Source organism: Psychrobacter sp. UBA6291, from assembly GCF_002439405.1.
GTDB classification, from domain to species: domain Bacteria; phylum Pseudomonadota; class Gammaproteobacteria; order Pseudomonadales; family Moraxellaceae; genus Psychrobacter; species Psychrobacter faecalis.
Map to the genome: position 1 here is coordinate 1 of NZ_DJUD01000061.1, position 57,671 is coordinate 57,671.

At 43.9% G+C, this 57,671-nt stretch carries 52 protein-coding genes and 1 pseudogene; 22 read left to right on the forward strand and 31 right to left on the reverse strand.

Annotated elements, in window-relative coordinates:
- Positions 1 to 175: 175 nt before the first annotated feature.
- From B3R91_RS10325 to B3R91_RS10345, 5 genes are all read left to right on the forward strand, one after another.
- Positions 176 to 673, forward strand: coding sequence for a low molecular weight protein-tyrosine-phosphatase (locus B3R91_RS10325; RefSeq protein ID WP_102077558.1), 498 nt, complete (start codon positions 176 to 178; stop codon positions 671 to 673).
- Between the two features lie 143 nt (positions 674 to 816).
- Positions 817 to 1,965 (forward strand): UDP-N-acetylmuramate dehydrogenase, encoded by a 1,149-nt coding sequence (gene murB, locus B3R91_RS10330; protein ID WP_286797539.1) that lies wholly within the window; start codon positions 817 to 819, stop codon positions 1,963 to 1,965.
- On the forward strand, positions 1,955 to 2,731 hold the full coding sequence (locus B3R91_RS10335; RefSeq protein ID WP_286797540.1) for a YdcF family protein: 777 nt from the start codon (positions 1,955 to 1,957) through the stop codon (positions 2,729 to 2,731). The genes murB and B3R91_RS10335 overlap by 11 nt, the downstream gene beginning before the upstream one ends.
- A gap of 172 nt (positions 2,732 to 2,903) precedes the next feature.
- Entirely contained in the window at positions 2,904 to 3,143 is a 240-nt protein-coding gene (ccoS, locus tag B3R91_RS10340; RefSeq protein WP_198327827.1) for a cbb3-type cytochrome oxidase assembly protein CcoS, read from the forward strand.
- A gap of 169 nt (positions 3,144 to 3,312) precedes the next feature.
- Positions 3,313 to 4,275, forward strand: a complete 963-nt coding sequence (locus B3R91_RS10345) for a sulfite exporter TauE/SafE family protein (RefSeq protein ID WP_286797541.1) — start codon at positions 3,313 to 3,315, stop codon at positions 4,273 to 4,275.
- Between the two features lie 108 nt (positions 4,276 to 4,383).
- Here B3R91_RS10345 and B3R91_RS10350 read toward each other — a convergent pair whose 3' ends face one another.
- Positions 4,384 to 5,538, reverse strand: a complete 1,155-nt coding sequence (locus B3R91_RS10350) for a DEAD/DEAH box helicase (RefSeq protein WP_068405376.1) — start codon at positions 5,536 to 5,538, stop codon at positions 4,384 to 4,386.
- Between the two features lie 221 nt (positions 5,539 to 5,759).
- A complete protein-coding gene (locus B3R91_RS10355; protein WP_068405185.1) occupies positions 5,760 to 5,975 on the reverse strand; it encodes a cold-shock protein in 216 nt (71 codons plus the stop codon).
- Between the two features lie 510 nt (positions 5,976 to 6,485).
- On the opposite strand from B3R91_RS10355, the gene aroQ reads away from it, so the two are divergent.
- Together aroQ and B3R91_RS10365 are read left to right on the forward strand one after the other, a co-directional pair.
- Positions 6,486 to 7,019 (forward strand): type II 3-dehydroquinate dehydratase, encoded by a 534-nt coding sequence (gene aroQ, locus B3R91_RS10360; RefSeq protein ID WP_286797542.1) that lies wholly within the window; start codon positions 6,486 to 6,488, stop codon positions 7,017 to 7,019.
- A 167-nt stretch (positions 7,020 to 7,186) separates the two neighbouring features.
- Positions 7,187 to 8,488, forward strand: coding sequence for an ABC1 kinase family protein (locus tag B3R91_RS10365; protein ID WP_201590922.1), 1,302 nt, complete (start codon positions 7,187 to 7,189; stop codon positions 8,486 to 8,488).
- Here the strand turns inward: B3R91_RS10365 and B3R91_RS10370 are convergent.
- Positions 8,485 to 9,315 carry an ion transporter gene (locus B3R91_RS10370; RefSeq protein WP_068405178.1) on the reverse strand — a complete coding sequence of 277 codons (831 nt, stop codon included), beginning with the start codon at positions 9,313 to 9,315 and terminating at the stop codon, positions 8,485 to 8,487. The two genes, B3R91_RS10365 and B3R91_RS10370, sit on opposite strands and share 4 nt — an antisense overlap.
- Before the next feature lie 356 nt (positions 9,316 to 9,671).
- On the opposite strand from B3R91_RS10370, the gene B3R91_RS10375 reads away from it, so the two are divergent.
- The 4 genes and pseudogenes from B3R91_RS10375 to B3R91_RS10390 form a co-directional block, all read left to right on the forward strand.
- Positions 9,672 to 10,421, forward strand: coding sequence for a YebC/PmpR family DNA-binding transcriptional regulator (locus B3R91_RS10375; protein ID WP_102077564.1), 750 nt, complete (start codon positions 9,672 to 9,674; stop codon positions 10,419 to 10,421).
- Positions 10,422 to 10,664: 243 nt separating this feature from the next.
- Positions 10,665 to 11,006 carry a FeoA family protein gene (locus B3R91_RS10380; RefSeq protein ID WP_286797544.1) on the forward strand — a complete coding sequence of 114 codons (342 nt, stop codon included), beginning with the start codon at positions 10,665 to 10,667 and terminating at the stop codon, positions 11,004 to 11,006.
- 108 nt (positions 11,007 to 11,114) lie between these two features.
- Positions 11,115 to 11,291: a FeoB small GTPase domain-containing protein gene (locus B3R91_RS10385; protein WP_144296260.1), complete on the forward strand. Its 177-nt coding sequence runs from the start codon at positions 11,115 to 11,117 to the stop codon at positions 11,289 to 11,291.
- Positions 11,281 to 11,664: pseudogene (locus B3R91_RS10390) on the forward strand (nucleoside recognition domain-containing protein); the annotation flags it as partial. The gene B3R91_RS10385 and the pseudogene B3R91_RS10390, both read left to right, overlap by 11 nt.
- 181 nt (positions 11,665 to 11,845) lie before the next feature.
- On the opposite strand, the gene B3R91_RS10395 reads toward B3R91_RS10390, so the two are convergent.
- Together B3R91_RS10395 and ftsY are read right to left on the reverse strand one after the other, a co-directional pair.
- Positions 11,846 to 12,418, reverse strand: coding sequence for a methylated-DNA--[protein]-cysteine S-methyltransferase (locus B3R91_RS10395; RefSeq protein ID WP_286797547.1), 573 nt, complete (start codon positions 12,416 to 12,418; stop codon positions 11,846 to 11,848).
- A 62-nt stretch (positions 12,419 to 12,480) separates the two neighbouring features.
- Positions 12,481 to 13,392 carry a signal recognition particle-docking protein FtsY gene (gene ftsY / locus B3R91_RS10400; RefSeq protein WP_223808455.1) on the reverse strand — a complete coding sequence of 304 codons (912 nt, stop codon included), beginning with the start codon at positions 13,390 to 13,392 and terminating at the stop codon, positions 12,481 to 12,483.
- Positions 13,393 to 14,221: 829 nt separating this feature from the next.
- Here ftsY and B3R91_RS10405 point away from each other — a divergent pair.
- The 3 genes from B3R91_RS10405 (at position 14,222) to B3R91_RS10415 (ending at position 17,653) form a co-directional block, all read left to right on the forward strand.
- On the forward strand, positions 14,222 to 14,374 hold the full coding sequence (locus B3R91_RS10405) for a hypothetical protein (protein ID WP_190295458.1): 153 nt from the start codon (positions 14,222 to 14,224) through the stop codon (positions 14,372 to 14,374).
- Positions 14,375 to 14,485: 111 nt separating this feature from the next.
- On the forward strand, positions 14,486 to 16,048 hold the full coding sequence (locus B3R91_RS10410) for a M16 family metallopeptidase (protein ID WP_286797548.1): 1,563 nt from the start codon (positions 14,486 to 14,488) through the stop codon (positions 16,046 to 16,048).
- A 165-nt stretch (positions 16,049 to 16,213) separates the two neighbouring features.
- The gene (locus B3R91_RS10415; protein ID WP_286797549.1) at positions 16,214 to 17,653 is read left to right on the forward strand and encodes a M16 family metallopeptidase; all 1,440 of its coding nucleotides are present in this window, start codon (positions 16,214 to 16,216) and stop codon (positions 17,651 to 17,653) included.
- 98 nt (positions 17,654 to 17,751) lie between these two features.
- Here the strand turns inward: B3R91_RS10415 and B3R91_RS10420 are convergent, their stop codons facing one another.
- On the reverse strand, positions 17,752 to 18,729 hold the full coding sequence (locus tag B3R91_RS10420) for a D-Ala-D-Ala carboxypeptidase family metallohydrolase (RefSeq protein ID WP_286797550.1): 978 nt from the start codon (positions 18,727 to 18,729) through the stop codon (positions 17,752 to 17,754).
- Between the two features lie 275 nt (positions 18,730 to 19,004).
- Between B3R91_RS10420 and rodA the strand changes: the two genes are divergently transcribed.
- Both rodA and B3R91_RS10430 read left to right on the forward strand, forming a co-directional pair.
- The gene (gene rodA, locus B3R91_RS10425) at positions 19,005 to 20,147 is read left to right on the forward strand and encodes a rod shape-determining protein RodA (protein WP_286797551.1); all 1,143 of its coding nucleotides are present in this window, start codon (positions 19,005 to 19,007) and stop codon (positions 20,145 to 20,147) included.
- 946 nt (positions 20,148 to 21,093) lie between these two features.
- Positions 21,094 to 21,714 (forward strand): septal ring lytic transglycosylase RlpA family protein, encoded by a 621-nt coding sequence (locus B3R91_RS10430; protein WP_102077360.1) that lies wholly within the window; start codon positions 21,094 to 21,096, stop codon positions 21,712 to 21,714.
- 173 nt (positions 21,715 to 21,887) lie between these two features.
- Here B3R91_RS10430 and radA read toward each other — a convergent pair whose 3' ends face one another.
- The 14 genes from radA to B3R91_RS10500 all read right to left on the reverse strand — a co-directional run bounded on the left by radA (position 21,888) and on the right by B3R91_RS10500 (position 34,608).
- Positions 21,888 to 23,324 (reverse strand): DNA repair protein RadA, encoded by a 1,437-nt coding sequence (gene radA, locus B3R91_RS10435; protein WP_068404223.1) that lies wholly within the window; start codon positions 23,322 to 23,324, stop codon positions 21,888 to 21,890.
- 288 nt (positions 23,325 to 23,612) lie between these two features.
- A complete protein-coding gene (gene lptB / locus B3R91_RS10440; protein WP_190295467.1) occupies positions 23,613 to 24,323 on the reverse strand; it encodes an LPS export ABC transporter ATP-binding protein in 711 nt (236 codons plus the stop codon).
- A gap of 205 nt (positions 24,324 to 24,528) precedes the next feature.
- Positions 24,529 to 25,017 (reverse strand): lipopolysaccharide transport periplasmic protein LptA, encoded by a 489-nt coding sequence (gene lptA, locus B3R91_RS10445; RefSeq protein WP_180952567.1) that lies wholly within the window; start codon positions 25,015 to 25,017, stop codon positions 24,529 to 24,531.
- A gap of 141 nt (positions 25,018 to 25,158) precedes the next feature.
- Complete coding sequence (lptC, locus tag B3R91_RS10450; RefSeq protein ID WP_068404219.1) at positions 25,159 to 25,743, reverse strand: LPS export ABC transporter periplasmic protein LptC; 585 nt, start codon at positions 25,741 to 25,743, stop codon at positions 25,159 to 25,161.
- Positions 25,740 to 26,306, reverse strand: a complete 567-nt coding sequence (locus B3R91_RS10455; protein ID WP_201590940.1) for a KdsC family phosphatase — start codon at positions 26,304 to 26,306, stop codon at positions 25,740 to 25,742. The genes lptC and B3R91_RS10455 overlap by 4 nt, the downstream gene beginning before the upstream one ends.
- 126 nt (positions 26,307 to 26,432) lie before the next feature.
- Positions 26,433 to 27,425: a KpsF/GutQ family sugar-phosphate isomerase gene (locus B3R91_RS10460; RefSeq protein ID WP_286797554.1), complete on the reverse strand. Its 993-nt coding sequence runs from the start codon at positions 27,423 to 27,425 to the stop codon at positions 26,433 to 26,435.
- A gap of 249 nt (positions 27,426 to 27,674) precedes the next feature.
- Entirely contained in the window at positions 27,675 to 28,211 is a 537-nt protein-coding gene (gene hfq / locus B3R91_RS10465) for an RNA chaperone Hfq (protein ID WP_068404214.1), read from the reverse strand.
- A 372-nt stretch (positions 28,212 to 28,583) separates the two neighbouring features.
- Positions 28,584 to 29,777: a tRNA (adenosine(37)-N6)-dimethylallyltransferase MiaA gene (gene miaA / locus B3R91_RS10470; RefSeq protein WP_286797555.1), complete on the reverse strand. Its 1,194-nt coding sequence runs from the start codon at positions 29,775 to 29,777 to the stop codon at positions 28,584 to 28,586.
- Positions 29,778 to 29,838: 61 nt separating this feature from the next.
- Positions 29,839 to 31,599 (reverse strand): DNA mismatch repair endonuclease MutL, encoded by a 1,761-nt coding sequence (mutL, locus tag B3R91_RS10475; RefSeq protein ID WP_286797556.1) that lies wholly within the window; start codon positions 31,597 to 31,599, stop codon positions 29,839 to 29,841.
- 51 nt (positions 31,600 to 31,650) lie between these two features.
- Complete coding sequence (gene tsaE / locus B3R91_RS10480) at positions 31,651 to 32,175, reverse strand: tRNA (adenosine(37)-N6)-threonylcarbamoyltransferase complex ATPase subunit type 1 TsaE (RefSeq protein WP_144296272.1); 525 nt, start codon at positions 32,173 to 32,175, stop codon at positions 31,651 to 31,653.
- Positions 32,168 to 32,791: a 6-pyruvoyl trahydropterin synthase family protein gene (locus tag B3R91_RS10485; RefSeq protein ID WP_286797557.1), complete on the reverse strand. Its 624-nt coding sequence runs from the start codon at positions 32,789 to 32,791 to the stop codon at positions 32,168 to 32,170. The genes tsaE and B3R91_RS10485 overlap by 8 nt, the downstream gene beginning before the upstream one ends.
- Positions 32,792 to 32,944: 153 nt before the next feature.
- Positions 32,945 to 33,274, reverse strand: a complete 330-nt coding sequence (locus tag B3R91_RS10490; RefSeq protein ID WP_286797559.1) for a YnfA family protein — start codon at positions 33,272 to 33,274, stop codon at positions 32,945 to 32,947.
- 11 nt (positions 33,275 to 33,285) lie between these two features.
- On the reverse strand, positions 33,286 to 34,092 hold the full coding sequence (locus B3R91_RS10495) for a PhzF family phenazine biosynthesis protein (RefSeq protein WP_193031525.1): 807 nt from the start codon (positions 34,090 to 34,092) through the stop codon (positions 33,286 to 33,288).
- A 54-nt stretch (positions 34,093 to 34,146) separates the two neighbouring features.
- Entirely contained in the window at positions 34,147 to 34,608 is a 462-nt protein-coding gene (locus tag B3R91_RS10500) for a methyltransferase family protein (RefSeq protein WP_286797560.1), read from the reverse strand.
- A gap of 307 nt (positions 34,609 to 34,915) precedes the next feature.
- Between B3R91_RS10500 and htpX the strand changes: the two genes are divergently transcribed.
- On the forward strand, positions 34,916 to 35,830 hold the full coding sequence (gene htpX, locus B3R91_RS10505) for a protease HtpX (protein ID WP_286797561.1): 915 nt from the start codon (positions 34,916 to 34,918) through the stop codon (positions 35,828 to 35,830).
- Positions 35,831 to 35,916: 86 nt separating this feature from the next.
- Here htpX and betT read toward each other — a convergent pair whose 3' ends face one another.
- From betT to B3R91_RS10520, 3 genes are all read right to left on the reverse strand, one after another.
- Entirely contained in the window at positions 35,917 to 38,157 is a 2,241-nt protein-coding gene (gene betT, locus B3R91_RS10510) for a choline BCCT transporter BetT (protein WP_286797562.1), read from the reverse strand.
- A gap of 297 nt (positions 38,158 to 38,454) precedes the next feature.
- Entirely contained in the window at positions 38,455 to 39,726 is a 1,272-nt protein-coding gene (locus B3R91_RS10515; protein WP_286797563.1) for a saccharopine dehydrogenase family protein, read from the reverse strand.
- Positions 39,727 to 39,983: 257 nt separating this feature from the next.
- Positions 39,984 to 41,198: a carboxynorspermidine decarboxylase gene (locus tag B3R91_RS10520; RefSeq protein ID WP_193031533.1), complete on the reverse strand. Its 1,215-nt coding sequence runs from the start codon at positions 41,196 to 41,198 to the stop codon at positions 39,984 to 39,986.
- Positions 41,199 to 41,288: 90 nt separating this feature from the next.
- On the opposite strand from B3R91_RS10520, the gene B3R91_RS10525 reads away from it, so the two are divergent.
- Positions 41,289 to 41,954, forward strand: a complete 666-nt coding sequence (locus B3R91_RS10525) for a DUF924 family protein (RefSeq protein ID WP_144296281.1) — start codon at positions 41,289 to 41,291, stop codon at positions 41,952 to 41,954.
- A 163-nt stretch (positions 41,955 to 42,117) separates the two neighbouring features.
- On the opposite strand, the gene B3R91_RS10530 is transcribed toward B3R91_RS10525, so the two are convergent.
- Both B3R91_RS10530 and lpxB read right to left on the reverse strand, forming a co-directional pair.
- On the reverse strand, positions 42,118 to 43,002 hold the full coding sequence (locus B3R91_RS10530; protein ID WP_286797564.1) for a ribonuclease HII: 885 nt from the start codon (positions 43,000 to 43,002) through the stop codon (positions 42,118 to 42,120).
- Positions 43,003 to 43,104: 102 nt separating this feature from the next.
- Positions 43,105 to 44,499, reverse strand: coding sequence for a lipid-A-disaccharide synthase (gene lpxB / locus B3R91_RS10535; RefSeq protein ID WP_286797565.1), 1,395 nt, complete (start codon positions 44,497 to 44,499; stop codon positions 43,105 to 43,107).
- 539 nt (positions 44,500 to 45,038) lie between these two features.
- Here lpxB and B3R91_RS10540 point away from each other — a divergent pair.
- The gene (locus tag B3R91_RS10540; protein WP_068404188.1) at positions 45,039 to 46,121 is read left to right on the forward strand and encodes a 3-deoxy-7-phosphoheptulonate synthase; all 1,083 of its coding nucleotides are present in this window, start codon (positions 45,039 to 45,041) and stop codon (positions 46,119 to 46,121) included.
- Positions 46,122 to 46,230: 109 nt separating this feature from the next.
- On the opposite strand, the gene pepN is transcribed toward B3R91_RS10540, so the two are convergent.
- On the reverse strand, positions 46,231 to 48,846 hold the full coding sequence (gene pepN, locus B3R91_RS10545) for an aminopeptidase N (RefSeq protein ID WP_286797578.1): 2,616 nt from the start codon (positions 48,844 to 48,846) through the stop codon (positions 46,231 to 46,233).
- A 395-nt stretch (positions 48,847 to 49,241) separates the two neighbouring features.
- On the opposite strand from pepN, the gene pal reads away from it, so the two are divergent.
- Together pal and B3R91_RS10555 are read left to right on the forward strand one after the other, a co-directional pair.
- Positions 49,242 to 49,760 carry a peptidoglycan-associated lipoprotein Pal gene (gene pal / locus B3R91_RS10550; RefSeq protein WP_286797566.1) on the forward strand — a complete coding sequence of 173 codons (519 nt, stop codon included), beginning with the start codon at positions 49,242 to 49,244 and terminating at the stop codon, positions 49,758 to 49,760.
- A 95-nt stretch (positions 49,761 to 49,855) separates the two neighbouring features.
- Positions 49,856 to 50,668: a 4'-phosphopantetheinyl transferase family protein gene (locus B3R91_RS10555; protein ID WP_286797567.1), complete on the forward strand. Its 813-nt coding sequence runs from the start codon at positions 49,856 to 49,858 to the stop codon at positions 50,666 to 50,668.
- Positions 50,669 to 50,790: 122 nt separating this feature from the next.
- Here B3R91_RS10555 and B3R91_RS10560 read toward each other — a convergent pair whose 3' ends face one another.
- Positions 50,791 to 51,666, reverse strand: coding sequence for a hypothetical protein (locus tag B3R91_RS10560; RefSeq protein WP_286797568.1), 876 nt, complete (start codon positions 51,664 to 51,666; stop codon positions 50,791 to 50,793).
- A 615-nt stretch (positions 51,667 to 52,281) separates the two neighbouring features.
- Between B3R91_RS10560 and B3R91_RS10565 the strand changes: the two genes are divergently transcribed.
- The gene (locus B3R91_RS10565) at positions 52,282 to 53,040 is read left to right on the forward strand and encodes an IclR family transcriptional regulator (RefSeq protein ID WP_068404183.1); all 759 of its coding nucleotides are present in this window, start codon (positions 52,282 to 52,284) and stop codon (positions 53,038 to 53,040) included.
- 150 nt (positions 53,041 to 53,190) lie between these two features.
- On the opposite strand, the gene mmsB is transcribed toward B3R91_RS10565, so the two are convergent.
- The 4 genes from mmsB to B3R91_RS10585 form a co-directional block, all read right to left on the reverse strand.
- Positions 53,191 to 54,144 (reverse strand): 3-hydroxyisobutyrate dehydrogenase, encoded by a 954-nt coding sequence (gene mmsB, locus B3R91_RS10570; RefSeq protein WP_286797569.1) that lies wholly within the window; start codon positions 54,142 to 54,144, stop codon positions 53,191 to 53,193.
- A gap of 111 nt (positions 54,145 to 54,255) precedes the next feature.
- Positions 54,256 to 55,488, reverse strand: coding sequence for an enoyl-CoA hydratase/isomerase family protein (locus tag B3R91_RS10575; RefSeq protein ID WP_068404180.1), 1,233 nt, complete (start codon positions 55,486 to 55,488; stop codon positions 54,256 to 54,258).
- Between the two features lie 57 nt (positions 55,489 to 55,545).
- Complete coding sequence (locus tag B3R91_RS10580; RefSeq protein ID WP_068404178.1) at positions 55,546 to 56,328, reverse strand: enoyl-CoA hydratase; 783 nt, start codon at positions 56,326 to 56,328, stop codon at positions 55,546 to 55,548.
- 79 nt (positions 56,329 to 56,407) lie between these two features.
- Entirely contained in the window at positions 56,408 to 57,568 is a 1,161-nt protein-coding gene (locus tag B3R91_RS10585) for an acyl-CoA dehydrogenase family protein (protein ID WP_286797570.1), read from the reverse strand.
- Between the last annotated feature and the right edge of the window lie 103 nt (positions 57,569 to 57,671).

Consider the following 57,671-nt stretch of genomic DNA (forward strand, 5'->3'; position numbering starts at 1 on the left):
TTTGTATATATTTTATTTAACTTTTTGCAACCCTATTGTTTACCTCTGCTCTTGCCATTCAATGTATTAACCGTTACGCTAGCCACCAATTCATTTATTCGATAACATGCTAAGCAACCGCATTATTATGCTGGTCTTGATGGCATGTTTTTTTGTTGTGATAAAAGGTCATTATATGCCAATCAAAGCGTCTACTCCTTCCTCTGTTCTAGTGGTTTGTTTGGGGAATATTTGCCGTTCACCGACCGCCGAAGAGATTTTCCGTCAGCAAGCAGCGATTGCAGGGCTGGCGATGAAAGTGGATTCAGCAGGTACGGGAGACTGGCATATTGGTCATGCGCCAGATGAGCGGGCACAGCGCCACGCCAAAGCCCATGGTTATAACATCAATAAGCTGGTCGCGCGTCAAGTGAGCGCTGATGATTTTCGTAAGTTTGATTTAATTTTGGCGATGGATGCGCAAAACTTAGCTGACCTACAAGCTATCAAAGACAGTATCAGCGATACAGATGGCAAGCTTGCCAAACTGGCATTATTTAGTGAAGAAGACCCAACTTACGGCGGCGACGATGTACCAGACCCTTATCAAGGGGACGCCGATGCTTTCGAAGAAGTGATTGAACGTATTGAATCCAGTTCGCAAGCTTGGATTGAAAGTTGGAAAACTGCTTAGTTTAATAGTTCTTAGCGCTAAATGTTTAACCACACTCAATAATAGTTAGCGATAAAGTGCTATATTTCTGCTACTTTTATGCCGCTCATCCTTTATAATAAACACCGCATGATTTTTTGTTTATTTGCCCTATAGGCTATGTTATGACCTCAGCTTTACGCCATGATTTCAGTGCTCAACCTGCGACGTCAACCAATCCTGCAGTGAATATATCGCAGGATAATTTAGTCGATTTGTCGCATAGCAATACCATGGCATTAGCATCTGTGGCAGAAGTGGTCGTCACACTAACGGATGAGGCACAGCTTGATGCCTTTATGGCAAATTATGAAAAAGAGGCAGCACCTACTAAGCCGTTATTCGTGCTTTCAGGCGGCAGTAACGTTTTATTGCCCGCACAGCTAAATGCGATTGTCTTACGACCACAGATGCGCGGTATTAGCGTGACAGCGCAGACAGACAGTTATGTCGATATCGAAGTGATGGCTGGTGAAAATTGGCACGACTTGGTCATGCATACGGTTGCTCAAGGTTGGTATGGTCTTGAAAATCTAGCACTGATACCGGGTTTGACTGGCGCGGCGCCGGTACAAAATATCGGCGCGTACGGTGTGCAGTTAGAAGACTGTCTAGAGTACGTACGTGCTTATCATCTCCCAACCCAAACTTGGCACCAGCTAACAGCAGCAGACTGCGAGTTTGGCTACCGCGACAGCCTCTTTAAGCGTGCGCCCAATACTTGGCTGATTACGCGCGTTGGTTTTCGTCTGCATACCGATCCCAGCAAAATCCTTGCCAGCTACGGTGATGTGCAGATAGTCGCGCAGCGCTATGCCGAGCAGCGAGGACGCAGCCAGCCCAATCCTGCTGATGTCATGCAGGCGATTATAGATATTCGCCAGCAGAAGCTACCCGACCCCAAACAGCTACCCAATTGCGGCAGCTTTTTTCAAAATCCTATTATTCCTCAAGCGCAATTTATAGCGCTAAAAGCCATCCATCCTACCATCGTTGGCTATCCAATGCCTGATGCCATGGTTAAGGTGGCAGCTGGCTGGTTAATTGAACAGGCTGGTCTAAAGGGGCATGGTTTAGCGCCAATACTCACCCATCAGCAGCAAGCGTTAGTGTTGACTAATCACAGCCCATATCAAGCGGCGCAAGCGGATGTGGCAAAAGCGCAGCAGCATATCGCTGACATTGTCTATGAGAAGTTTGCGGTTGAATTGGCGCGCGAGCCGGTTTGGGTAAATGCTGACGGCTCTATTGGATTTGATGAGCATGTTGTCTAAGCGATCATGGTCCAAGCGCTTATGGCGCTCTTACTTACGTTCAGCTGAGCGTATGATAAAGCTGTTTCGTATTATTAATGCCACTTTTTTGCTTGGCTCAACGGCCGTTATTCTCGTTCTTATCAGTTTGTTTACCCCGCTATTTTCGCAAGCGGTGGTTTATCTCTTATCGCATTTACCCTTACCAAAGATGCCACCTGCCGCCAAGAGTTCTCCGCCGACCGCTTATGTGGTGTTGGGCGGCGGCTTGACCAATGACAATAACAATCAAACTATTCTCAATAGTTATAGCCTTAATCGCGCTCGTACAGCAGCAACCGCCTATCATGACTTGCCGCTACCTATCGTCCTGAGCGGCGCCGAAGCGCCTTGGCTTGGTCAATGGCTTATTGACCATGGGATTGATGGGCTTATCAGCGAAAACGCCAGTATGAATACCTGTGAAAATGCGCGTTTTACTGCCAAGCGCATTCCTCTGTATCATGTGTACCTTATCACCGACAGCTATCACATGGCGCGCGCGCGCAGACAGTTTGCTTTAAATGGCATTAATAGCACGCCGATTAACGCGCCCTTACCGGTGCACCGTGATTGGATGGAACCAGCGCAAAACTTAAGCCATTCGCGGCGGGCAGTTTATGAAGTTGCCGCTTACTTACGTGATGTCATTCGTCCGCAAACAAACTGTCGCCAAGCAAATGATGTGACCTCGCAGCAACTATTAACCCCAAGGGGTAATGTCGCTAAAAACCCTACTGAGCAATAGCCAGCTGGCATTTACTGTTTTAGTTTTAGTTTTAGTTTTAGTTTTAGTTTTAATAACATTAGGTACCTACTATTGCCCCATTATCCACTGTCTTATTTTTGAACTTTATAGAACATTTATAACACTTGCAATAAGTGTATAATATAAGAAACTGCTATGAAAGAGGTTTGCCATGCTCAGTATATTTTTATTAATTCCTTTAAGTTTAATGCTGTTCGTGGTCGCTATCTGGGCAATACGCTATGCGGTTCGATCAAACCAATTTGAAGATTTAGATAATGCATCGCAGCGTATCATCTTGGATGATCGCCAAGAGCGTCGCCAAACCATTCAAGCCCATGAGCCTAACGAGCATACGCCTCAAGCTCCGCAAACCAATGATCCAGCAGACTCTAACAAAACCGATGATTGAATGCTAACGATGCACTGCGTGCTGATATCGTCTTTATCATGAAAATAGCTATCAATAAAACTCAATCCTTTAGCCTTTTATATCTCATTTATACCTGACTGTTTTTATCATTTTTTTAGGGCAAGGATAAAAGCAGGCTCACCCTTTACCATTTTTAGGAGAAACCCCCATGACCACAGCTTTGCTCGTTGCGGCATTACTAATGGGATTTTTAGGTTCACCGCATTGCTTAGGCATGTGTGGCGGTTTGGTCGCGGCATTTAGTTTATCGATGAAAGATGTCAGCCCTGCTAAGCGCCGTGCTTTGATAGCGACCTATCATTTCGGGCGCTTAAGCAGTTACGCATTTTTGGGCTTGGTTGCTGGACTTGTTGGCACCACTGTTTTAGCGCCGTTGATGACGGGCAATAGTATGCCTCGTATCTTATTGGGTTTGGTCTTGGTCTTTGTGGGCGTCACCATGCTTGGCGCGCCATTTTTAGCCAAACTTGAGCGCGTCGGTATGCGTTTTTGGCAATTCCTTAGTCCGCTTCGCCAAAAAGTATTTCCACTTAATACCTTCCCGCGTGCTTTAGCGGCAGGGTTATTATGGGGTTTTTTACCTTGCGGCTTGGTGTATGGTGCGCTACTTATCGCTGTCGTTGCTCATAACCCACTGGGTGGTGCTGCATTGATGTTTGTCTTTGGTTTGGGAACTGTACCGATGTTAGTGGCTACCCACGAAACGGTCGGTTGGCTACGTGAAAAAATTGGCCGTATGCGTTTAAGACAAATTAATGGCGCTATCATGGTGTTATCTGGCTTGGCGGTTGCTTTTGTTCCTATGCTAATGGCTAGCATGCATGGTGGCCACGGCGGCGGTAATGGACATGGTGAGCATGCTCAAATGAATCATGGCAGCCACGCCGCTATGATGGCCGATAGCAATACTTCCTCTGAAGCGACAACAGCGACCACCGCCCATCATAATATGAACAACATGCAGCACGAGATGACGCCCGCTATGAATGGCTCAATGCATGATATGCCACATGATGCAGATAACGCTATGAATCACAATATGCATAATATGACAGATGAGCAGCAAATGAATAGCCATCCTCATGAAGCTATGCCAGAAACTGCTCAATAGCAGCATAAAAAATATCATGACCCTATAAAAAAGCCCTTAACATCATGATGACGTTAAGGGCTTTTTTATGCAGCAATATTTATCAAAATAAAAGTTGTTTTAATAAAATCATTCCTGCCACTGCTGAAGACGAAACTTGGTATCCAAATGCTTCTCTAGCGCTGGGATATTAAAAGCATCGTCTTCGCTGACAAAACTGATACTGATACCGGTTTGTCCAGCGCGTCCCGTACGCCCAATACGGTGTACGTAATCATCTGGCTGATCTGGCAAGGTATAATTAATCACATGGCTGACATCATCCACATGAATGCCGCGCCCCGCCACATCGGTTGCCACCAACACAGAAGCATGTCCATCTTTAAAGCGTTGCAGATATTTTTCACGCTTTTGCTGAATCACATCTCCTGATAACATGACGATTTTATGCGCTTGACGCAGCTTATGATACAAACGCTTCACTTGGTCTTTACGGTTGGCAAAAATTATCACCTTCTCTACTGTCTCATCAGTGATGAAACGCTCGACCGCGGCGAGCTTTTGATCTTCGGTTAATAAGTAAAAATGTTGATCGACCAATTCACTGGTTTTATGTTCAGGCTCAATTTCTACAAATTCTGGCTCATGTAACCAGCGATAGGCAAGATTCATCACATCTTGGTTAAAGGTGGCAGAAAACAGTAAGCTTTGACGATCAGTATTCGGCGGCATACGACCAACCAAGCGTTTGATATCTGGGATAAAACCCATATCGAGCATACGATCCGCTTCATCTAACACCAACACTTCCACGCGATCGAGATAAACCATGCCTTTATGCATTAAGTCAATCAAACGCCCTGGAGTCGCAATTAAGATATCGACATATTGGCGCTCAAGCTCATGCTGCTGAGTTTCATAATTGGTACCACCCATGATACAAACGCTGTGAAGCGAAGTATATTTGGTCAGAGCAATACAGTCATCAAATATCTGCTGGGCAAGCTCACGCGTTGGCGCCATAACAACGGCTCTTGGCTCGCCCAAATAGCGTTTTTCATCGGCAGCAAAGGGGCGCTTAAGCAGTGCTTCCATAATAGTCAATAAAAACGTTGCCGTCTTGCCAGTACCGGTTTGCGCCTGTCCGATAGCGTCTTGATTTGCCAATGTATGCGGTAATATCTGTGCTTGAATGGGTGTCAATTCAGTAAAGCCTAAATCATTTACAGCTCGCAAAGTGGCACTTGATAACGGCAAATCGGTAAACGTCTTAAAAGTACTCAAAAAAAATATCCTTTTGTATAATTTGCCTGCCATTAATAGCATATCTGCGCTAAGCAGACAAACAATAAAACAAGCATGCATAAAAAAGCCAAGCCTAACATCTAAACTTACCAAATATGCTGCGTTTTATTCAACATAGGCAAGACAGACGGGCTTGACTTAGTAGTATATCAGTAGTTTGTAACGACATTATAGCCAAACGGCATTAATGTCGGTAGCGATTACTCTTCTACTTTTCTGACTTCTTCAGCTTGCAGGCCTTTTTCGCCTTCAACCACACTGAACTCGACTTTTTCGCCATCTTTTAAAGAGCGATAACCATCACCTTGGATCGCGCGGAAATGGACAAAAATATCTTCGCCGCTATCACGTTGAATGAAACCAAAGCCTTTTGAGTCATTAAACCACTTAACGATACCTTGCTCACGAGCTGACATAATATTACTTCCTAAAAAGTCACTTAACCCCAAATTCCTTTGCGACATTGCATATAAACGGGGTTGAAGATTATGAAATCAAAATGTAAGAGTACTACTTTACATACCATCATCGCCTCATAAAGCCTGTTATTACTCTCTTTATGAATCAGCGTATAGTAAATTCATCCTCACCAACATAAGCAGCTATCAAAATACTCTAAGCATTATATTATTTGCTTATATCAGCGCTAGCAACAAACAAGTAATATTTGTTGCGTAAAAAATATCATAGCATGGGTTTTTGGCAACATAAAGACTTTTCATATGATTTTTAGCCCTTATGGCAGTTTTTGCGGTTATTTTTATAACCATGCTGACAAACTGTTATGATAAAGGTCTAAAACATCGTATATTTGATGTATTTTCTTTCTTAAAATTTCAAAAAAGCACCGTCATAAAAGTACGGCGCCGCTTATTTTTAATAATAGCAACCCACTTACCTTAATAATTGTAGAGCCAACTATAACTATGACAACCACTTCTCAGCCAATAAAAGCAAATAGCAATCTACAACAAAATGATAAGACGTTGACGCACAAATTATTGCTGATCAATGGCGTTAATCTTAACCTACTTGGTAAACGTGAGCCAGAAATCTATGGCCATACGACCCTTGCTGATATTGAGAAAAACTTGATCGAGCGTGCCGCCAAATACGACATCGAGCTGATTTGTATCCAATCAAACCATGAGGGCAAACTGGTCGATGAGATTCAATATTATGGTCTTTTAGCAGAAACCGCTGTACAAGTAGATGCAATTATTATCAATCCTGCTGCTTTTACCCATACCTCAGTGGCGATACGCGACGCGCTATTGGCAACACAAAAACCCTTTATAGAGGTGCATTTATCCAACGTTCATGCTCGTGAGCCGTTTCGGCAGCATTCGTATTTAAGCGATATAGCCGTCGGCGTGATTTGCGGTCTCGGGCATTTGGGTTATCAGATGGCATTGGATTATTGGCTAACCCATACTTATGCTTTAAAATTAGACGGTTAACGTAGAGATTATGACTTTATCTATATAAAGAAAACGTCAAATAAGCACAAGACTATTAGCATTGAAGTTGCGATCAAGTTGCTTTTGGCACATTAGTCAAACAGCAATGATATGATGAAAGTAATAATATGAGCGCACGAAAAACAACCCACGATATGGTGATATGAATGGCAAAATCGTCCGGAAAACGCTTTATGAAACTCGCTGGCATGACCGCAAGTATTGCCGGTAAAGCTGCTAAAAACTCATTAAAGCACCTCTCAAGTGACGAAGAAAAACGTCTAGAAGCGCGCTCAGCGCTGATGCAAGACGTCGGTGTGCAAATCGCTGAAACGCTTGGTGAAATGAAAGGCGCGGTGATGAAAGTGGGACAAATCGCCTCCCAATATAAAGACGTGTTTCCGCCTGAAGTCGCGACCGCTTTAGAGAAACTCCAAAAAGACGCGCCGCCGATGCCTTATGGACAAATACGCGCGCAAGTTGAGCGTGAATTAAAAGCGCCTATTGCTGAGTTATTTACCCAATTTGAAGAAGCGCCATTTGCCGCGGCATCAATCGGCCAAGTGCACAGAGCGATTTTGCCCTCTGGACAAAGGGTGGTGGTAAAGGTGCAGTATCCTGATGTCGATGAAAACTGCGATAGCGATCTAAAACAAGTACGCATGGCGCTAAAAATAGCTGGCGTCCTCAATATGAGTAAGCAGTTACAAGAGCAGCTGTTTAATGAGATTCGCCAAAGTTTGCATGACGAGCTCGACTACGTTAAAGAGGCGCACAATCTACAGGTATTTGGCGCCTTTCATGCTGATGATGAAGGGCTAATTATCCCCAAAGTGATCAGTAGCCATTCATCCAAACGCATTTTAACTTTGACCGAGGAGATGGGTGAGCCGCTTACCGTCGCTGCGACATGGGATAACGACGTTAAGCAAAAAATCGCTAAGCGCCTGTTTCATTTTAGCGCCGGACAGCTATTTGGTTTATATCGTATGCACTGTGATCCCCACCCTGGCAACTTTGCTTTTCGCACCGATGGTAGCGTTGTGGCTTATGATTTTGGTGGTATCCGCAGTTATAGTGACAGCGAAGTACAATTATTTCGCCGCTTTGCTAAGCATGCCTTAAAAGGCGATGTGACCGCGCTTGAGCAAGACTTGCTTGCCCTTGATATCCGCCGCGATGATGATAAAGTTGTGCCGGGTGAATTTTATAAAGAGTGGTTAGAGATTGGACTTAAACCCTTATCCATAGAACCTTATCAGCAAGGTCCTTTTGATTTTGGCAGCAGCCAAACCCATCATGAAGCCATTGCCCAAATGCGCACGTCGTTAAAGTATTTTGGTCAGTTTCAGCCATCAGCAACGACGATGATGCTTGACCGTACCATTTCAGGTCAATATTGGAATTTGGTCAATCTAGGCGTGATTATCGACTTATCGCCACTGGTGGCAGAATACATAGACTACTAAACGTGCAATGCATGACCGCAGCGATCGCAGAAATCCGCTCCTACGGCGTGACCGAATTTGCCACAGTTTGGACAGGCAATCGGGTTTAGCTGTGGGCGCATGTTACGTGCCAGCTCGGCGGTAAAAATACCTGTCGGCACGGCAATAATCGCATAACCGGTGATCATCACCATCGATGCAATTGCTTGGCCGATTGGCGTTTTTGGTGACATATCACCATAGCCCGTGGTCGTAACCGTCACCACTGCCCAATAAATAGAGATAGGAATACTGGTAAAACCATTTTCCGGCCCTTCTACCACATAGACAACTGAACCAAAAATAGTCACTAGCAAAACGAGTGATAAGAAAAATACCGTGATTTTCTGTTGGCTGGTTTTAAGTGCTGAGGCAAGAAAGCCCGCTTGCTGCATGTAGGTATTGAGCTTGAGTACCCGAAATACTCGTAAGATACGTAGGATGCGAATGACGAGCAGATACTGCACACCGCCAAATACAAGGCTTAAATAGCTGGGTAATACTGACAATAAATCTACGATGCCAAAGAAACTAAACGCATAACGAAAGCGATTGGGCGCCGAAAACCACCTTAAAATATACTCAATGGTAAATAAAATAGTAAAAAACCATTCTGCATAACGAAATAGCGTACCATATTGCAAACGCATATATAGCACACTGTCGAGCATTACCACGGCCACACTGGCCAAAATCGCAATCAACAATACAATATCAAACAGCTTACCCAAACGGGTATCCGTGCCTTCGATAATGATATGAATGCGGTTACGCAAATGGGTAATGGCTTCGGCGGTTGGTTGTTTCATAAAGTCGGTATAGTCACAAAATCAATGGTTATAAAAAACCGAACGCTTTAAGCTGATATGGGCAAGCTAAGGTTGGTCAAAATGCGCTAAAGTGGTTTATAATACTGCCAATATTTTACTAGCGGTTTTCATAGTCTCAGACAGTAGCCGCTCAAAACAAAGAAGATATCAGTGTAGCAAAAAAGTGCGACAAACGACATACATATCGCTAACTTGCCGATAGGTCTATTACACTGTATTAACCGCACAATCATATAATAACAATACCTTATCAAGTATAAAAAGTTGTTAACAAGGCATAGCCTACTAACTTTTTATACGCACTATAAACAACCCGTAAAACGTAAGGACGTCATATGGCAGGCCATTCAAAATGGGCAAATATCAAACACCGTAAAGCCCGTCAGGATGCGGTAAAAGGTAAAATATTTACCAAGATTATTCGTGAAATTGTTTCTGCTGCCAAGCAAGGTGACCCCGACCCTGATAAAAACCCACGCTTGCGTGCGGTAATCGAAAAGGCTTTATCAGTTAATATGACTCGAGATACCATTAACCGTGCGGTTGCTCGTGGTACAGGCGGCGATGATAATGACAATATGGATGAAGTCAGCTACGAAGGCTATGGCGTCGGCGGCGTTGCGGTCCTGGTAGAAACCATGACTGACAATCTGAACCGTACGGTCAGTGAAGTGCGCCATGCCTTTACCAAAAATGAAGGCAATCTTGGTACCTCAGGCTCGGTCGCTTATCTGTTTACCAAACGCGGTGAAATCGTTTTTAACGATGTCAGCTTAGAAGAAGAAGTCATGCTCGCGGCTTTGGACGCTGGCGCGCTGGATATCGAAAACGATGGTGAAAGCTTGCTGGTTATTACTGAATGGGAAAATTTCGGTCGAGTAAAAGATGCGCTCAATGCAGCAGGGCTTGTCTCTGATAATGCCGAAGTCACTATGGCACCTGCCACCAGCGCTGAGATTGATAATATCGACGACGCGCTAAAAGTGATGAAAATGATCGATATGCTAGAAGATATTGACGATGTGCAAGAAGTTTATAGTAACGTAAGCTTTACCGATGCGGTCATGGCGCAGCTTGAACAGTAGCCTAATGTGTCTGAGCTTAGTCTAAGATTTACCAGCAAAAAACCTTGGCAAATTTAATTAGCTTACGTCAAAAACCATATTATCCTTAGCAAAAAATAAAAACCAGACAGTGTCATACTCTCTGGTTTTTTTTGTTATTTGCATCATCCTTTATGGGTATTGTATCGTCAATAAGCGAGGCATATAATTCGATTTTAACAGTAACAATTATCATTAACATATAAGAATGGATAAGGGTTCTTTATGCGTACGTCCCTTCTGCCCTCTTATCCAACCGCCACTGCCGTCAATATTCATACGCTTAACCCTAAAGCGACTCATCTATGCTCGTTACTCGACTTGGCTAAGCACCAGACTGCCATTATTAATGACATCGTCGCTAATGAGCGCTTTGGTGATATCGACGGCGTTAACAGTCAACGATTCAAAGATTTAGGCTTTCTGCCCAATACCACTATTCAAATCGTTGCCAAAGGTCTGTTTGGCAAGCCGCCTTATGCGGTGCAACTGAGTACCGGTGCGCAGTTTAGCTTACACGCCGATGAGCTCATTAAAATCAGCTGTATCGCTATAGATTCAAGGTAAGTGTTCAGTCTAATTTACTGACTTGCTCCTGACTTACTGTATTAAGGCTGCTGTAGGTTGTAGCACCTTAATGACTGATAACTTGATAAATAAGCGATGTCTGACTAAATGTCAAGTACGCAAACACAAGCCGAAACCCGCCCTATTAATCTTGCCTTAGTTGGCGCCCCTAATTGTGGTAAAACAGCCACCTTTAATGTGCTGACAGGCTCTAAAGCGAAAGTGGCCAATTATTCTGGCGTCACTGTCGATAAACGCAGTGCCATACTGCTTGGGCATGCTTGAGCATATGATTGAGCCAATTTTTGCGCCCATTGGTTTTACTTGGCAGATGTGTATTGCTTTAATCCCAGGGCTTGCCGCGCGCGAGGTCGTTATTGCCGCGCTTGGCACGGTATATGCGGTCGGTAGCATCGGCGATGAAGCGGTCAATCAGACGCTTATTCCTATTATTCATACGCAGTGGGGATTGGCTACTGCGTTTTCATTTTTGGCATTTTATGTTTACGCGCCGATGTGTTTGGCCACGCTAGCCATTATTCGCCGCGAAACCAATTCTTTGAAACAAACCATCGCCATAGCCAGCTATTTATTCGTATTGGCTTATTTAATGGCGTGGCTAACCTATCGGGTGACAGGACAAATTTTCGGATTTTAGAGAGGTAATGATGAGTACATGGGTCGAGTATTTATTGGTGTTTATGATGGTGGTTTTATCTATTTATTACGTATGGACCAAGGTGATATTTAAAAAGTCGAAGGATTGCAATGGCTGCGGCAAATGTTTTAAATAGCCAAAAAACTTATAGTCAGAATTTTTGGCTTAGTAAAGAAAAACCTTAGCGTTTAACCTCAGCCCCTTCGAGCGTCAGCAAGTATGTTTTTTTATCTAAGCCGCCGGTATAACCGCCCAATTTACCGTCGCTCGCAATAACGCGGTGACAAGGAATGATGATGCTAAAGGGGTTTTTGCCATTGGCATTGGCGACGGCGCGAAAGCCTTTAGGATTACCGACTCGCTGCGCCAGTGTGGCATAACTAATCGTTTCACCATACGGTATCTGTTGCAGCTGTTGCCAGACGCATTGCTGAAAATCAGTGCCTAAGCTTATGTCTAATGGCAAGTCGAATGCTTGACGCTTACCTTTAAAATACGCTGCTAATTGCTCAAGCGCTTCTAGAAGTAACGCCTCAGCAGGCTCGCTTTTGCTCAGGTTATTTTGAGCGATAAAGGTGAAATCCTCATCGACAAGCCCATAATGCTTTTTAAGCTTGGGAATAGATTTTGAGCTGTGCCAAGAATCACCCACCTGCAGCCAATTGACTTCGACCAGCTTAGGGCTGCTATGCTCATGCGTACTGGCAATCAACGCCAACTGGTGCGACTCAACCGCTGCGATGGTGACTATCATTATTCCTTCCTCTAAACACTCATAATTTTGACACTTACTTATTGTAAAAAACCTATAGAGCGCTATTCTTTATCGTCAGTCTCAAATAAAGCGGCGACAAACTGTTTTGGACTAAAGGCGCGCAAATCATCAATCGACTCACCGACCCCAATATAACGAATCGGCACATCCGTAGTTTCAGCGATATTGAACACCACACCACCTTTCGCCGTACCGTCTAGTTTGGTAATGGTAATACCGGTTAATGGCACGACTTCATTAAATAACTCGACCTGATTGATGGCGTTTTGACCCGTGCCAGCGTCGAGGACAATCATGCCTTCATGCGGCGCGCTTGGATCAGCTTTACGCATCACGCGCACGACTTTTTCAAGCTCGGCCATCAAGTGGGTTTTATTTTGCAAGCGCCCTGCCGTATCAGCGATTAACACGTCGATATTTTTTGCTTTGGCAGATTGCATGGCATCAAAGATAACAGAGGCGCTATCAGAACCATGACCTTGAGCAACGACAGGAATGTGATTGCGCTCACCCCAAATTTGTAGCTGTTCAGTCGCCGCGGCACGGAACGTATCACCAGCCGCTAACATGACGGACTTTCCTTCACCTTGCAGCCGCTTAGCAAGTTTGCCAATAGTCGTCGTTTTACCAACACCATTGACCCCCACTACCAAGATAACAAAGGGCTTTTTACTGGTATCGATGACTAATGGCGCAACTTTTGGCGTTAAGATATCGACCAGCTCAGTTTGCAGTGCTTTATATAATGAATGGGCATAAATCAAATCGCCACGGGCAGTTTGTTCAGTCAGGCTCTTAATAATACGATTGGTTGCATTGACACCGATATCAGCCACCAACAGCTGGTCTTCCACTTCTTCTAAGAGCTCATCGTCAATCTCTTTACCACCGATAAGGATACTAACCATCCCTTCGGCAAGATTTTTACGTGACTTACTCAGCCCCGTCTTCATGCGATTAAACCAGCTGCCTTTTTTCTTATTTTCCTCAGTCTGTTCTGACTGTTGCGATTCTTCTGGCGCTGTTGTCGGCTGCTGTAACTCAGTTTTTGCTTTATCAATAGCGCTGCTATCATTATTTTTAGAGGTGACGCTCGCACTATCGCCCAGATGATCTTGCAGAGGCATCGTAGGAATTGAAGTTGTAGACTGCGACGCAGCAGTATTTGTAGCACTTTTTGCCGTTGTTTCTACAGTACCCTCTATAGTATTTGCAGCAGGGCTTTGTTTTTCTTTCTCAATAATCGGCGTCGCTAGTGGTAGCTCTGCCGCTGTATCGGTAAGTGAAGTATCTTCAGACTCATCGATGATAGGCACCGATTGCGCTGGCAGACTGGGTAAGGTAATATCATCGTCATCCAAATCATCAAGACCGCCGTCGAGGTTGATGACCACACGATTGCTATTATTGGGATTATTCATAAGCTTGCCCTAAAAGTTATCATTATCAGTAGTTTTTAAAATGATGTGCCGCCCGCCTTTGGTGTTTAACGGACGATTATTTTTAGCCTAGTTTAGCATAATTCAAGCGGCGCTTAGCCTTTAGCATCGCAGAGCATGGTTAAATTATAAAAACCCATAAATTCATAGTAAAAACGTTTAGTAATTAAGAATAACCTTCCTAATGATAGGTTTATAAATCTTATAACTAGCTAAGCAAGTTTCGCTTAAGGTTTAGACACAAAAATCTGACCTTTAATAAGCCAAACTTCGCCTACCCTTAGCATGATTATACCACCCTATTTCATTTGCTTTTTTTGTCCACTTATATTGGAAATGACCTATGTTATCACTATCGAACGATTATAAAAAAATGACCCAAATGGGCGCCGCCTTGCTTGTTGCTACTATCGCGTTGTCTTCAACTGGCTGTAGCACTACACAAGAATTTAAACCGACTGCTACCGTCATGGTGGGAGCACACAAGTCTTTATAATAGCGTTATGTTTGTCATAAATAGGCATATTCATCTAAGCATAAACATGCACCATTCTCATTTTATCACTCAGTCACTTATCAGCTACCTTTTATATAAGTAGAACCTATCATGCCCTCACCTTTACCTACTATCTCTTTACGCTTTGCCTGCGCTTTAGCGATGGCGACCACCCTTGCGGCTTGCCAAACCAGCGCAATTTCTTCGACAAATGAAGTTGCTACGACTAAAAATGCCGCAACAACACAGGTAGTGAATAAAAATCAAACGCTAGAAAATACCGAACAATCTTCAGCATTGACCATGGATATGTCTGGTCGCCATGAATACCAGCTTGAAAATGGCTTAAAGATAGTGGTCAAAGAAGACCACCGCGCGCCTGTGGTCATGACCCAAATTTGGTATCGCGTCGGCTCAGCAGATGAACCTCTCGATAAAGGCGGCATATCACATGTGCTTGAGCATATGATGTTCAAAGGTACCGCTGATGTATCAAGCGACGATTATGAGCGTTTGATTGCCAAATTTGGCGGCGTCAATAATGCCTTTACCAGTTACGATTTTACCGGTTATTACGAGCTATTTCCTGCCAATCGCTTGCCGTTAGCCTTAGAGCTAGAAGCAGATCGCATGACCAATTTGGTCTTTGATGATAAAGCGTTTGCCAAAGAGCATCAGGTAGTAATGGAAGAGCGTCGTCAGCGTACGGATGACAATCCGATTGCCAAAGCTTATGAGTCATTTCGCTTGCTGGCAATGCCAAACAGTCCGAAAGGCGAATCGGTCATTGGCCCTATGAATGAGCTAGCATCAATCACCCTTAGCGATTTAAAAGACTGGTACAAAACATGGTACGCACCCAATAATGCCACGTTGGTTATCGTCGGCGATGTCGAGCCAACCGACGTATTAGCGCAGGTCAAACGCTATTTTGGGGAGCTAAAACCAAGCGCGTTACCTAAGCGTCCTATGGTCACACAAAAGGGTTTTCGCGGTTATCAGCAAGTAGAATCCGAGCAAGCGGTACAAGTGCCTGTTTTGCTGATGGGTTATAACGTGCCCAGTCTGGTAACAGCGGGCGCTAATAACGAGAAGCAAGCGTATGCGCTGTCACTTGCGCAAGATGTATTAGATGGTGGTCTATCCGCGCGGCTAGAGAGCAGGCTGGTACGCGAGCAAGGACTGCTGACCACAGTTGGTACGTCTTACGATTTGCTCGATCGCGGCGATGGGCTGTTTTTGATACAAGCAACCCCGCGCGAAGGCGTCAGTTTAGCGCAGGCACAACAAGCCATTATCAATGAGATTAATAAGCTATCAACCGACCCAATTGCTGCCGATGAAATCGAGCGCGCCAAAACCAATACTGTCACCGGCTTGATATACGCACAGGATAGCATGGAAGGTCAGGCGCGTATGATTGGCTCGCTGCAATCTATCGGTCTTGATGACAGGTTACTGGCCAAATTGCCAACCAAGCTTGATAGCGTAACCATTGCAGATATCCAAGCGGCAAGTAAAAAGTATTTGGTCAAAGAAAATTTAACGGTCATGCATATCATCCCGCCTAAAGAAGCTGCTGCTAAAGATAACGTTAGCCAAAATAAGATAAGCAAAGATGCCTTTAGTAATAAAAATGCTGCTACCAAAGAAACGGCAAGCAAAGCTAAATAACATCAATGTGCTATCCAATTACCTTGGCAAAAACCCAATACTGATGACCTTATGAATAAGAAGAAAGACATGACTCAAACACCTTTTCTCAAAAAAAATAAATTTTCATCTCATTTTAAGCAGCTCCCTTATGTAAGTGCTTGCGCCTTCTTTGGCATAATAAGCTTGACTACTATTGCGCAGGCAGATATGGCAGGCAGCGAAGATGCTCGTACGCCAGCTGCTGCAGTCGATACCAGTGCGCCTATTGCTGCTCTGTCTAAGCTGAGCAGTCTTGAAAATGCCAAACCTTTAGAAGTCACGGTGCCAGACATACAGAGCTTTAAGACCAAAGCCGGTATTCCTGTGCTTTTCGTGCCGACCACTACCTTGCCCATCGTCGATATTGATTTGCGCTTTAATGCCGGTAGCGCGCGTGATGGTAGTATCAGTGAATCAGGCTTTGGTATCGCCAATATGACCGCGACAATGCTTGAACAAGGCTCCAAACGCTTAGATGAAAACGCGTTCACGCAATCGGTCGAAACCTTGGGTATCAGTTTAGGTAGTAGCGCCTATAAAGACATGTTTATTGTCTCATTGCGTAGCTTATCTGATGATAAACATCTACTGCCTGCGGTTGACTTGATGACGCAAATGCTTACTGAACCAAGATTTGATGAGCAAATCTTAGCCCGTAATAAAGCACGCTTATTGGTCGGTTTACAACAGCAAAAGCAAGACCCTGGCAGTCTTGCCAGTATCGCCTTTAGTAAGGCATTGTATGGCGACCACCCTTATGCGCATCCATCGGTTGGCACGCTTGAAAGCGTTCCTAATATTGATAGAAAACAGCTAATTGATTTTAAAAATCGCTATCTAGTCGCTGCCAATGCGTCGCTTGCCATGACGGGTAATTTGACTTTGGCACAAGCGAAAAATTTGGCGGAAGAAATAACGGCAGACTTGCCAGCGGGTCAAGCGGCGGCGGCCCTGCCCGAACCAAAGCCACTAACCCAGCCTCAACATATTCATATTCCGTTTCCTAGCACCCAAACTACGGTATTGATGGGACAACTGGGCGAAAAGCGTGCCACCGACCCGCAAGCGCAGCAAAAGCAAACCAACTTTGCCGTCGGTAATGAAGTGCTAGCAGGGGGCGATTTTAACGCGCGTCTGATGACCGAAGTCAGGCAAAACCTCGGCTATACTTATGGCATATCAGGTTCTATGAACCCGATGTTGGCGCGCGGTCCTTATCAAATTGGATTTTCAACCCGTAATGACAAAGCACGCGCAGCAATTGATGCAAGCCTAAATGTGATTAATGAGGCATTAGATAAAGGTATTACCAGCGATGAGATGAAATTGACCACGGATAATTTAAAAAACAGCTTTCCGATGGGATTTGCTAGTAATGCTGGAATCAACAGCTTAATTGGTATGATGAATTTTTATCAGCTACCTAACAGCTACTTGACCAACTATGTCAATCGCATCGAACAGGTTAAACTCTCAGAAGTCAACCAAACCCTGCGCGACACTCTAAAGCCTGATAACTTTTTGATCGTGACTGTTGGTGAGGTCAATCCATGGGATGAGAAGAAAGCTAAGAAAAAGTCGTAGCATCCATCGCTTATTTTTACAGACGCTTAAAAAATAGCTCAATAAAAAAGCTCAATCAGTAATCACTGGCTGAGCTTTTTTAATTGAAGAGACTGCTTTTAATAGCGGCAAGCGGAGCTGCTACTGGCATGATTAAAGCCCCATTTGCGATAACCATCGGTATCAAGATGAATAGCACCGGTAGAATACAGTCCTAAACCAAAGTTATGCGACTGCCCTTGATATTGCCAAAACTCGCAGAGACTATCTTGCATGCGACTTAGCTGCCATGAATTGCCTTCATATTCAGGCACCCAGATATCCATCGCGCCTGCGGTCATGTGCTTACTCGCACTCGCCCCGCCCGCGCAATTATTTAACCCCGGACTGCGATATACTGAACGTATCTCGGTACTGGCAGGTAAAATACCTTGGCGTTTTAGCTGACTATAAAGCTGCAAGGTCGGTACAATATTTGCCCATAACTCCTGCGGTGGTAGCTGATAAGGCTCATAACCACATTTATCCCAACTACGAGCGGTCGTCAACAGCTGAGATAAGGGCGGTACATTTCTTGCGCCGACGCGTGAGCTTAAATATTGTTGATAATTGGCCACTTGGCTTGCGCGGTAACTATTACTATTTAACCATACATTAAAATCCATACTGGTAAAATCGTTATAATTACTATTTCCAAAGTTATTATTACCGCTGCTATAACGTGGCGTCCCTCTATTGGTAATGACGCGTTTGTTTTCTTCTATCGATACTGCGCTATCGAAGTTAAACTCGCGCTGTTTTTGTTGAATCAGCCCTTGCATACTGTCGCCGCTAATACCATTTGACCGACGAGCGCCTTCACTCAAGATGGTTGCGCCGCCGCTATAGCTATTGCTTTGACTGCCATAACTGCTAGCGGGTGTGATATAAGCATTGCCACTATTATTGGTCGTACCACTGCCATGACGGATTTGGATGCGGCGCTCACTATTATCACTTATAATAGCGGCGTGCACAGAAATACTGCTGGCACAAATACCTAGGACGATAATAGGCTTATAAATGTGCCCATAAATAAATTTTTTTGTCTTTATCATTACCAGAAACTACCGCTAAAAACGTTTTATCGATACTATCAAATTTTAAGCAAGCAAGCTAAACTATCGCAGCGAATTGATGGTTACTGATTCGTTATTAACACTTATCCTTATAATGTTTATATTGTCGTTACTTTATTACGGGTAAATTATGGGTTTTGCTACCAAATTCTTAATTAAGCTGCCCGATAAACATTTTGCCCTCGCTGATTGCTTACTTATCGTTTGTCAAAGCAGACTTTTCTTTCACGCCAATTATCAGTCACATATCACCTATGCCTTCTAACCTCCAGTACCGTTTTTCTCGTCAAAGCCATCACTTTGGTCAAGGTCGTGCGCCGACGCTTTGGCAACGTATCCATATTGATCCGTGGCTGACCTTATTGCTATTGACCGTTTGTTGCATTGGCTTGACGATTTTATATAGCGCAGCAAGCCAAGACACTGATATGGTCATCCGCCAAGTCATCAGTTATGGCGTGGCATTTACGGTGATGTTTACTATGGCGCAGATACCGCCTAGCCTTTATCGTACCTTTACGCCCATATTTTATGTATTGGGGCTGATATTGTTGGTGTTGGTCGATATCATTGGCGAGGTGCGTATGGGTGCGCAGCGCTGGATTAACTTACCTGGTTTTGGTAGCGTTCAACCTTCAGAGTTTATGAAGCTTGGTATGCCAATGATGTGTGCGTGGTTTTTATCCAAACGTGACTTACCGCCTTCATTATCAAGTATTGCCATCACCTTAGCGTTAATTGTGGTGCCGGTATTATTAATCGCCAAAGAGCCTGACCTTGGTACTTCCTTGCTGGTCGCAGCCAGTGGCATTTTTGTATTGTTTTTGGCTGGTCTATCATGGCGCTTGATTGCTAGTGCAGCAGCATTAGCCGTACCATTGGTGGCATTTGCTTGGAACTTCTTATTACACGATTACCAACGTACGCGCGTTTTAACGCTATTCAACCCTGAAGCTGACGTCCAAGGGGCCGGGTGGAATATTATTCAGTCCAAAACCGCCATTGGCGCGGGCGGTCTGACCGGTAAAGGATATTTAGAAGGCACACAGTCGCATCTACATTTTTTACCAGAAGGTCACACCGACTTTATTATTGCCGCCTTTTCTGAAGAGTTTGGTCTGCTTGGCGTGATATTGTTGATGCTTATATATGCTTGCGTGCTTATGCGTGCTTTATATATCGCATTTTCGCACCCTGATGTTTATAGTCGATTGCTGGCAGGTGCACTTGCGATGTCTTTTTTCGTATATATTTTTGTCAATGTCGGCATGGTTGGCGGCATCTTACCCGTTGTTGGGGTACCTTTACCTTTTATCAGTTATGGCGGTACTGCTATCGTGACGTTAATGGCAGGTTTTGGCCTACTAATGTCAATTCATACTCACAAATCCAGCTAAGCCATAGCAGGTATTATTTACAATCTATTCACCTGTAAAGTTCATCTTTAATAACCAATATTACATTCGATAATCACGATAAACTTGGGTTTAAATGTCTATATAACTCCCTTATATAGACAGGGTTAAAATGGTACGTTAACAAATTTGCCTAGAAACTGAAGCAAAATGTGCTTGCCTAAGTAATCTAATGTAATAGCGAAATTGCTCAAATTAAATGAATATCTACTTTTTTAAGCCTTTCTTATTTGTCATTAATTCTCCATAAATTACTATTAAAACCTTAACTTTCTTGCTTTAGAAATAACCATAAGTTGTTGTTATTTATAGCTATTATTCTTCTTATGTTTTGGCAAAACCCAGATGAAGCCCTATTAGTGACCGATTAGTACTGTTAGGTTTTATTCCTTGTTTTTTACAAATAATTGCGTTACCCTCCTTTTATTGTAGTTTGATACACAACGCGTACATAGCTACTAAGAAAGATATCATTTAATTATATTGCAGTTGTAGCTCGTCCGTATAGTTAGCAAATTGTAGATTTTGGGCTTGCAAAGTTAGTACTTAATTAACGGTTTAATAACAAAGTAATACGCAACATACTTTAAACCCTTTATTAACTTAGCAATGTAAAAAAGTCCTTTATCGATTGGTGCAACCTTACTTTGGTTGTTTGATTACTATTTTTAACTATCATTTGAGCGTGTCATAAGTGGGTTTTGCGAGTCGTATATAACGATAATTCCCGAGCCACTTATGATGATATAAATGAAAATTACCATATGTTAGAGCTTATAAAAGCCCATATTTACTATCATCGTGATAAAACAGATAGATGATAGAGCGGCTTTCGAGTTTGCGGCACTGTTAGAGTGGTCTAATATTGTCTCGCTCCCTCTAAGAGGTTTTAGAGTTAGGTTCTAATGTATACGCTATAGAGGTATTTATGAATAAGCGTTTATCTGGTTTACTTACAATGTCAGCCGTTTTATTTGCTGGCTCTGCAATCGCTACTAATGCAAATGCTGTAGAATCAAAAACCTCCCTTGCAACGATTTCGCAAGATAACGCCTCCCGTATTGACCGTGTACTCGGTGAACTTAGTCGTCAACATGACGGCGCATCAAGCTTAGTTAAGTCTGCTCGTCAGCCTACTTCATTAGCCCTTAGCAGCTCATTGCTCGCCAGCGACACTGCCCAAGTATCTAATGATGAAGATGTTTTAGAGCGCTTAACGGCAGTCGCTTCTAATTCTGTAAGCAAATTCAAACAAACTGGTTTGGCTTCTTGGTATGGTCGTCAATTTCATGGCCGTAAAACTGCCAGTGGCGAAACCTTTGATATGAATGGCTTAACCGCTGCTCACCGCTCGTTACCCTTAAACTGCTACGTTAAAGTTACCAATAAAACCAATGGCAAAAGCGTCGTCGTTAAAGTAAACGATCGTGGTCCATTCCATGGTAACCGTGTGATGGATTTATCTTACGGTGCTGCCAAGCAACTTGGTATTACCAATAAAGGTGTGGGTAACGTCTCTATTGAGCGTGTTTCAGGTCCCTCTTCTTAAACCATTAACGTTTTAGACCATTCGCGGTTTAAACCTTTAACGGTTTTTTATCGAAAAGACTGCTTAACGTTAGTTTTAAAAAAAGCGCCTAACTCATTTAAAGTTAGGCGCTTTTTCGTTTTTAACGTTTAACGTTTAACGCTAAATAGTTAACATAGGATAGCTTTTAAAAACTATAACTCAAATGCGCTTTCAATCGCATCATCGAGACGCTCGACCGCGATGACATTGATACCCTTAAACTGCGGCGCATCTTTGGCAGGCGCATTGGCTTTAGGGATAATCGCGTGTTTAAAGCCGTGTTTCATCGCCTCCTTTAGGCGCTCTTGTCCGTTAGGAACCGGTCGAATCTCCCCTGATAAGCCGACTTCACCAAAAACGGCAAGTGATGAGGGTAAAGGCTTTTCTTTAATACTAGAAGCACAAGCCAATAGTACGGCCAAATCAGACCCGGTTTCAATCACCTTAACGCCACCAACGACGTTTACATACACATCTTGTCCGCTGGTATGAATACCGCCGTGACGATGCATGACCGCAAGCAGCATTGATAGGCGCTGAAAGTCGAGCCCTAAAGCCATACGCCTTGGTGAGCCTTGTGAGTCATCAACCAAGGCTTGTACTTCGACCAGCAGGGGTCTGGTGCCTTCACGGCTTACCATCACCACAGAACCCGCTACGGGCTTATCATAACGGCTTAAGAATATCGCTGAGGGGTTGGCGACTTCTTTAAGCCCCATATCGGTCATGCCAAAAATACCCAGCTCATTAACCGCACCAAAACGGTTTTTTACCGCGCGAATCATACGAAAGCGGGAATCGGACTGACCTTCAAAATATAAAACCGTATCAACCATGTGTTCGAGCACACGTGGCCCTGCCAGCGTGCCTTCTTTGGTCACATGACCGACTAAAAATAGTGCCGTGCCAGTTTGCTTCGCATAACGGGTCAAAATAGCTGCCGACTCACGAATTTGACTAACGCCGCCTGGGGCAGAATTAATGGCATCGGTATAAATAGTCTGAATCGAGTCAATAATAGCAATCGCCGGCTGCTCTTGGGTTAAAGCCGCACAAATGGTTTCAACATTGGTCTCCGCGAGCACACGTAATCTATCCGCTGGCAAATCTAAACGCTTGGCGCGCATCGCTACTTGGGCGAGCGACTCTTCACCCGTCACATACAGCGCGCTACCTGCCAATGAATCAGCCTTTGCCATGTTGGTCGCAGTTTGCAGCAAAATCGTCGATTTACCGATTCCTGGGTCACCGCCGATCAAAACGACCGAACCGGCCACCAGTCCGCCGCCCAACACTCGATCAAACTCACTAATGCCAGTGGGCAGGCGTGTATCTAGTGTCACGCTTACCGCATTGAGTGGCATGACCGCACTGTGTGTACCCGAATAATTGCCAGCAGGTGCACCCGCACTACGAGAAACCGCTCGGCTAGCATTCGCTTTTGCGCTACTCTTATTATGGTGCGGCATACTGACATTTGGTGCTTCTACCAAACTGTTCCATTCACCGCAGTCTGTACACTGCCCCGCCCATTTGCCAAAATGCGCCCCGCACTGTTGACAGACATAACTGCTTTTATTTTTTGCCATAACGTATGAACCTTATTGAACTGGTCAATCGAAAGTAATAAATCGCGAATAATAAATAGAATTCTAGAATGCTCTATACGAGCTTAAGTGTAAGACTAAGAGAAAGAATGAACGTGCCTTTTTTAATAACCAGGCATTAGATTATGAGAGATAGATAGCAATTTATAGTGGGCATGGATGTTAAGAGAAAATAGACAAATATTCGTTACACCCTACAATGATAAGATATTTGGCTAATGATTCAAACAAGGCTTTATACAGGCTCACCTCTACTAAATAGCGAAGTGCTTATACGCGAAAGTCTTTACCAAGATAGACAGATTTTACCAAATCATTCTCTAACACTTCACATGATGTCCCTTCCGCAATGATGGCGCCTTCTGAAACGATATAGGCTTTTTCGCAAATGGCGAGGGTATCGCGCACGTTATGGTCGGTGATGAGTACACCAATACCGCGATTTTTTAGGGTTAAAATAACATCTTTAATATCACTAACAGAGATAGGGTCAACACCAGCAAACGGTTCATCTAATAGGATAAATTTTGGATTGGCCGCCAAAGCACGCGCAATCTCGCAGCGGCGGCGCTCACCGCCTGAGACACTCATACCCAATGATTTGCGTACATGTTCTAAATGGAACTCGCCGATCAACTTTTCAAGCTCTTGACGCTGCTCAGCGGCACTTAACTCTTTACGAGTTTGCAGAATGGCTAAGATATTATCTTCAATGGATAATTTACGAAAAATAGAAGCTTCTTGCGGCAAATAGCCAATACCAGCACGCGCGCGCTCATGCATGGCATATTTTGATAAATCCATTTTTCCTAAGGTAACGCGACCCTTATCCATATTGACCAGTCCGACCACCATATAAAAGCTAGTAGTTTTGCCCGCGCCATTTGGTCCTAATAATCCAACAACTTGCCCTTGCTCAACAGAAAATGATACATCCTTTACCACCCAGCGTTTGCCGTAGCGTTTGCCCAAATTTTGCATTGTTAAACGGGCGACAGGCTCGGAGCTATTGGTTGCCGCTACAGAACCATTATTAAGCTCGTTGCTATGAACTTCGTTGCTATGAATTTCATTAGTCTTAACAACATTGTTTTTAATATCGCTCATCACTTACCTGTCAATTACTGTTAAAGTTGCAAAATTTTTAGTATTACTATCGCTTACTTTTATATTAAAAATACTGTGCTTAGCGTATGCTGCTTCGGTTGCTGCCGCTATTGGGCGGGAAGACCAATTCTACGCGCTGACTGCCACCAGCAGTTGCTTCTACATCGCCAGCTTTTAAGCTATAACGAATGACATTACCGGCAAAACTGGCGCCATTTTGTACCAATTTTGCATTACCCGTGAGCGTCACGATACCCGTGACCGCATTATAATCAATCTTATTGGCCTGCCCTTTTGCCAAGCCCTTTTCTTGCGTCACTACCTGCTGCATAGTGGCTGGACGGCCGGTGGCGACTGCCGAATTGATACTACGGCCTTGCGAGAGGTTGACCGTAATATCATCGGCGGTCATTTTGAACGTACCCTGCGTAATCACGACAGTACCTGAATAGCTGGTGATACCTGTACGTTCACTATAAGTAGCCTTATCCGCCAACAGCTTAATAGGCTGATTGGCATCTGATGGCAAGGCATGGCTGTATAACGGCAATGCTAACAACATTAGCATCGGTAGCGTTCGTAAACCTTGTGTTACTTGGATAGAGCGTGTCGATAGCAAGCGTAAAGTAGGCAAAAAAGTAGATTTCATAAAAGTTACTCGTATCATTATGGGTAGTGGCATTTGCAAACTTCCTGCTAGGTGCTGCTGTTAAAATAAAGCTTTATCTTGGCGTTTCGCGGGCGTAAATGCAACCGCGACTTGACCAAATTCATAGTCCCCAGTTTCAAGGTTGGCTTTCATGCTTGACGCCTCGAAGCGGTTCATCCCTTGTTCGACTTTTACTGGCGCATCACTATAGACTTGACCTGTTTTGGTATTGCCTTTTAAGGTAGTGCCCATGACTTTAATCGGCTCAATATCAGACTCGCCCGCTTTGCCTTCGCTAACTAAAGTAAAACCACCTGATAAGCTCATCTCACCTGTCTGTTGACTGATGGCAGCGCTGCCCGCTTCAACGCGGTAACGCTGCTCGTCTGATGGCTCCCAATTCATGGTGATGCCTTTCATCTCATCTTTATTGGTCACAGGATTATGGGTCAAGGATTCTGCACTCAGCTCGTACTCGGTCTCACCTTTTTCATTGGTCTGTACCGCCTTAATGTCAGTGGCTTCATAATCTACATCCGTCGGTTCCATACTAACGGGCGGCGTGATCTCCCCTTGCTGCTTAAAGAACCAGCCAGCAATCACAGCAATAATCAACGCCAAAACGATTAAAACACGAGTATTCACGATAAGTTATCCTCAGGTTTCGCTGCATCAAGCGTATAGTGCGCGATAAAATCTTGATAATGACCATGACCTTTTAAAATAAGATCACATATTTCCCGCACTGCGCCAGTACCGCCTGCACGCGTGGTCACCATATCACTGCGTTTTATCACCTCTTGATGGGCATTTGGAACAGTAGCAGCAAAACCAACGGTTTGCATCGCTTTAATATCCGGTAAATCATCGCCCATATAAGCACAATCAGCAGCGGTGATATTAAGCTCAGCATCAAGCGTCGCTAATAGCTCATTCAATGCAATCAGCTTATCATCGCGACCTTGGACGATATAATTGACACCCATTTCAGCAGCACGCTTGTCTACCATAGGACTGCTACGACCAGTAATAATAGCGGTTAAAATACCATAGCGTGCCAACGATTTGACACCGACACCGTCCTGTACCGAAAAGGCTTTGGTTTCAGTACCGTTGGCATCATAAATAATTTGACCGTTTGACAAGATACCATCAACATCCATGACCAATAACTTTACTTGTCCGGCCTTTTTTATTAAGTCTTGCATCAATTTTCTCTTATTAATGATTTTATTATGAGACGTATTCTTATTAAATACTCTTTTATTAAGGCTTTTTTAATATGTTACTTCTTAATTGTGCCCATTATTAATACAGCGTTTATTAAAATAGAGCTACTTAACACCGGCTTGTAATAAGTCATGTACCGTAATAATGGCCTCCAAACGCTGTTCCTCATCGATAATCAGCAGCTGGCTAATGCCGTTTTCATTCATCACACTTAAAGCATCGGAAGCGCGCATATCCTTACTGACGCGGCGTGGATTGCTGACCATCAGCTCACGCATCGGGGTTTGCAAATCAATGCCTTTTTCTAAGCCGCGGCGCAAATCACCATCGGTAAATACACCGACGACTTTTTGCTCGTCATCAGTTACCACTGTCATACCTAAACGCCCAGAAGACATGGTAAATAAAGCGTCTTGTAACGGTGCTTGTTGATTAATAAGCGGTAAATTTTCTGAATTGGTATGCATTAAATCTTCGACCCGCGTCAGCAACTGGCGTCCTAGGGCGCCTGCAGGATGCGATAAGGCAAAGTCTTCTGAAGTAAAATTACGTGCATGTACCAAAGCCACAGCCAACGCATCGCCCAATGCCAAGGTCGCTGTGGTACTAGAAGTCGGGGCAAGGTTGAGCGGGCAAGCTTCTTGTGATTTACCAAGCGTCAAAATGATATCCGCCGCTCGTGGTAGCATACCGCGTTTGTCTCGACTAATACTAATCAGGGGAATATTTAGACGCTTAACCACGGGCAGCAGCATTCTAATTTCATCTGACTCGCCCGAGTTTGAGATAGCCAGTAGGACATCGCCCTGCACCAACATCCCCAAATCGCCATGCCCCGCTTCCCCAGGATGCATAAAAAACGCTGGCGTGCCCGTAGAAGCAAAAGTCGCCGCTATTTTACGACCAATCAGACCCGATTTGCCCATCCCGGTCACGACCACACGTCCTTTGCAGGCTAGGATAATATCGCAGGCTTGAGCAAATCTATCATCGATTTGTTCCGTTAACAATGCTAGCGCTGCTATCTCCGTATGAATTGCTTCGATAGCAGTGCTAATAAATTGTTGATGGGTCAGGTTGCGGTGCGGATTACTCATACGTTAGCTCTATATTTTCGGTGAATCAATGAAACATTTTACTATACTATGGCTGATATTAATAATATAGGGCAAGACGTCGCTTTCATCATTGCCTACTTACTAAGTAGGGTAAATAGTCGCTTGCTCAGCCATGATTATACGTCTATTTATACAAAAAAAACCCACTATAATTAATAGTAGGTCTTAATCAGCTATACAACATTTTAATAACATACTTTCAATCAAATACACACTAGATAGCGTTATTTATTGATTGCTATCGTCTATATCATCGTTTGATTTGTTTTCAAACATAGCATTGTCTGAAGAATTGTCAAAGCCACGATCTTGACCAAAGCCGCCGCGCTCAAAGCCGCGCTCTTGACCTTGTCCAAAGCTACCTCGCTCAAACCCACGATCTTGACCTTGACCAAAACCGCCACGATTAAAGCCACTACGATTGGCAAAGCCGCGCTCTTCAAAACCGCCACTACCAGCAAGGTTACTACCACGCTCAAACCCACTACTCATACCACCTTGGTAACCAGCAGGTGCGCCCGTTGAGGTTTGCGTACCCGTGCCAGTCGTCGTGCTGCTTCTAGGATTACGAGCTGGCACAACTGTGGAAATGGCATGTTTATAAACCATTTGACTCACTGTATTTTTTAACAACACCACATATTGATCAAATGATTCAATTTGACCTTGCAGCTTAATACCGTTAACTAAAAAAATAGAAACAGGAATGCGATCTTTGCGCAACGAGTTCAAAAACGGGTCTTGTAAAGTTTGTCCTTTTGACATGACATCTCTCCTAAATATTATATAATTATTTTTAGTGCCAATTATTATAAGTATTTCTTTAATTATAATGGCTAAGGGCAGATACAATAATAAGTTTTATTTATAAAACGTATCTAAATAAGCACTAATTCTTGTTAAATAATTTCACTTTACCGTGAATACGTTATTATTGTAAATAATTAAGTAACCGCTTATTTTTTAAGACTTCCTACCAACAAAAGTTAATTAACGACCGTTAAAAAAGCAATGATACCGATATAATTCACACTATTTTACTATGATTTAAATCATAGCAGTTATCCAACCTTTATTTTGAAACTAATTGTCATTATTTTTTACGGGGCTAATTAACGCGCTTTATATGATTTGGTTTTAGTATAAATACTCTCTTACTTGGGTCATAGTAGCAAACGTTTTTATTTTGATATCACCGCGCATAAGCTTGTCATCGTTTTCATTTAGCTTTGTTGCAGTATTTGACGCATTATCAGGCAAATTGGGCAACTGAGTAAGTTTGCGCAGCCAAGTATATTGACGCTTCGCCAGCTGTCTGGTCGCATATAATGCCTTATTTTGCATTTGCTGACAAGCAAGTGCCTCGGTTTGAGCGCTGAGCGTCAATGGCTGATCGAGCGCTTGAGTAGTGGTATCTTGTGGTCGTTTACTTGCACTCGCCGCTTCTACTTCTGAAAAGGCGTCATAAAATTGCGCTTTATCCAAGTGCGGCTGTTTAAATATTGGATGCTTAATATGGACTAGGTATTCTAATACTTGGCGATAACCAACGCAGCGCATAGAGGGTAAGTTTGGTGTCAAAGGGTACTGCTCAAGCAATCCGATCACTTCCGCCACTAGCCCATCATGCCACATTATATCCAAACGTTGCTCGATACGCTGATGTAGCCATGAACGTTCTGGCATCACCGCCAGCGCATGCCATTGCTGATTGGGATTACGCGCCAAGGCATGTTTGGGCTTTTGCTGCCAGTCACTGATGGGTATATTGGTTTGCAGATAAACTTCAACCGCGCGCGTGATACGCTGAGTATCGGTCGCATTAAGACGCTCGTGGCTTATCGGATCTATTTTCCCTAGATAATCATATAGTGCACCAATACCTTCGTCTTGCCGCCACTGCTCCACACGCGCGCGCACGTCATCATCACTGTCAGGCACGGGCGATAGCCCATCAATAAGCGCCATGTAATACATCATAGTACCGCCAACGAGCAAAGGTATTTTACCTTTCTTATGACAGCTATCAATTAAATGAGCAACATCATTAACGAATTCAGCGACACTATAGCTTTGCATCGGGTCAATGATATCAACCAAATAATGCGGATAACGTGCCAACTCTGCAGCGGTTGGTTTGGCTGTACCGATATTCATATCACGATATATCAATGCTGAATCGACCGAAATCAGCTCATAACGCCCAGTATCGTATAGCTCATACGCTAGAGCTGTCTTGCCACTCGCCGTCGGTGCCATCAAGCACACCACGCTATTATCTGCCAAATTGGGATTGAGGCGATAAGATGAGCTAGCAGACGAGATTTGCATAGGATTACCTTTATTTTTTATAGGACTACTAAAACGTGTCCTCACTCTAATCAATGGACATCTAAATGGCTGTAGATGATAGCATCAACGCGATTAAACGCTGGTTATTTATAGACTTAAAAGCATGTTTAGCAAGTAAGTCTTCGATATCTGCGTTAAATGCCCATAAATCTTCTGTAGACATTTTTGTGGCTAAGTCAGTAAGCTGCTGATTGACAGCATTCGCATCATTAAATAAAACCTGCTCTCTAAATACATCTGACTCAAACAATAAGCTTAATTGCGCCTGCCATATTTCAGCGCCAATCAGCAAAAATTGGCTGCGACTATAAAACAGCAACCATGGTAGCGTTTTATGACTGACATTTTTAATTGCATCTAAATCATGACCCGTATTTAAAATAACCTCCAAACAATATGGTAAAGGAGCATTTTTTATCGATAGATTTTGTGACGTATTGACCGTGCTTATTAATGTGCTACCCGAATTTATATTTTCAGTAAAAGTTGCCTGTTCTGATTGAGCATTATCGGTATTTTCTGACAACTGATATGGCTGTTTGGGCGCTTGTACTTGCTGACTTTTCGCTGAATAAATGGTTGATGACGTCTGTTGCCTTACAGTAGCAAAGGCGTTATTGATAGATAGATGATTATCTAATACCTGACTACTTTCATCAGCGGAATTGATGGTCTGATTGATGTTCTGTTTGGTAGCAAACGTTTTAAGCTTTGCTTGAATCGCATGACTAAGATGCGCCATGATGTTATTTAGCGGGCTGATTTTGATACGCTGTTTGGACGGATGGACATTGATATTGAGCCAATCAGTTGGCAGATCAAAATACAGCGCGTAGCCAATACCTGCTAACTGCGCACTTTGGGCAAGTTGACGCAGCTGATTGCTAATCAACGCTTCTTTTACCAACCGTCCATTCACATAAATTAATTTTGGAAAAGTACTTTGAGAGTCATTGCTAAGCCATAACCAACCGTTGATGTTCGCTTGACCAGCAAAGTTATTATTCACATAGTCTTTAGGCAATTGCATCAAACTGGTAAGGTCGATGGATATTTCTAAGGCGTTGTCCGTTAATGGTAACCCAGTCGCTTGCTCAAGACGTGATAAAGGCAAACGATGAGCGTTATTGTTGCTGCTATTGGTATTATCGTTATAATTTGCAGACATTGCTCTTGAAGACAGCGATAACCGCTTTTTATTGTCATGAAACAAGGCTAGCGCCACATCTGCACGCACCAAAGCCACTTCGCGGACAATGGTTTCGATATGACCGAACTCGGTCGCAATAGATTTTAAGTTGCCGCGGCGTGCGGGCACATTAAAATATAAATCTTTAACCGCGATGGTCGTGCCGCGTTGATGCACGACTGGCACCAATTTTGGCACCTCGTCCAATACACCGGCAACTTGCAACTGGCGACCAATCCCACTGTCGTCATGACTACTGGTTAAAGTCAAACGAGAAACTGCCGCAGTCGCTGCCAACGCTTCACCGCGAAAGCCCAGTGTGGTAATACCATGCAAATTAGCCACATCGGCCACTTTACTGGTTGCATGGCGAGTAATGGCCATGACCATATCATCAGGATGAATACCCGTGCCGTTATCCAGCACTTCAATCATACCCATGCCGCCTTGGGTAATACGTATCTCAATATTGCTCGCGCCAGCGTCTATCGCGTTTTCAAGCAGCTCTTTGACCACAGCGGCAGGACGCGTCACCACCTCACCTGCTGCTAATTGGTTGATGAGCAGCGGCGATAGTTTTTTGATGCGGCTATTGGAGGGATTATCTGGCATTAATGAGCGTCATACTTTTATAAAACCTCAGAGGCTGTGATGCGGTTTAACCTAAAGGTTAAGAGAGGATAAATCTAAGCCCTGCGCTTGACCGACCTTTGATAGTCGCAGCTCAACTTGGCGTGCCTCTTTATCATTATCATTGCGATCAGCTTGCGTCATATCAATAAACAAACTCGGTGGTGGTAAATAGCTGTCCGCACGGCTGGCCCATTCGATAATAACCAGCGCATTCGGCTCATCTAGATATTCATCAAAGCCAATAAAAGATAGCTCTTCTGGGTCTTGCAGACGATATAAATCTGCATGATAAACAGGTTTAATTGAACCATCATTTTGCTCAATACTATAAGGCTCGACCAAGGTATAAGTTGGGCTTTTGACCGCACCTGTATGACCGAGCGCCTGCAACCAATAACGCGTCAAGGTGGTTTTACCAGCGCCTAAATTACCCGACAGCCACACGCTACCCGATAAGGGCAACGCTGCCAATTGCACCGCCAAGCGCTGAGTATCTGCTTCAGAATGCAGCGTCAAGGTTTTCACATGTTGGTCTTGTTTTATATTATTAGGCATCAAGCTTACCTTCCTTTACTTGCGTTTGTACTTGCATAGTCACGGCTGGATTGATAAAGCTTTCACCGCGAATCAGCTTGGCATATAGCTCGGGGTCATGCCATTCTGCCTTTACTTGCTCGCTGAACTCAAAGTCTTCTAGATGAAGCTCACCCATTTGCGCGTTTGCCACATCTTCTGCAAAGCACTGTGCGTAACCGGTTGCGGTTTCGTGGGCAATCACCGAGTAGACGCTGACATCAGATTCACCGTTTTGCATTTGGGTTTGTTTGAGAATTTCTTGTGCCCAAAAGAAGATGACGCGTGAGAATTGCTCTGCTGACGGCGATACCGGCAAACTGATCCAACGCGCGCTGAATTTTTTACAGGCGGCGATATATTCAGAGTCGTCTTTATTCCAAAAGCAAATCGCATGATCAAAGCTGTCGATAATGTCTTTAATAGACGATTTTAATAGACCAAAATCATACACCATTTGCCCATGGTCTAACCGCTTAGCTTCAAGAATCAGCTCAATCTGATAGCTATGACCATGAATAGAATGTTTGCAGCGCTCAGAGCTACAATTACGCACGATATGCGCATTTTCAAATTTGAACAGTTTACGAATACGCATAATAATTGACCAAAACAGTAAGCTTTACTGTGTTAAACATGAATATTATAAGGGTTTGCCGCGACGACACATCGGCGTGCGGCTCATTATAGCAAATCGTAATGACTGCGTAAGTAGTCACTTACTAATAGCAATATTGGCAAAATCCATTCACTAATGACGTGGTGCAAACATAATAATTGCCATGCCTAAGAGCGCGACGATAGAACCCAATATATCCCACGTGGTTGGTCTGATGCCGTTCACCGTCCACAGCCATAAAATCGCCATCGAAATATAAACACCGCCGTAAGCAGCATAAACGCGACCAGCGGCGGTGGGATGTAAGGACAGCAGCCAAACAAAAGCGACCAAACTGAACGCACCTGGAACCAGCAGCCAAATCGACTTACCTTCTCGCAACCATAAATAAGGCAAATAACAACCGATAATTTCTGCCAATGCAGTCAGCGCAAACAGTCCAACGGTTTTTAATTCAGTCAAACCAACCACTCCTAAACCGTGATAAATCCTGTCATATATTGCACGGCATTACCAGAAATTAGCACCCTATCGCCTGCAACGACGCAGTTTAAAATACCGCCTCGTTTTGATGCTTGATAAGCTATTAATTCATCTTTACCCAAACGCTCTGCCCACAGTGGTGCGAGCCCCGTATGAACCGAACCCGTCACTGGGTCTTCATCGCCACCATTGGCAGGCCAAAAATAACGTGAAATAAAATCGTAATCCTTATAGTCAGCGGAGGTGGCCTGACAGGTGACCACCACATTTAACGGCGCGAGTTGTTTTAATTGCTCGTTATCACGCGTTACGTTTAAGACATCGGCTTCAGCATTATAAATCACAAAATAGGCTTGAGTGTTTTTATAAACTTCGACTGGTGCAACAGACAATCCTGCCAACAAGCTATCGGGAATATCTTTAACCTTTTCCGGCTTAGTATTAGGAAAGTCCATTTGTATTTTGCCATCGTCTGTTTGCACGATGGTCAATATACCAACGGCTTTGGCGTAAAATTTAATGGTTTCTACATCAGGATTTTTGTTAAATAACACAAAGGCTGACGCCAAGGTTGCATGCCCGCAAAATGCAATCTCAGTTAAAGGAGAAAACCAGCGAATATGATAAATGCCGTCATCATCACGTACAATAAAAGCTGTCTCCGACAAATTATTTTCAAAAGCAATAGACTGCATTAACTTATCGGCAAGGCAATTATCTGTGATAATAACGGCTGCTGAATTGCCTTTAAAAACGGTATCCGTAAAAGCGTCGACGACATTGATTTCTAGTTGCATATTATGCTCTTCTTTTTTATTAACATTAATTTTGGCTATTTTTTATCCCGCTGTTTATACCCAACGTCTGACTTTTGCCTTGTAAGTCTGATAAGCTTTGCCAAATTTCTGAGCCAAAATCCGCTCTTCTGGCTGGATTTGAAAGCGGGTCATATAAAGTATAAAGATGGGCAACAACACAAAGGCAAGAAAGTGCGACAGATACAATGCCCAGCTAAATAATATAAGCACCAAGCCTACATACATCGGATTTCGGCTATATTGATACACACCACTAGTCACTAAGCTTGAAACTTTTTCAAGCGCTTGCGGATTGGGTGTGGTCTGCGCTTTTTTAAATTGAGTAACACCTAAAATGGCGCTACCCAGTCCTATAGCGCCCAAACCTACTGCCAATGCCGCAGAGCCTTTCAAAGAAAATTTCAAAGCAGGTGCGACTTTAGAGACACCAGCCATGGCCGCTGCGGTGACGATAACTTGCGCGACTGGCGGTACTTTTAGCTCTAGAGAATTCATCTTGACTCCTTATAAATGCAATTTTATAAATAAGACCTTATATAGAATTAAATAATGAATGAGCGCTTAATTACTTATTATAGTATTCAGTGTTTATTTAGCTTTTCGCCTTTTATTCTTCATTAGTTAAACACTTTACACCGCTGTTGTCCCTACTCTACAAGTTTTAAGTGATGATTGATATTAGAATGAGCGGCTTTATTATCCATAGAAGGTTATAATTGCTATTTGTTTCATTTTTACCCTTTACTCTAGTGAAGGTGTTGTTTCTAAGATGTAGTTGAACTTAAATGAGGAAGTTAGCGTCATGATGCGTATTGGATTGTTCTTATTAACCAACTTAGCGGTGATTGTGGTTTTTAGCATCGTGTTTGGTATTTTATCCAGATTTTTTGGGATTGGCGGCGTCCATGGCGCAGGCGGGCTAAATTATACTAGCCTTGCTATTATGTGCGGTATATATGGCATGGTCGGCTCGATGGTCTCGCTATTTATCTCAAAATGGATGGCAAAAAAATCAACGGGCACAGTAGTCATCGAAACGCCAAGAAATGCTACGGAAAAATGGCTGGTTGATACTGTCGCTAAACACGCACAGGCGGTAAATATTGGCATGCCGGAAGTGGGAATTTTTAATAATTCGCAGCCAAACGCGTTTGCAACCGGTTGGAACAAAAACCAAGCATTGGTCGCGGTCTCCTCAGGGCTACTACAAAGCATGACACCCGATGAAATAGAAGCCGTGCTCGCGCATGAGATCGGTCATGTGGCCAATGGCGATATGGTCACCCTTGCGCTCATTCAAGGGGTGGTGAACGCCTTTGTCATGTTCTTTGCGCGTATTATTGGTAGCTTCGTCGACCGTACTGTCTTTAAAAATGAAGGGGATGGCCCAGGTATCGGTTATTTCATCACCAGTATCGTGATGGATATTTTACTGGGGTTTTTGGCGTCTGCTATCGTCATGTGGTTCTCGCGCCTACGTGAATTCCGTGCTGATGAGATGGGCGCAAAGCTTGCCAGCCGTGACAAAATGATTAGCGCACTGGATGCCTTGCGTCCTTCTGAGCAGCGTCCAGACCAGATGCCTGAGAGCATGAAAGCGTTTGCAATATCGTCAGGGCAGTCTACGGGCTTTAGTGTCGCTAACCTTTTCCGCTCACATCCAACGCTTGATGAACGTATTGCGGCGTTGAGAAAGTATAATCCTAGCAAGGCTTAAGCCGCAGCCCTAACATACATGACAGATGATAGCGGATAGCAGGATTGACGCTGCTATTATCTGCATCGTTTTACCGTTATAAAAAATCAACTTTTACCTGTTACTCCTACTGCCGCGGTGGTTGTGCTCACATCTGTCTTTGGCGGACTGGTAATAAAAGTCAGGTACGCTTCGTATTGTTCAAGCACATCATCAATCACTTGCTGCTTGGTCAAGCCCATCAAATCATAACCGCCAGAGCCGGTTTGCGTCGTTACCTCTAAACGATAATAAACATCGCTAACTGGTGACATCTTGCCACTAAAGGTCGGTGACGGCGTCTCGACCATAGACACTTGATAATAAAAGTCGTTTTGGGCGTCAGTAGATACCTTTAATAATGGCCCACCAACATCAATATCGCCCGCTATATGAGGAATATTATCACGATCAATCTTATAACCTTGGCGCTCAAACTCATTGGCGACATCGTTTAGCGCCGGACGGACGACACGCTCAAGAAATTGCTCCGTTTCTCGTTTGCTCGGATAAGCCAGCATTTGTCCCAAGCGCTGCTTCCAAGAACGCTCCGGTATATGCCCGCCACTTGGCGTAACAGAAGGACGACGCAGCACCGTACCTTCGCGCTCAGCCCGTTCTATTTTTAGCGCTTTAGAAAAAGAGAACATCACCAGATAAACAATAATCGTCACAGGAAGAGCAAAGATAAGCGTGGCATATTCCATGGTAATGACGCCGCCTGCAATCAACATAGAGATGGTCAATACTGCCGTCAACACCGCCCAAAAAATGCGTAGCCACTTTGGGCCATCCTCGCTTGGATCAGGGATAGAGGTTGAAAAGTTCGACATCACCATCGCCCCTGAGTTAGCACTGGTGATATAAAACAGCAATCCTGAAAGCGTCGCTAACGCTATCAAAATAGTCGCTCCCGGAAACAGCTCAAGTAGCGCGTACCAACCGCGCTCTGGGCTTTGAACCGCAAGCTCGGCAAAGGCGGTATTGCCTTGTAATACCTCATAAAGGGCGGAGTTACCAAAGAAAGAAACGATGATAAAGTCACATAATACCGGCACTGTAATCGCGGCAATGACAAACTCACGTAATGTGCGTCCACGCGAAATACGCGCCAAAAACACCCCAACGAACGGTCCCCATGCGAGCCAAAACGCCCAAAAGAACAGCGTCCAGCTACCCATCCAGTCGCTACTACCAGGTACATAGGCAAAGGTTTTAAACATCCTAGCAGGGAGTGTGACAAAGAACTGACCCAAATTTTCGACTAAGGCATTTAACAAAAACGCCGTCTCGCCAGCGATTAGGATAAACGCCATCATTGCCACCGCGCTCCATAGATTGAGCTCGGAGATCCAGCGGATACCGCGATCAACCCCTGAAGTAGTGGCCAAAATGGTCAAAACAACCGCGCCAACCACGAGGGCAATCTGTAACGTTAAGCCTTCTTCAAAACCAAATAACTTTGAGAAACCAACGTTTAAAAGTACCACGCCGATACCCATCGTCGTCGCCACGCCGAACACTGTGCCGACTAAGGCAAGAATACTAATACCATGACCGATAGGACCTTTTACCCGCTTACCGAGCAGCGGATAAAGCGCCGCCCGAATGGATAAAGGCATGCCCCAACGGTAGGCAAAATAACCCATTGCCATACCAAGCAGTGCATAAATAGACCAGCCGGCAATGCCGTAATGGAACATTGTCCAAACCACAGCGTCTTGCATAGCAGCAGCACTTGCTCCTTCACCAGACGGCGGGGTCAAATACTGTACGACGGGGCCAGTGACTGAAAAAAACAGCATGTCAATGCCTACCCCAGCGGCAAATAACATCGCTGCCCACGTTCCCAGTTTATACTGTGGCCGCGAATCATCAGGCCCAAGGCGTATGCTACCTGCTTTAGACAGTGCTACCCACAGCACAAAACCGATGACCATCACCATGGTAATCACGTAATACCAGCCAAGATTGGTCGCAATCCAATCAACGACTGTTTTCATCGTTGTACTGGCATTGATAGGCATCAAAATTGCCCATATCGAAAACGCCACAATCACAACTGATGAGACAATCAGTACGCTCCAATTAATATGAGCCACACTGTTTTCTGACAGCTCCTGCGCTCCTTTTTTCAGATCGCTGCGGGAGATTGGCACATCTTCATCAAACGGTTTTGATTGGCGTTCTGTACCGCCAAACTGCCTGCGCTCAAACGGCGGGCGCGAGCTTTCGCTAGGCTCATTTACTGATGGATTATTTGACTCGTCAGCCTCCCTTAAGCCATCGTCATTCGGTTTGTCGCTCATTTATATTCCTTATTTTTATATGACTGTCCGTATTAGGTTCACTATATTCTACCCCTAGTTTAATGTCATTATGCTGAATGTGTTTATCCAATGATGATACAGGCTTAGCGTCAGTAGTAAAGCATCGTGAGAGGAAATCATACGTATGAAACTATTTAAAGCTAAAGTAATGAAAAAGGTTAAAGCCAAAGTAATGAAAAAGGGCACTTGCATTCACTATAAAGTTTCTTGCATAAAAAAGCCCACCTAACGCTCTTATCGAGAAATTAGACGGGCTTTTTTATGGCTTAATATATATTACATATCAAACTCAAGCGCTCTATCACCGTTGGCGTCTTGGATACGCGTTGGCAAACCAATCTCATTTAGCAAGTTGATAAATGGCTTGGCATCAAGTTCTTCAACGTTGACCATTTTGCCCGCATCCCACTCGCCCGTCGCGACCAACATTGCAGCGGCAACAGGTGGCACGCCTGCAGTATAAGAGATGCCTTGGCTACCGACTTCGTTATAAGCGTCTTTATGATCAGAGATATTATAAATAAACACCTCGCTATCAACGCCATTAATCTTGCCTTTAACCTTACCCCCGATACAAGTCTTACCCGTATAATTGGGCGCTAATGAGCTTGGATCCGGCAGTACGGCTTTGACCACCTTAAGCGGAATCACTTCTTGCCCTTCAGCAGTCATCACCGGCTGCTCGGACAATAGACCTAGGTTTTGGAGCACAGTAAACACATTGATATAATGCTCACCAAAGCCCATCCAAAAGCGGATATTTGGCACATCTAGGTTAGCCGATAAAGAATGAATCTCGTCATGACCACTTAGGTAACTGTTTTGCTCGCCAACGACTGGCAAATCATCGGTACGTTTGACTTCAAACATCTTATTCGACTGCCACTTACTGTCTTGCCAAGAATAAACCGTCCCAGTGAACTCACGGAAATTAATCTCAGGGTCAAAGTTGGTGGCAAAATACTTACCGTGGCTGCCAGCGTTGATATCGATAATATCGATATCCGTCACCGAGCCTGCATCCATCATGTCATAGCCAAGTCGCGCATAGGCATTGACCACACCAGGATCAAATCCAGCACCCAAAATTGCCGTGATGTTCTTGTCGGCACAGCGCTGTTTACGCTGCCATTCATAGTTGTCATACCATGGCGGTGTCTCACAAATCTTGCGCGGATCTTCATGAATAGCGGTATCAATATAAGCCGCGCCTGTTTCAATACAAGCCTCTAAAACGGTCATATTGACAAATGCCGAACCGACATTGATAACGATTTGAATACCCGTCTCTTCAATCAGCTGTATCAGCGCTTGCGTATCCATCGCATCGACTTGATGGGTATGTAATACCGCAGGCAGCTTAAAGCTATTCTTCTCTTTGACACTTTGGGCGATGGCATCACATTTATCTTGCGTGCGTGAGGCAATATGAATCTCGCCAAGGACGTCATTATGCATCGCACATTTATGCGCGACCACTTGCGCCACACCGCCTGCACCGATGATGAGCACGTCTTTTTTGCTAGGGTTGGTTTGATTTGTGTTCAATGAACAATCCTCCTTTGTGTCCCTGTCGATACCATCGATGGTGGCGAGTCAAAACAGAAACGAGTGAATGATATGCGTGAATTAAAAAGGAAGACCGAGGAAAACCCACGCACCCGTCGGGCAAAGCAGTATTTGGCTACTTGCTTTTGCCCGCGGCGATTATAACAATTTTTACCCACCTTTCGGCAATAATTAATCGATAAGATGACATCTAATTCTATTACTCAAATACCATCACCGTCATCTTAATAGCAAAATTAAGACAAGCTGGCCTTATAATCTTGATAATCAAACTCACGCTGCACATGTATCGACCCATCTAAACGGCGGATAACGATTGCAGGCATACCCACACCATTAAACCAGTTTTTCTTGACCATGGTATAACCGGCAGCATTTCCAAACGCAATGGTATCGCCAATTTTCAAATTACTCGGTAAGGCGTACTCACCAAAAATATCGCCTGCCAAACAAGAACGACCGTAAATAATAGTGTTGTCTGCAGCGCCCTCTTTTTGATCTTTATTTACCGGCATCATATCTATTGATTCTTCATTAATGGACACAATGGGAGCAGACTCGCGATAAATGAGCAAATCAAGCATATGCGCTTCGATAGAGGCATCGACGACGGCAAGATTTTTTTCATTGTGCATAGTGTCTAAGACGGTTGTCACTAATGAGCCAGCGCCGTGAATGCTCGCTTCACCCGGCTCAAGATAGACTTGCACGCCATATTTTTCGCTAAAGCCTTTTAATCTATCAGCCAGTTTTTCGAGTGGATAATCAGGCGCGATAAAGTGAATACCACCGCCCAAGCTCACCCATTCAAGCTGCGCCAGCACCTCACCAAACCTGTTTTCGATATCGGCTAAGCTTGCGCTAAATGCCTCAAAACTATCGTTTTCACAGTTGTTATGAATCATGACGCCAGTGATATCAGCAAGTACGGCGGTAATCTTATCTTTATCATGCTCCCCCAAACGGCTAAAGGGACGCGCTGGATCAGCAATAATAAAGGACGAGTTGCTGGTTTTTGGATTTAAGCGTAGCCCTACTGGAATATTCTGAGCAGCAGCTTTACCTTTAAATGCATTCAATTGCGAGATAGAATTAAAAATAATTTTATCGGCATAGCTTAATACTTCGTCAATTTCATCTGCGCTATAAGCAACGCTATAAGCATGGGTTTCTTTTTTATTATCACTGCCTTTACCTTTACCAAAGGTCTCATAGCCCAACCGCACTTCATTCAATGAAGACGAGGTTGTACCATGCAAATAAGGCTGCATGACATCAAACACGCCCCAAGTGGCAAAACATTTGAGCGCGAGCAAGGCTTTGGCGCCAGATAGCTCGCACAGACGCGCGATAATCTGCATATTGGCAACGATTGCCGCTTCATCAAGCAGATAATAGGGCGTTGCAGGCAAGGATGAGTGACTGGTTTGTAACGGTAAATTTGTATTCATAAGAGGTTACCTAATAGCTGCGGTCGGTATCATGACAGACCTAAATAATTGCGCTATAGTAGACTAAATCCATCATAAATAGAATATCTTATGGCACTCTCGACCGATTATTCTACGGCTAAAAACCCAGCCAATCTATCCCAGCTAGATCCACAAAACATCAGCTTAGAACATCTTGCTGCGGATGCGCGTGCGGTATTGGATTTTTGGTTCGATAAAGACAATGAGCAGTACTGGTTTGCGCAAAATGATGCTTTTGATAAACAGATAAAAGACAAATTTTATAATATTTGGCAGGCAGCAAAACAGGGTGAATGCGTGTCGTGGCGTATCGCAGATGCAGCGACTGATAGCAATAGCTCAGTCACGGCGCTAGCAGGACGCTTGGCAGAAATTATTGTGTTAGATCAGTTTTCGCGTAATTTATGCCGTGAGCAAGCGTGCGCTTTTGCCCAAGATGGCATGGCGCTAGCATTGGCACAAGAAGCCATTGGACAACCATATTTTGATACGCTGCCAGCGCAGTGGCGGAAATTTATTATCATGCCATTTATGCATTCTGAATCGGCCATGATTCATGAGCGCTATCTGCCGCTGTTTAAGCAATTAAATGATGCAACAACCTTAGAGTTTGAAGAGCGTCATAAAGAGATTATCGATAAATTTGGACGCTATCCACATCGTAACGACACGTTGGATCGTGAAACGACTGACGAAGAAGAAGCGTTTTTAAAGCAGCCGAACTCATCGTTCTAAGTATTTTTGGGACTTTGAAGATTTCTGTTGTTAAAGGTTTAAATAAAAAAACCATCTGTTGATTATGAACAGATGGTTTTTTTATGACTGAAAGCATTTTCTTATTTAATTTTGCTTAGGCTATTTCATTAAGCAGTCTCATTCTGCTAGCTAATGATCATTTTTAGGTCAGGCAATATTGGCTTTCGAGCACTTTTCTTACCGGTGCAAAGCTACGTCTATGCGCGGCTAATACGCCATGAGCTGCAATCGCTTCCATATGGGCGCGCGTTGGATAGCCTTTATGCTTGGCGATGCCATATTCAGGATGTTCAGTATCAAGCGCATACATGGTTTGGTCACGGCTGACTTTTGCTAAAATACTGGCCGCCGCGATACTGGTATGTCGGCCATCGCCTTTTACCCATGTTTGGCAGTCAATCGCTGACTCTTGAATACCAAATTTAGTGAGGCTTACATAATCTAAATCTGGACAACGATTGCCATCAATTAATATCTCAAACAGTGTTTTGTCACCCGTATTCAGGTGTTTAGCAACTACCGCCAATAAAACCTCAGTACATAAGCGCATCCCTAGCATGGTCGCTTGCAAGATATTGACTTGGTCGATGACCGCTGGCGGTATATCAGCGACGATGTGCGCGACTGCATGCTGCTGAACCAACGGATAAAGAATATCGCGCTTTTTTTCACTCAGCTGCTTTGAGTCCGTCAGTATAGACAATGGCGTATTTTTTAGTGGCTCATTTTCAATTAAACCTGCCCACGCCGCAGGTAATATTGCCGCAGCGACATCCACACTACCCAGCAGCGGTCCACGCCCTGCTTCGTCAACGCCAATTTGTATGGCTGTTGGTTGCAAGTTTTCTAAACTTAATGAGTATTGCGCAATCAGTTCTGAGATATTGACTTGCCCTGATAACTGTATGGGCGCTGCCAGTTGTATATATTGTCCTTTAATATCAATTTGCTCAATAACTCTTTCAATCTGAACGCTATGCTTAAGCATAACTGGGCTTTTTATATGATTATTTTCTGTAGAAGACATAGTACTCATAACTTTATTATTTCTTAACTTTACGGTTTAAAGAGTTTTTTGCGTGCCTAACATAATTAGCGCTTGATTACTGAGCTTAGTTATTAATCTTGATTACTGAGCTTGATAATTGTCTTGGCTGTCGTAATTTTCTTGACTGACATGACCGTCTTGTCCATTAAAATCATGACTTTGATAACTGTCGCGGTTTTGAACAAACCACTGTTCGATGACGCTATGCGCAGGGTCATGATTGCTTTGTTGTTGCAATGCATACTTGGTATCAATCAGCGCTTTTAATTGTTCAGCGTACGCGCGCGGCTGCAACAAACGCATCACGGTACGACAGATATTATCACCACTTGCCTGCTCTTGGATAAGCTCGGGCACGATTGCGCTGTCTGCCAAAATATTGGGCAAACCGACATAAGGGACTTTGACCAAACGTTTTGCTATCTGATAAGTCAGCTGATTTAATTGATAAATCACCACCATTGGACGCTCAAGCAGCATGGCTTCCAAGGTTGCAGTACCCGACGCTAACATAACCATGTCTGATGCCGCCATCGCCAGCTGACTAAAGGCTGGCTGACTTTCATCATAGACCACCGCAATCGCCGCCCGCAGTTGCTCTGAGCGCTTATCGATCACATCTTGCACGATATATTGATGGTTTTGATCGACAGTTGGAATGATAAAGCATAGCTTAGGATCTAACAGCAAAAGTCTTTGGATACCATCGAGCATAAGCGGCAAAATAGCCGTTATCTCACCACGCCTAGAGCCGGGCATGACGCAAATAAGCTGACTGACCTCATCAAAGCGGTCGATGAAAAACTGCTGCAAGCCATCATTATGCCAGACCAATTCGCTACGGCGCTGATTGATGGGCGTCTCAAGTAAGGTCTGATCAATGGTTCGTAGTAGCGGATGACCGACGCAAATCGCGGGATGATTATAACGCTCGTAGACCGGCAGCTCAAATGGGAATAGGCAAAGTACCAGATTGGTCGCTGCCATAATGTTATGAATACGCGACTCACGCCACGCCCAAATAGAAGGGCTGACATACTGCACGCAAAACACGCCCTGCGGCTTTAATTTCTTTGCCACTCTAAGGTTAAAGTCGGGTGCATCAATGCCGATAAACCAATCAATACTTGCCGTTTTAAATGCCGTCAGCAGCTCTTGACGCGCTTTAAGCAAGTCCGGTAACTGCGCCACTACTTCGACCAAGCCCATCACAGCTAAGCGCGATAACGGAAAAATACTTTGTAGCCCTTGCGCTTGCATCTTTGCGCCGCCAACCCCAACCCAAATAATATCATCACGCAGATTATTCATCTGCTGCATAAAATCTGCACCCAAACTGTCGCCTGACACTTCCCCGGCGACAATCCCTATCACCAGTGGCGAGCTTGTAACCTCAGGCAATTTATCAAAAGCACCATAAGCATCCGGTGCTGGCGTTGTATCAGCAGGTTGGTGAGGCGTAGCAGGATCTGTCATGATAAGCTCTCAATATTAAAGTGGTACAATTTAATTGGTGCCATTTGAGTAGCACAGTTAAATGAAACAAAAGATAAAATGCGTCTATCATAAAAATGATTATATAAAATATAACATAGCTTAACCGTAATAAGATGCCCATTAAAAGGCATCTTGATAGCATTCTATAACGCTCGAACTTAGTCGTTTATATTGCCATCATACGTGACAGTGCTGGAAATAGCTAAAAATAGCGAAATTAGTGCACAAAATCCATTCAGTATCACTCATTTATATCTGCCTATAAACGTTGTGTTTAATGCAAATTTGGACTTAGGTTAGCGATAAAGCATCATTTTCCCTATGCTTTACATTGCCTTATCATTCTTATACACCTATGAATGACAGCATGTTAAGACGGGTTGCAGCGATAAGGTATAACGAAGTTTTGGTCGCCACATTCCAGTTAGCAGTCAATTAACTGTACGACTGCCCTTGTCAACCAGCGCTTTTGTCCGCATAATGAATGTCCCTATAAATCAGCTAGACGATATATAATCATGACAACACCAGCTACTCATAATGCAGATATTGACGACGTGAATATTGAAAAATTCATTCCTTTAATCACACCCGCTGAGCTAAAGTCTGAGCTACCTTTGTCAAATGACGCCTATAACACGGTGCTAAAAGGTCGCAATACCATCCAAGATATCCTTGATGGCAAAGACAAGCGTTTATTTGTGGTTATCGGCCCCTGCTCTATTCACGATATTAAAGCCGCCCACGAATACGCCGATCGCTTAGCCGTATTGGCCAAAGAGATTGAAGACAGCATCTTCGTTGTGATGCGCGTTTATTTTGAAAAGCCGCGTACCACGGTTGGCTGGAAAGGCATGATTAATGACCCTGATATGAACGACAGCTTTGATATCGAAAAAGGTCTGCGCACCGCTCGTAAGCTACTGCTTGATTTAAATGAAAAAGGTCTGCCGTGCGCGACCGAAGCATTAGACCCAAATACGCCGCAGTACATTCAGGATTTGATTAGTTGGTCAGCGATTGGCGCGCGTACCACCGAAAGCCAAACGCATCGTGAAATGAGCTCAGGTTTATCGTGCCCAGTTGGCTTTAAAAACGGCACCGATGGCGGCATGACCGTTGCGGTTAATGCCATGCAAGCGGTCAAAGAAGGTCATAGCTTCCTCGGCTTATCAGCAGATGGCAAAGTTTCTATCATCAAATCAAAAGGTAACCCCTACGCACACGTAGTACTACGCGGTGGTAACGGTAAGCCAAACTATGATGAAACTGCTGTTGCACAAGTTGAAAATGAGCTGGCAAAAGGCAAAACCAATAGTAAAATTATGATTGACTCAAGCCACGCCAACTCAGGTAAAGACCCTTATCTGCAACCAATGGTCATTCAAAACGTTGCCGAGCAGATTAAAAATGGTAATAAATCTATCATCGGTTTGATGATTGAGAGTCATTTAAAAGGTGGCAATCAAAAGCTAACGGCAGATTTGAGCCAGCTTGAATATGGTAAATCTATCACCGATGGTTGCCTAGATTGGGAAAGCACCGTTAGCGCTCTACACAATCTACGCGATATGGTTAAAGACGTTTTGCCGAATCGTTAAAAGCGCTTGGTGGTAATGAATACTGATTGACCACTCACTAAAAGGCCCGTTTGATAACAGATATCAGACGGGCCTTTTTTGTGCTTTTTAACTTATAAAGTACTGCTCGTTATGCACTTGCAGAACCTTCATTTGCCGCGCCTAAAACACTGTTTAAGCTTTCGATTACATGCTTAGAAGTCGCTTGCTTTTGTAGTTCAAGCAACTGCTCATGCGCCATTTGACGACGTGGTTCAGCCAAAGTATTCCAACGTGCCAGCACTTGCAATAAGCGTGACGCTAACACCGGATTGGCGTCATCCAGCTTTTTAATCACAGCGATATAAATATCTAAACCCTCTGGTGTCCACAACACCGTAGGCTGCGAGGTAAAGGCGCTGATGACCGAACGTACACGATTGGGCGTATTCCAATCAAAATCGTTATGCGCAAGTAAGGATTTAATAGTATCGGGCGTAACCGCATCAGCAGAGGCTTGCACACTAAACCATAAATCGATGACCAAATCATTATTTTCAAAACGATGATAAAAATCCGCCAGATACTTATCAGCATTTGCCAGTTGATGATTGACCATCGCTTTTAACGCGCCAAAACGCTCGGTCATACAGCTGGCGTTATCATACTGCTGCTCTGCCCATTCAGTAGCGCCATCGACGTTAGCGGTCAGTGCCATATCAAGCACCACATTACGTAAAGCGCGATTGCCACGAGCTTCCGCACTGTCTTCATAAGCCTGCATCGGTAGCTGTTTATAAAGCTCAGACCATTGATCTTTTAACGCTAAAGCCAGCTGTTGATATAAGCCTTCACGCTGTGCTTTTACCAGCTCTGGATCGTAATCTTTATGAATGGCAGATGCCAGCTCTTGTGCTGACGGAATATCAAGCAAACGCGCCGCCAACATCGCATCATTAGCAGCCAGTTCAGGTAAGGCCTGCGCCACTACTTGCAAATATATCTCAGGACTGCTTTTCGCGCCGTGACCTTGCAGTAAAATGCGATTGACCAGCATTTGCGTCACTTGCCAGCGGTTAAAACCATTGGTTTCATATTTGAGCAAAAACGCCAAGTCTTCATCTTGATAATTATAATTGAGCTGAACGGGCGCACTAAAATCACGTAGCAAGGATACGACTGGCTCGCTCATTATATTTTCAAAGGTAAAGGTTTGTGTGACTTGATCGAGAAGCAACATACGCTCGGCGATGATATGACCAGAATTTTTATCAAATAGTGCGGTCGCTACAGGAATCGGCAAGGGTTTTGGTGCATCAAAACCTGCAACCTGACGGGTTTGCTGACTGAGCGTAATGGTCAATGTCTGCGTCGCGCTGTCATAACTTTGGTGACCAGAGACCACTGGCGTACCGGGCTGACGATACCAGGCGATAAAGTCCTCAATTTTGCTATCGGTAATACTAAGCGCCGATAAAAAGTCCTCAACCGTGACCGCTTGCCCATCATAACGACGGAAGTACTCGTCCGTACCTTTACGAAAGTTATCAGGCCCTAACGTATTGGCAATCATACGCACGATTTCAGCGCCTTTTTCATAGACGGTGGTGGTATAAAAGTTATTAATCTCAACGAAACTCTCAGGGCGTACAGGGTGCGCTAGTGGTCCGGCATCTTCAGCAAATTGATGGGCGCGCAAGGTTGCCACATCGTCGATACGCTGGACAGCACTTGACTGCTGATCGGCTGAAAATGATTGATCCCGATAAACGGTAAAACCTTCTTTTAGGCACAGCTGAAACCAATCACGGCAGGTAATGCGATTACCCGTCCAGTTATGAAAATACTCATGAGCAATGATAGATTTGACACTAAAGCTGCGCGCATCTGTGGTCGTTTCAGGACTAGACAAGACACAAGCGGTGTTAAAAATATTTAAACCCTTATTTTCCATCGCGCCCATATTAAACTGACTGACGGCAACAATCATATAACGGTCTAAATCATACGCGCGGCCATAATTGACCTCATCCCACTGCATCGAGTCTTTTAAAGCTTGCATACCGACAGCACATTTATCGATATCTTCAGATTTCGCATAGAGCTCAAGCTTCACCTCGCGTCCCTCGCTCGTGGTATAGCTGTCAGTCAATACATCCAAATCAGCGATGACACAAGCAAACAGATAACTTGGTTTGTTGGTCGGGTCTTGCCAAATCGCATAATGACGCTCAGGCGCGTCCGACACTTCACCCGCTTCGAGCAAATTCCCATTACTCAATAGCGTCGGGAAACGCTTATCGGCTTCAAGCCGCGTGGTAAACCTCGCCAGTACATCGGGACGATCTGGATAAAAGGTAATCTTGCGAAAGCCTTCAGGCTCACACTGAGTGACGAACATGGTATCGTCACCACTACCGGCGATATATAAGCCTTCAAGCGCCGTATTGGTATGCGGATGGATACGTACTTGTAGCTGTAATTTGCTATGCGCTGGCGCATTAGTAATGATTAATTTACCCTCTATTTGCGTATAGCACTCACTGGTAAGCAGCTCATCATTGAGCTTAATAGATAACAGCTCAAGTCCTTCGCCATACAGCACTAAGTCGCCGTCAGTCTGACGCTGCATCATCAAAGTACTATCCACAATAGCATGGTCATCGAATAACTTAATATCCAAATCAACGGTTTCGACCGCAAAGCTTGGCGGTTGATAGTCTTTCAAATGAATTTTACTTGGCGCATGTGGCGGCACATCTGGCATGTCAGGATTGATAATTTGTGCGTCAGTTTCAGTATTGGACATGGAAATTCCTATTATTATTCACGTTTTAGACAGTTAATTGATTATTTTATAGCGCCCTATTAATAAGCACGGTGTTCGTTATAAACAAAGTTTTTAAGATAGTTACATTGACCTAAACTAGGAAATTTCAAGTACGATGAGTAATTAAATTGGTTAAGGTAGAAATCAATTCAAAGGTTTTAATCATAATGCTACATATCTTTAGGTAAACTCTCGAACTATTTACAGTAATACTACTTACATAAAGTAACATTTAGTATATGATAGATAGTAATTGCCTAAGTTTTACCGTAAGCAGTTTAAAAACAACAAATGCCATTAAAATCAATGTTATTAAAATTTTAGGAGCTTATATGTCTACCAATATTGCAAAAGTTGCTGCCCTCGCAGTATTATCAAGTGCTGTCGTATTTGCGTCAGGTTGTGCTAACAAACGTGCGACATCAGAAGTGGTCGTTGCCCCACTAGGTATCCCAGGTGGTCAAGTTGGTTATAACGGTGCGGTTATCGTTGATAATTCAAATGCCGTTATCACTGGTGCAGAAAATCTACAAGCCGTGGTTTACTTTGCTTTCGATAGCAGTGAAATCACCTCAGAAGCTGCCAGTGTATTAAACCAACATGCTAGCCTCCTAAGCTCAAATCCAAACGCTGGTGTCGTTATTGCAGGTCATACCGATGAGCGTGGTAGCCGCGAGTACAACATGGCACTAGGCGAGCGCCGTGCCCAAGCGGCACGTAATTATCTTGCCGCTCAAGGTGTTGCGGTAAACAACGTCCGTATCATCAGCTATGGTGAAGAGCGCCCTGCTGTTGCCGGTACTACAGAAGATGCCTATGCCCAAAACCGCCGTGCTGAATTGTCTTACTAATATTATTTAATAAGCGTTAATCAGCCGTAATTTAAAGAAGCCCAGCAATCTATTGTTGGGCTTTTCTTATTCTATTCATATTCTACAGATAAATTATGTCAACTTTAAAATTACGTGATATTGACTACCAACAACTTGACGCTACTACTTGGTATGCGTCAGCTCAGATTATCACGCCTTCTTTTTTAAATTATTTCGATTTATTGAATAATTTGCAGCAGTTATTCAACCCTAATTTATTATCAAAGAACAAGGTGGAAGAATTGCGCCACATGCAATGGCGCCACATGCAATGGCAATATCGCATTCCTACCGTGTCTCTATCCACACGCGAGATAGCTCATCGTCAGCGCCAACAGCAGCGCACTGGCGTACGATTATTATTACAATCACTACTTAATAAGCTAGAGATGATTGATACCTTGGATGATGCAAGTTTTCCATATCGACTTGCCAATAGTCAATACTACGTCTGCTTTAGTCATACTGGCGCCCATAACAAAGTTATTTCTAATCAGCATAAAAAAAATAAACCTTTCGATTATTTAGACAATAAAGTCGCGGTTGTTATAAGTGCTCATCGTCCTATAGGTATTGATATAGAAATAAATGCCGTTAAATGGCAGGTCGCGCAGCGCTTTTTCCATGCCAATGAGATGGCTATCTTGCAGACCTTACCACCCATGCAAAGAAATGTAATCGCCAAGCTACTATGGCAAATAAAAGAAAGTTTTATTAAGGTTTTTCAGTATAAGCTGGCACAAGGATTAGGAAAGGACTACTCTTACCTTATTGCTGATTTAATAAAAGGGGCTACAAGCAACTCACCTTTACTGGACATTAACGACAATAAAAGCAATTACCGTATCGCTCTTTTACGTCATCAGCAAACCGTGATTGTTTATTAAATATTTCCTAATGCTTTTAAAAAAATGAGTGAGAACTATATTTTAGACCAAAAAAAACGACCCTTTTTAGGATCGTTTTTTTATGCTTGGCTATCTACTAACAGTTTTAAACTATCATTAGATTAGAAGCGGTAAGTTGCACCAAGTTTAACAATTGGCATCCACTCTAACCAGCTTTTATCTTCTAAGTCTCTTTCTGCACGATCAGCAACGATGTTTGCAGCAGAGTTTGGATTATCGTCGGTACGGTTGATTTTTGCGTCAACTTTACCCATGTAAGCGGCACCAAGTTCGCCAAACACACCGAAGTTATTCGTGATATTAGGACGGAAACCAACAGTTAAGTAAGGTGCTAGCTTGTTACGATGCTCGATACTACCTTCTAAGTTACCGACGTATTCACCAGCAACATCCGGCGCATCTACAGGAGCTTTACCTGTATAGTATCTATCACCATCAATACTATAGTAGCCGTCACCTTCAGAATTTGCACGAACGTCGATATCGTTGTCAGGAACGATGATACCAGCACCTACTGTGAACCAGTTGGCTGCAGGACGTAACTGTACACCTAGGTACGGGTTACTAAAATCTGTATCTACGTCATAGTTGATGTCATTTGCATCGAAGTCACCGCCGAATAGGTCAGCAACGTCGCCACCTGCCCAACCAGCTTGTAGTTCAGTTGTCTCATTAAGACCCCAACCAATGTTAGCACCATAACCTAGTGTACCTACTTCAGCGCTGATAGCAGCTGGATGAGTAACGGTTTGGAAGAAAGTCTTAGTGCCACCAGTAAGCGCACCAGCAGTGTTACGTACCACACCAGCATCTGCATTGTATGCATAAGCAGGCTCTGCTTGATAAGCAACAGCGACTGGCTCAGCTTCGTATACAACCGCATCGTTGTTATCAACAACGATAACTGGTTCAGCTGCTAGTGCAGCAGTAGATGCTAATACAGCAGCAGAAATTGCTGTTAATTTAATAAGTTTCATAAATACTCTCCTAAAGTGTGAAATAACTCGCCCGTAAAAAAATGATAATTTAACTTTTTTATAAACAACCATTTTGTTGAGCAGATTAAAACAATTTTGGCTTAAAAAGTCACCCCCATGAATGCGCTTTTTATTTGCCGTTATGTAAAGATTGCATAGATATTGTAATATTTGCTACACCAACCTGCAAAACTTCGGTTTCCTGTTACACAATACTCTCAAAGCCACTGAATAGTCAGAACATGAATATTGAATCGCTTAACGCTCATGTAAAGGTATTACAAAACATGTCAGTATAATGACCTACCTCCCCTTTTAACTCAATTACAGTTATAGAGTTTATTACTACAGTTTGTTGTGGTTTGTGAGTTAACGTATCCAATGCTACCTAAAAGACAAAGTAAGACAAAGATGTGAGAAGTTAGTCTGAATTATAAAAACGTAAATATATCGTTTATATCTAATAAGATAGCTTGTTTGAGTGCGTTATTATGCTAAATTAGAGCTACTAATAGATGTCTTTTTAGTATTTACATTTTTGAAATTTTCAATAGTGTATTAATGATTTTTTTCTACTTTTCGCTTTACCTTTATTATTCTTATTGAGCCATTTTTATGCCAAAAGTTTCGTCGATTACCCGTGTTTTAGAGATTATCGAAGCGGTGTCTTATGCGTCAAAACCCCTCTCACCACTTGAACTGTCGCAAGAGCTTGATATCCCAAAACCTACTATCCATCGCTTGATTCAAAACTTAGTCGATGAAGGGTTTGTGACCGTCGATATTGGCGGCGGTATTATTCCTGGCAAGCGGGTGCGTAATTTGAGCGTTGAGCTTTGGCAGCAGCGTCAATTTTTTAATGAGCGGCAAATTATTTTACAAAAATTGGTTGACGAGATTAAGGAGACTTGCGGTATCGCCATTCCTTACCAGATGGACATGATGTATACCAATCGCGCTAACACCTCGCTGCCTTTGCAAATATATCTGCCTGTCGGCGCGAAATCACCGATGTGGTGTACGGCTACGGGTAAGCTATATTTAAGCCAGTTGTCTGCGACCAGCCGCGCTAAAATACTACAAGGCCTACCGTTAGATAAATTTACCAAAAATACGATTACCGATATTGATACATTAAATGCCGAGCTTGATCGTATCGCAGAGACAGGCATTGGTATCGATAATGAGGAATTTATCTCAGAGATGGTAGGGGTGTCAGTGCCTGTGCTAGACAAAAAATCTCGCTATCTGGCGTCGCTATATATCCACGCACCAACCATTCGCGTGTCATTAGATGAGCTAATGGAGCATGTGCCGCGCTTGCAAAAGGCAGCGCATGATATTCAAGCATTGGTGTATGAGCTACAAAACTAGGGTGTGTGACATTAAGAAAAAATATGACTGAATAACAAGGTCTGCGTCATAAAACTAGCGCAGACCTTTTTTATGCTTTGTTAATAACATGATGGCAATTAGAAAAACACTCTATGCAAAATTGATTAAGGATTTGAAGCGTTTCGTGCTTTAAGACAAGACCGAACTGTCATGACGCGCCATGATGCTAGAAAAATCTTTATCGCCATTTTCTACTATGTGAGATTCATAAAGCTCAGTAGCTTTGGCTCCCATCGGCGTTTCAACATCGGTATCCCTAGCCGTTTGCATCGCAAGATTAAGGTCCTTTTGCATGAGTTTACTCATAAAGCCGCCTTTATAACCGTTGCTAGAGGGCACATTTTCCATCACCTGCGGATAAGGGTTATAGACTTCTAGTGTCCAGTTACGGCCCGAGCTTTGGAGCATGATATCTGAGAGTACTTTTGGGTCTAGGCCGTTTTTTACGCCTAAATTAATCGCCTCTGCCGTCCCTGCCATGAGAATACCTAACAGCATATTATTGCAGATTTTCGCCACTTGTCCGGCACCATGCTCGCCTGCATGAAAGATGTTTTTGCCCATAACGGCGAGTATTGGTTCGGCTTTAGCGAATGCATCGTCACTACCACCGACAATAAAAGTTAAAGTGCCAGCAATGGCGCCTCCTGTACCACCGGAGACTGGCGCATCTAAGAAGTCGATACCAACCTTACTTGCTGCTTCTGCCACCAATCTTGCATCAGCTGCTGCGATGGTACTGCTATCGATGACCAAAGTACCCTTAGGTAATTCTGCTAGTAGGCCATTAACGCCATTCTCACCTAGATAGACAGAATGGACGTGCTCGCCCGCAGGCAACATGCTAATGACAACTTGTGCATTGCTCGCAGCATCTTTAGGACTATCAGCCACACTGGCACCTGCTTGCTGCAAGCGCGCGGTTGCCTCCGCAGACAAGTCATAAACCGATAGCGTATAACCTGCCTTTAACAAGTTCTCTGCCATCGGTGCGCCCATATTGCCAAGCCCAATAAAGGCGATATTTGGCTTAGTAGTATCGTTTGATGCCTTATTACTTAAATCTGTATCCTTTGTACCCATCTCATCGCTCCTTGATGATTGCTTATTATTTATACATATATGTGGACAATGCTTTATGGAATCTTACATTTTTTAATTTTTACCTGATTTGTTTCATTGAACTATAAGTTTTTAGCGCACAAGTTGGTTACCGAATGCGCCTTCGCCCAACCAGCCGCCTAAAGGGTGCTGGCCTTTAGCATAAGGGTTTACAAAGTGGCTATGAATATATGCTTGCCCTTCGCTACTGAGACACTCTGCTAATGAGCGTGACCATTGTGGATTGCGATCTTTATCAATCAGTAGCGCCCGTACGCCTTCTTTAAAATCAGGATTGGCGGCACAATGTACGGCGACATTGGTCTCTAAATACAAGACTTGCTCTAGCGACAAATCAGTCACTTTATAATAAAGCGAATAGGTCAAAGCGGCCGTAACTGGACAGCCTTTACGATAAGTCTCTACTGCTCGCTGCGTCCAGCTGTCTGCTGCAAAGTTTGTATCTAATTTTGCGAGCGCTTCGTCACTTTGTAGAAGTGCATCAATATCTCCTAAGCCGCCGCTGTTCATCAATTGCTGGATAGGATGCCAATAGGTTGCTAATTTGCTAGCAGGCAATTCGGCTACAGGATGTGCTGCTAATGCGCGACTGACGATACTATGAGCGCTATCGTTGTGACATTTATCGGTGCTATCTGCTGCCGCTTGCCAATCACTCTGTTTTAAACTTTGTATAACGGCATCATAATCACTACTGGCAACGGCATACTCTGCAAGATTGGCTAATAAAGCATCTTTGCCGTTACACATCGCACCCGTTAGCCCTAAGAACAAACCTGTTTTAGCTGGCATGCGCTGCAAGAACCAACTGCCAGAGGCGTCAGGGAACAGTCCAATGGTTACTTCTGGCATAGCAAAGCGGGTACGCTCGGTGACCAAACGATGACTACAACCTGCCATCAAGCCCATGCCACCACCCATAATAATGCCGTCACCCCAGAGTATTAGTGGTTTGGAATAAAAGTGCATCTGCCGATAAAGACGATATTCATGACCAAAAAATTCTGTCGCATAAGGATTCGGTAGCGGTGCATCACTAGACATACTGTCATAAAGCTTGCGAATATCACCGCCAGCACAAAATGCCTTATCGCCTGCGCCTTTTAATACCAATGCCACTACCTGATCGTCGTTTTGCCACTGCTCTAGCTGCTTGGCTAATAACTGACACATCTCAACGCTGAGCGCATTCAGAGACTTTGGCGTATTTAACGTCATTATGCCAATCAGATGACCGCACTCTGTCGGCTCAGTATTGAACAGGACTGGCGCTTCTTGTTCTGTGTTTTCTGTTACTGCTGTCATAAAAGAGACCTACCAAAATTAAAATGAGTAAAGTAAATATTAAGACATGCCTACAGGCTATTTATTTTGCCAATTGGGTGTGCGCTTTTCTAAGAATGCTTGTACGCCTTCGCGCTGATCGTTGGTGTCGAATAACTTAACAAAAGCCTCGCGTTCATGGATAAGGTTTTGGGCAGGCGGGGTATTTCTTGCTGCTTGGATAAGCCGCTTAGAATAACTGACCGCCACAGGTGATTGCTTAGCGACTTTTTGCGCTAAGGCTTGCGCCGCTAATAAACCCCCACCCTTTGCCGTGACTTCTTCGACTAAGCCAATGCGTAATGCGGTCTCGGCATCGACGCGCTCACCACACAATATCATCCGTTTTGCCCAACCTTCACCAACCAGTAAAGGTAGGTTTTGCGTCCCACCTGCACAGGGCAGTAAGCCCACGCCCGTCTCTGGTAAAGCCATCTGTGCATGCGCTTCTGCGATACGAATATCACAGGCCAGCGCGCACTCAAGTCCACCGCCCATAGCATAGCCATTGATAACCGCGATGCTAACGCCGCGATACGCTGATAGCGCTTCGAACGCTTCACCAAACGCGATAGCCATACTTATCGCGCGTCCTTTATCGCCGTCTGAGAAATTGTTTAAATCCGCACCTGCTGAAAAGAACTTTTCCCCATCGCCATGGATAATTAAGGCATAAACATCATCATTGGCATTGAGGTCAGTGACCAGCTGCTTGAGTGCCGGCAGACTTTCCATCGTCCACGTATGGGCTGGTGGGTTATTCAGTGTGACGGTAGCAATATGGCCGTCGATTGAGAGCTTTAAGTTGGTATAATCGGTCATGGAACATCCTTGTTATTATCTTTCTATAAAATGGCTTTATTCAAAACGCTTAATAAAGCAGTTTTATAGTATTGTTGGGCTAGCGTAATTGAATCAACGCATCATCCTGCATAAGCTGGCGCGAGACAATCACCCGCATAATCTCATTGGTGCCTTCTAAAATCTGATGCACGCGCAAGTCTCGCACATGGCGCTCAAGCGGATATTCATTGAGATAGCCATAACCACCATGCAGCTGTAAGGCTTCATTGGCAACATCGAAACAAAGATCAGTAGACAGACGCTTTGCCATGGCACAGTAGGTAGAGGCTTGCGCGTCATTATTATCGATTTTGCTAGCCGCTAAATATAGCATTTGCCTTGCAGTAATGGTTTGGGTGAGCATATCAGCAAGTTTAAACTGTACTGACTGTAAGCTGGCAATCGGGCTGCCAAACTGGCTACGCTCTTGCACGTAATTGGTCGCGGTCTCAAGTGCTGACTGCGCTGTACCAACTGCACAGATACCGATATTGATACGACCGCCATCTAAGCCTTTCATCGCAATACGAAAGCCTTGACCTTCCTCGCCAATGAGATTTTCAGCGGGCACTTTGACATCTTTAAAACTAATCGTTCGCGTTGGTTGCGCTTTCCAGCCCATTTTATGCTCGTTTTTGCCATATTCAATACCATCGCTGTGGGCATCTACCACAAATGCCGAGATCCCTTTTGGCCCTGCAGCACCGGTACGTGCCATGACCACTAACACATCGGTTGAACCGGCCCCTGATATAAAAGTTTTCTCGCCATTAAGCACATAATAGTCGCTTTGCTTGTCGGCTTTGGTACGTAATGAAGCCGCATCAGAACCGGCATTCGGCTCTGTTAAGCAGTAACTACCAAGCCATTCACCACTGACCATATTGGGCAAATACTTCTTACAGAGCGCGTCACTACCATATTCACCAATCATCCAACCCGCCATATTATGAATACTCATATAAGCGGCAACAGCGGTATCACCCCAGGCCAGCTCCTCAAACACCATGGCAGAATCTAGGCGTGGTAGCCCTAAGCCGTCATATTCTGGGTTGGTATACAGCCCTAAAAAGCCAAGCTCGCCGGTTTTTTTGATGACATCGACTGGAAAGTGCGAAGTACGATCCCATTCAGCCGCGTTGGGCTTTAACTCTTTTTGCGCAAACTGTCTGGCAGTTTGGCGAAAGGCGATTTGGTCTTCGGTCAATGAAAAATCCATAGGGTCATCCTTGTACATGTATAGCAAATATGGGAAAAAAGGTTATAAGCCGTCAGTCTACTGTGGTTTAAACCGTGCTGGTTATACAGTATAGCAGCGCTAT

What these genes read in the sequence shown, in the direction of transcription:
- B3R91_RS10325 (WP_102077558.1), top strand. Translation starts at nt 176, where the DNA reads ATGCCAATCAAAGCGTCTACTCCTTCCTCTGTTCTAGTGGTTTGTTTG.
- murB (WP_286797539.1), top strand. Translation starts at nt 817, where the DNA reads ATGACCTCAGCTTTACGCCATGATTTCAGTGCTCAACCTGCGACGTCA.
- B3R91_RS10335 (WP_286797540.1), top strand. Translation starts at nt 1,955, where the DNA reads ATGTTGTCTAAGCGATCATGGTCCAAGCGCTTATGGCGCTCTTACTTA.
- ccoS (WP_198327827.1), top strand. Translation starts at nt 2,904, where the DNA reads ATGCTCAGTATATTTTTATTAATTCCTTTAAGTTTAATGCTGTTCGTG.
- B3R91_RS10345 (WP_286797541.1), top strand. Translation starts at nt 3,313, where the DNA reads ATGACCACAGCTTTGCTCGTTGCGGCATTACTAATGGGATTTTTAGGT.
- B3R91_RS10355 (WP_068405185.1), bottom strand. Translation starts at nt 5,975, where the DNA reads ATGTCAGCTCGTGAGCAAGGTATCGTTAAGTGGTTTAATGACTCAAAA.
- aroQ (WP_286797542.1), top strand. Translation starts at nt 6,486, where the DNA reads ATGACAACCACTTCTCAGCCAATAAAAGCAAATAGCAATCTACAACAA.
- B3R91_RS10365 (WP_201590922.1), top strand. Translation starts at nt 7,187, where the DNA reads ATGGCAAAATCGTCCGGAAAACGCTTTATGAAACTCGCTGGCATGACC.
- B3R91_RS10370 (WP_068405178.1), bottom strand. Translation starts at nt 9,315, where the DNA reads ATGAAACAACCAACCGCCGAAGCCATTACCCATTTGCGTAACCGCATT.
- B3R91_RS10375 (WP_102077564.1), top strand. Translation starts at nt 9,672, where the DNA reads ATGGCAGGCCATTCAAAATGGGCAAATATCAAACACCGTAAAGCCCGT.
- B3R91_RS10380 (WP_286797544.1), top strand. Translation starts at nt 10,665, where the DNA reads ATGCGTACGTCCCTTCTGCCCTCTTATCCAACCGCCACTGCCGTCAAT.
- B3R91_RS10385 (WP_144296260.1), top strand. Translation starts at nt 11,115, where the DNA reads ATGTCAAGTACGCAAACACAAGCCGAAACCCGCCCTATTAATCTTGCC.
- B3R91_RS10395 (WP_286797547.1), bottom strand. Translation starts at nt 12,418, where the DNA reads ATGATAGTCACCATCGCAGCGGTTGAGTCGCACCAGTTGGCGTTGATT.
- ftsY (WP_223808455.1), bottom strand. Translation starts at nt 13,392, where the DNA reads ATGAAGACGGGGCTGAGTAAGTCACGTAAAAATCTTGCCGAAGGGATG.
- B3R91_RS10405 (WP_190295458.1), top strand. Translation starts at nt 14,222, where the DNA reads ATGTTATCACTATCGAACGATTATAAAAAAATGACCCAAATGGGCGCC.
- B3R91_RS10410 (WP_286797548.1), top strand. Translation starts at nt 14,486, where the DNA reads ATGCCCTCACCTTTACCTACTATCTCTTTACGCTTTGCCTGCGCTTTA.
- B3R91_RS10420 (WP_286797550.1), bottom strand. Translation starts at nt 18,729, where the DNA reads ATGATAAAGACAAAAAAATTTATTTATGGGCACATTTATAAGCCTATT.
- rodA (WP_286797551.1), top strand. Translation starts at nt 19,005, where the DNA reads ATGCCTTCTAACCTCCAGTACCGTTTTTCTCGTCAAAGCCATCACTTT.
- B3R91_RS10430 (WP_102077360.1), top strand. Translation starts at nt 21,094, where the DNA reads ATGAATAAGCGTTTATCTGGTTTACTTACAATGTCAGCCGTTTTATTT.
- radA (WP_068404223.1), bottom strand. Translation starts at nt 23,324, where the DNA reads ATGGCAAAAAATAAAAGCAGTTATGTCTGTCAACAGTGCGGGGCGCAT.
- lptB (WP_190295467.1), bottom strand. Translation starts at nt 24,323, where the DNA reads ATGCAAAATTTGGGCAAACGCTACGGCAAACGCTGGGTGGTAAAGGAT.
- lptA (WP_180952567.1), bottom strand. Translation starts at nt 25,017, where the DNA reads ATGCTAATGTTGTTAGCATTGCCGTTATACAGCCATGCCTTGCCATCA.
- B3R91_RS10455 (WP_201590940.1), bottom strand. Translation starts at nt 26,306, where the DNA reads ATGCAAGACTTAATAAAAAAGGCCGGACAAGTAAAGTTATTGGTCATG.
- B3R91_RS10460 (WP_286797554.1), bottom strand. Translation starts at nt 27,425, where the DNA reads ATGAGTAATCCGCACCGCAACCTGACCCATCAACAATTTATTAGCACT.
- hfq (WP_068404214.1), bottom strand. Translation starts at nt 28,211, where the DNA reads ATGTCAAAAGGACAAACTTTACAAGACCCGTTTTTGAACTCGTTGCGC.
- miaA (WP_286797555.1), bottom strand. Translation starts at nt 29,777, where the DNA reads ATGCAAATCTCGTCTGCTAGCTCATCTTATCGCCTCAATCCCAATTTG.
- mutL (WP_286797556.1), bottom strand. Translation starts at nt 31,599, where the DNA reads ATGCCAGATAATCCCTCCAATAGCCGCATCAAAAAACTATCGCCGCTG.
- tsaE (WP_144296272.1), bottom strand. Translation starts at nt 32,175, where the DNA reads ATGCCTAATAATATAAAACAAGACCAACATGTGAAAACCTTGACGCTG.
- B3R91_RS10485 (WP_286797557.1), bottom strand. Translation starts at nt 32,791, where the DNA reads ATGCGTATTCGTAAACTGTTCAAATTTGAAAATGCGCATATCGTGCGT.
- B3R91_RS10495 (WP_193031525.1), bottom strand. Translation starts at nt 34,092, where the DNA reads ATGCAACTAGAAATCAATGTCGTCGACGCTTTTACGGATACCGTTTTT.
- B3R91_RS10500 (WP_286797560.1), bottom strand. Translation starts at nt 34,608, where the DNA reads ATGAATTCTCTAGAGCTAAAAGTACCGCCAGTCGCGCAAGTTATCGTC.
- htpX (WP_286797561.1), top strand. Translation starts at nt 34,916, where the DNA reads ATGATGCGTATTGGATTGTTCTTATTAACCAACTTAGCGGTGATTGTG.
- betT (WP_286797562.1), bottom strand. Translation starts at nt 38,157, where the DNA reads ATGAGCGACAAACCGAATGACGATGGCTTAAGGGAGGCTGACGAGTCA.
- B3R91_RS10520 (WP_193031533.1), bottom strand. Translation starts at nt 41,198, where the DNA reads ATGAATACAAATTTACCGTTACAAACCAGTCACTCATCCTTGCCTGCA.
- B3R91_RS10525 (WP_144296281.1), top strand. Translation starts at nt 41,289, where the DNA reads ATGGCACTCTCGACCGATTATTCTACGGCTAAAAACCCAGCCAATCTA.
- B3R91_RS10530 (WP_286797564.1), bottom strand. Translation starts at nt 43,002, where the DNA reads ATGTCTTCTACAGAAAATAATCATATAAAAAGCCCAGTTATGCTTAAG.
- lpxB (WP_286797565.1), bottom strand. Translation starts at nt 44,499, where the DNA reads ATGACAGATCCTGCTACGCCTCACCAACCTGCTGATACAACGCCAGCA.
- B3R91_RS10540 (WP_068404188.1), top strand. Translation starts at nt 45,039, where the DNA reads ATGACAACACCAGCTACTCATAATGCAGATATTGACGACGTGAATATT.
- pepN (WP_286797578.1), bottom strand. Translation starts at nt 48,846, where the DNA reads ATGCCAGATGTGCCGCCACATGCGCCAAGTAAAATTCATTTGAAAGAC.
- pal (WP_286797566.1), top strand. Translation starts at nt 49,242, where the DNA reads ATGTCTACCAATATTGCAAAAGTTGCTGCCCTCGCAGTATTATCAAGT.
- B3R91_RS10555 (WP_286797567.1), top strand. Translation starts at nt 49,856, where the DNA reads ATGTCAACTTTAAAATTACGTGATATTGACTACCAACAACTTGACGCT.
- B3R91_RS10560 (WP_286797568.1), bottom strand. Translation starts at nt 51,666, where the DNA reads ATGAAACTTATTAAATTAACAGCAATTTCTGCTGCTGTATTAGCATCT.
- B3R91_RS10565 (WP_068404183.1), top strand. Translation starts at nt 52,282, where the DNA reads ATGCCAAAAGTTTCGTCGATTACCCGTGTTTTAGAGATTATCGAAGCG.
- mmsB (WP_286797569.1), bottom strand. Translation starts at nt 54,144, where the DNA reads ATGGGTACAAAGGATACAGATTTAAGTAATAAGGCATCAAACGATACT.
- B3R91_RS10575 (WP_068404180.1), bottom strand. Translation starts at nt 55,488, where the DNA reads ATGACAGCAGTAACAGAAAACACAGAACAAGAAGCGCCAGTCCTGTTC.
- B3R91_RS10580 (WP_068404178.1), bottom strand. Translation starts at nt 56,328, where the DNA reads ATGACCGATTATACCAACTTAAAGCTCTCAATCGACGGCCATATTGCT.
- B3R91_RS10585 (WP_286797570.1), bottom strand. Translation starts at nt 57,568, where the DNA reads ATGGATTTTTCATTGACCGAAGACCAAATCGCCTTTCGCCAAACTGCC.